This window comes from Flavobacterium collinsii, from assembly GCF_902804485.1.
In the GTDB taxonomy this organism is placed as follows: domain Bacteria; phylum Bacteroidota; class Bacteroidia; order Flavobacteriales; family Flavobacteriaceae; genus Flavobacterium; species Flavobacterium collinsii.
On record NZ_CADCST010000097.1, the window covers coordinates 1 to 57,671 of the forward strand.

A 57,671-nucleotide genomic window follows, 5' to 3' on the forward strand; every position below is an offset into this window, starting at 1 on the left:
TATTTTTATGTAATAACCTGTATCGCTTTTTTAGGACGAGACACCATATAAGGAATTTATTTCTTTAAAGTTTTACGAAACGTCAACAGTGGTACGTTCAGCGATTTCTTTATAAGTTCCGTTTACTAATTTTTCACGAATGGCTTCAAAAGCAGTTAACGTTTCATCAATATCAGCCAATGTATGAGAAGCTGTTGGAATCATTCTTAACAAAATAATCCCTTTTGGAATTACCGGATAAACAACAATAGAAAGGAAAATACCATAATTCTCTCTTAAATCGTTTACCATTACCATTGCTTCAGGAATACTTCCTTCCAGATAAACCGGAGTAATACAAGTATTCGTATCTCCAATGTTAAATCCTTTTTCTCTTAAACCATTTTGTAATGCGTTTACATTCTCCCAAAGTTTATCTTTAATTTCAGACGAATTACGCAACAACTCCAAACGTTTCAACGAACCAATTGTCTGGATCATTGGTAATGCTTTAGCAAACATTTGCGAACGTAAGTTATATTTTAAGTAATCAATTACTGTTTTATCTGCCGCTACGAAAGCTCCGATATTAGCCATAGATTTTGCAAAAGTCGAGAAGTAAACATCGATATCATCCTGAACTCCCTGCTCCTCACCTGCTCCGGCTCCTGTCTTTCCAAGTGTACCAAAACCATGTGCATCATCCACTAACAAACGGAAATTGTACTTTTGTTTCATTGCAACAATTTCTTTCAATTTTCCTTGTTGCCCACGCATTCCAAAAACACCTTCGGTAATAAATAGAATACCGCCACCTGTTTCCTGTGCCATTTTTGTAGCACGTTGCAGGTTTTTTTCCATACTTTCCAGATCATTGTGCTTGTAAGTAAAACGTTTCCCCATATGCAAACGCACACCATCGATGATACAAGCATGAGAGTCAACATCATAAACAATGATGTCATTTTTAGTCACCAAAGCATCAATAATAGATACCATTCCCTGGTAACCAAAATTCAATAAATAAGCTGATTCTTTCATTACAAAAGTAGCTAATTCTTCTTCTAATTGTTCGTGGTATTTTGTATGTCCAGACATCATACGAGCTCCCATTGGGTAAGCAGCACCAAACTGAATCGCAGCATCTGTATCTGCTTGGCGAACTTCTGGATGATTAGCTAAACCTAAATAATCATTCAAGCTCCAGTTTAAAATATTTTTTCCGTGAAATGTCATTCTAGGACCCAACTCTCCTTCTAACTTTGGGAAAACATAGTAGCCTTCTGCCTGAGAAGCCCATTTTCCTAATGGTCCTTTATTGTCCTGAATTCTTTCGAATAAATCTTTTACCATAATATATTGTGTAGTACTATTTTTATTTTATACAGGGTGCAAAATTAATGATTATTATTCTAAAATCAGGTTTGCCATTTATTTTTCTTGAAAAATAATCGGAATTCAATCTTTATGAAAATTTCTCTTAAAAGCAATATTAATTTTAACAGATTTAAACTTATAAAAAAACCAAAAGTTCATTCCCTTAATTCAAGTCCTAAAAAAAGATAAAATATGATTTTTTGCTCTAAAAAACAAACTAGTCTTTTATTTTAGAACTCATTATTAAAATTAATCCCAAGACCAAAAGCAAGCTGAAAACAAAAATACTCTCGTAATATCCCGAAATCATTCCTCTTCCAAAATAAAGAAGTCCGCCCTGAAAGAAAAGTAGAATCTCTGTTGCCATATATCCCAAAATAAATACTTTTACTCCCACTTTTAAGATAGAAGAATTACCGGAAAGAATATTCTTCTGAAGTAAAATTCCAAATAAAAATCCGGTGATTATTCCTAACGTGGTTAAGTGAATAAAGCCAATCACAAAATTTCTGATTTGATGCGAAACTTCAGTGATATCAGGAATGATCGTCAGTAATTGAATACCAACCTTCAATCCTAAAGAGAAAAGAGTCAAACCATAAACCATTTTTGTGGTTGCATCTAAACTTGCCTTAAAACTAGTTAATTGAGGTCGAAGCATTTTATAGAAACAAACAAAAGCAAACAACTGCAGCACTACACCCAAAGCATTTATGTAGTTTAAAACATTATTTTCTATAAACCAGCGAACCGGAAACAAAACGGTTAAAAGTGTTGAAATAATGAGAAGGGAATAAAATCTTTTGAATTGAATTTCATCTATTTTCTGTTGAAATTGTTTTAAAAACAATGCCAAAACAGCAAACAAAAACCAGCCATTAAACTGAAAATGTATAAAAAACTGTAAGGCAATTTGATAAAAAGCACTTTGTTTGCCAAGTGTACTCACAGCCGGGCCTAGGCACCATACTCCAAAAGTAGACAAAACCATAAACAAAAGAGCCGTTCTTAAAAATCTTAGCGCCGGCGTTTTTTCAATGTCACCATCCTTCCACACCAATCGGCAAAAAACATAACTCAACAAAATATGCAGCGTTGAAAACACAATCGAAAACAATGCATAACCCTGAATAGGAAAGGCAATCATCATTCCGATAATTGAAAATTCTGTCAGCCAAAATAAACGATTGTAAACCGGCTTACGCCTTTTCTCCTTTGAAATAAAAAAATGAACAACCAAAACATAAATTATCAGATAGACCCAGCCCAGCATTGCAACATGAGAATGCGCATGAAGCAGGAAACTGTAGTTTATAAAATCTAAAGAAAAAAGATACATCAACCGCATTAACAATCCAAATAAACAGGCAATCAGAAAGTTAAAAAAACAGCAAATAATCCAGGTTTTTTGAGAATTCATATTATGTTTTTTTTGAGCTAAACCCAATTCATTAAAAGTAACAAATGACAGGCGATTTATATGCGTACAAAACACCGATAATAATCTGTTTATTGACATTTATCGGTGTTCTTCTCATTGTTTATATTTATTTCTATTCTACTTCAGCAAATTCTTTTTCTAAAAGCACTGCTTTTGGAAATAGTATATTATTTTCCAAATGAATGTGTTTGTGCAGGTCTTCTTCAAATTCCTTAAGCATCGCAAAAGTTACTTTGTAAGTTGTACAGGCATCTGCCGAAGGCGTGTAGTTTGTTGTCAAGGAAGCAATTTCCCTAAAACGTTCTCCTTCATTATCATGTTCGTGCATCATCATCGCAATTGGATTTGATACCGTTCCAAATGAAGGCTGATGCAGAATACCGTCAGTTTCTTTCGTTTTTACCATTCTTTTTACAAACGGAAATAAAATTAATTCTTCTTTTTTCATATGCTGAGACAATTCGCCGACGCATCCTATAAACAATTCATTTATTCTAAACAATTCCGGATGGCTGGTACCATGAACCTTGCATAATTTATCTAAAAAAAACAGCAGAGTTTGTGATTTTTCTTCAACATATCTATGATGTGTTTTCTCAATATAATCTGTCAGTAAGTCTAAAGGCCATGAATTAAAGTCGATGACACCATTATTTTCTGATTCTAAAACCTCATAAACACTTTGTATTAAGGCATCAGAATTTATATTTTGTTTTTCGCAGACTTCCGTTACTGTTCTGTTTCCTTTACAACAAAAATCGATTTTATATTTTGAAAATATAGCAGCTGTTCTAAAATCTTCCGCCACAAATGATCCTATTGTTTTGTTTTTTAAATTTTCCATGATAATCAATTTTAAATTTTATTTATTTTATTTTTTAATGTGAGATCAAATACAAACCATGCCATAGTAATAAACCCCATTCCGAAAATAGAATCTCCAATAGCACGAAGCCATTTTAATGTAATCATAGCCGGTTGCTGCATCAATTCTGATGAGCGGGCGTACCACATTCCATGCTCGATGCTTTCAATTGCCTGCCACACTCCAATTGGAAGTAAACTCAATATAGCCATTAAAAACAGTCCTATATTTAGCGACCAGAAAGTAATTTTAAGCAGTTTGTTGTTCCAGTTTACGTTTCTGTATAAACTTCGCAGCACAAACAATACAAGCCCAATTCCTAACATTCCATAAACCCCGAACAAAGCCGTATGCCCGTGAAGTGGAGTTGTATTTAAGCCTTGTACATAATAAAGTGCAATGGGCGGATTAATAATGAATCCGAAAATCCCGGCGCCCAGAAAATTCCAGAATGCCACCGAAATCATAAAATAAATAGGCCATTTATAATCTGCAATCCACTGAGTCGATTTGGAAATTTTATAGTTTTGGTAGGCTTCAAATCCTATTAGGGTTAAAGGCACTACTTCAAGTGCACTGAAAGTAGCTCCCAAGGCCATAATTGCTGTTGGAGTACCTGAGAAATACAGGTGATGAAATGTTCCCAAAATTCCGCCAGACATGAAAATTATGGTGGCAAACAAAACATTTAATGTTGCCGTTTTTGTTTTTAACAATCCCAATCGAACAAATAAGAAAGCCATAACAACGGTTGCAAATACTTCGAAGAAACCTTCAACCCAAAGGTGCACTACCCACCATCTCCAATATTCTGCAATGGCAAGATTAGTTTGTCGCCCCCACATTAATCCGGCACCATAAAACATGGCAATTGCCGCACAAGAAATTAGAAACAAAATGATGAGATTTTTTTCCTGCGTTTTTTTCTTTAGAATTGGAATTAAAGGTCTAACCATCAATGTTAACCATAAAAACAATCCAACTAAAAGAAAAATCTGCCAGAAGCGACCTAAATCAACATATTCATAACCCTGATGTCCAAACCAGAAGTTTTGTACTAAATTTAATTTTTGCATCACACCAAACCATTGCCCGGCCATTGAACCTAAAACAATAATCAATAAGGCGACAAACAAAAAGTTGATTCCGAAGCACTGAAATTTTGGATCTCTCCCTGAAACTGCCGGCGCGATATACAATCCTGTTGCCAGCCAAGCCGTTGCAATCCAAAAAATAGCCAATTGGGTATGCCAGGTACGTGTGACTGCATAAGGCAAAATCTGATCAATAGGAATTCCATACAAACCATTTCCTTCAACACCATAATGCGCTGTTATGATTCCGAATAGCATTTGCAGAATCATTAATAAACTAACGATCCAAAAGTATTTTACAACCAGTTTCATCGAGGGTGTTTTTCCCTGTTTAATTAACGGATCTTCTTTTGGAAGCGGAAATTCTTCTTCCTCTCCTGATTTTGCGTGATAAAAAACTAAGATCCCGATACTCAAAATCAATAAAATAATACTAACTCCTGACCAGGCTAAAAGTTCTTTAGTAGCTTTGTTTCCGACCAATTCATCTGAAGGCCAATTGTGCGTATACGAAATATCCGAATCGGGACGATTAGTAACCGTTGCCCAGGTGGCCCAAAAGAAAAATGCATTCATTTTTTGCATTCTTACTTCATCTTTAATCGAATTTTTCGGAATCGCATATTCTTCTCTCAATTTATCAAACTGAGGATCATTTGTAAACAGCCCTTTATAATATTTACTTAGATTTTTAATTGCTGCCACACGATTTTCAGATATTGCAAGAACACCCGAAGCTGCATCATATCGATTGGTTCGCAAATCTTTTTGCAAACGAACTTTTAATGCTGCTTGTTTCTCAGCATCAAGCTCCTCAAATTTTTTATTAAAATCTTCTTTCGCAAATTTATCCAATATAAAAAGCGCTTCCCGATGCAGCCAATCAGCAGTCCAGTCAGGAGCAACATAAGCTCCATGTCCCCAGATAGATCCTACTTCCTGACCGCCTATACTTTGCCATACATTTTGTCCGTCTTTAATTTCCTGTTCAGAAAAAATAAGTTCTCCACTTTCAGAAATCACTTTCTTAGGAACTGGTGGTGCCTGTTGGTAAATTTCGTAACCATAATAACCCAGTACTGCAAATGATATACTCATTACCAATGCAAATACGATCCATAATTTTTTTTCTCTTTTCATTTCTTTTTGTTTTAATAAAAGACAATTTTATCCTTTATTAGTTTTAAAAAAAACTCCAATCTCATTACCTATTGGAGTTCTTTACTATTTACTCAACAATTAATACACCTTTCATCAAAGCCACGTGACCAGGGAAAGAGCAAATAAACTTGTAAGTTCCTTTTTTATCAATTGTAAATTCGATCGTATCTTCTTCACCACCTCCAAGTAATTTTGTATGGGCAATAATTGAAGCTTTTTCAGATGCCGGAATATAATCACTCGCTTTTGCCTCATTTGCTTTTAAAGCAAAAGCCGCTTCATCTGTTCCTTCCTGAAGGATGACCAAATTGTGTCCCATTGCTTCTTTTGGAATTTTCCCAACATGTTTTAAAGTGAGTTTAATTGGTTTTCCTGCCACAGCTTTCAATTCATTTTTATTAAACTGCATTTGGTCATTTCCTTCAATGACTAAAACATTTTCTACAGTTGCTTCAGGTTGTACACCTTCTGACTCTGTATTATTTACTTCTGTTGGCTGCTCCACTGGCGCCGTTTCTTTTTTTCCGCAGGAAGTTATCGTTAAAAGTCCCATTAGGGCTACTAGTGAAATTTTGGTTTTTGTATTCATTTTAAGGTATTTATTTAATATTATTCGTTTGTAATCAATGTTTTCAAAAAGAAATCACCCGATTTTACCCCTAAAGCAAGCTGTTCTAAAGTTGTTTTAGTAAGCATTTCCAAAAGAAGACCTCTTATTTTTTTAAATTCATGGTGAACGGGACAAGGATGCTGTTCTGAACATTCTTTAAGTCCAATACCGCAGCCTTTGTAAATTTTATCGCCATCTATCGCATCGACAATCTGAATTAATTTTATAGACTTCAGAGCTTCGCCCGAAACTTCAAAACCTCCTCCTACTCCTTTTGCCGAATGTATAATGCCGTTTTTTGTCAAAATCTGCATAATCTTAGCAGTAAATGGCTCCGGTGAATCTATCTCTTTGGCGACGTCTTTTATTCCAACCCTAATACCTTTAGAAGATTTGGTTGCTATAAAAATAGAAGCTCTAATTCCGTACTCACACGCTTTTGAAAACATATACTGATTGATTAATTCTTTACAAATGTATTTATTTTTATTATAAAAGACAAAATTATCTTTAATTAAAATACAGCAAAGAAATTCTTATTTATAACCAAAATAATTAAGACGCTCTAAAACACTTATTCAGCACCAAATTCCTAAAAAACAAATTTTAAGTTTAACTTTGAAAGTACTTAAAAAAAATTAATCTCTAAGACATGCCATTAAGCAACTCAAAAGATTTAAAATTAGCCGTTCTAATTGACGCTGACAATGTACCCTACAGCAATGTAAAAGGAATGATGGAAGAAATTGCGAAATTTGGGACACCAACCACAAAACGTATTTACGCTGACTGGACAAAACCAAATTCTAACGGCTGGAAAGGTGTTTTACTTGAACATGCCATCACTCCTATACAGCAATACAGCTATACTGTTGGAAAAAACTCTTCCGATTCTGCTCTAATCATCGATGCGATGGATTTACTTTACTCCGGAAAACTAGACGGTTTTTGCATTGTTTCCAGCGACAGCGATTTTACACGTCTTGCCATTCGATTACGAGAATCAGGTATGAAAGTAATTGGTATTGGAGAAAAGAAAACCCCAAATTCTTTTATTGTTGCCTGTGACAGATTCATATACATTGAAGTTCTGGACGGCGCTATTCAGAAGAAGAAACCCAAAGTTACAACTACAACCGACACTAAAAAACCGGCCGAAAAACCTACTGAAAAGGCACTTCATAAAATTGACAAACAAACAATCGAGCTTATCGAGGCTACCATTGAAGATATTGAAGACGACGATGGCTGGGCATTTTTAGGAGATGTTGGAAATCTTATTGTAAAGAAAAAACCAGAATTTGACCCTAGGAATTATGGTTTTTCAAAACTTACTCCTATGTTAAAATCACTGACCGATATTCTTGAAATTGACGAAAGAGAGTCGGATAAAAAAGGAATTAAGCACGTTTATGTGCGCCTGCGATTCAATTGATTAAAAATTATTACTCTTTAAATACTTGTAAACATGAGAAAAAAATTCTTCATCTATGGATTCTTATTGTTTCTAATTGTTTTAGCAATTTATCTTTACACGAAACGAGGTTTTTTACTGGTGATTATTCTACCCATATTATTAGTGGTAGGTATCTACAACGCTACTCAAAAAAAACATGCAATTTTAAGAAACTTTCCGGTTTTGGGCTATTTCAGATATTTATTTGAAATGATTGCTCCCGAAATCCAACAGTATTTTATTGAACGATCAACCGATGGAAAACCATTCTCCAGAAACCAGCGCTCTATGGTTTATCAAAGGGCTAAAAACATCGATTCAAACACGCCTTTCGGAACGCAGCAAAATCTGAATCATGACAGTTACGAAGGAATAAAACACTCCATCTTTCCCGCAAAAGTTAACGAGGAATTGCCTCGTGTACTGGTGGGCGGAAAAGACTGCAAACAACCTTATCTGGCCTCACTATTTAATGTTTCGGCAATGAGTTTCGGTTCGCTAAGTGAAAATGCCGTTCGTGCCATAAATATTGGTGCTCAAAAAGGAAATTTCTACCAGAATACCGGAGAAGGTGGTTTAACCGAATTTCATCTTGCGGGTGGCGGCGATATCACCTGGCAAATTGGTACCGGTTATTTTGGCTGTAGAGATGATGAAGGTAATTTTGATCCTGAAAAATTCTCAGAGAAAGCCAATCTTCCAAATGTAAAAATGATCGAAATTAAACTTTCTCAAGGAGCAAAACCTGGCCATGGCGGAGTACTTCCTGCCAAAAAAAATACAGAACAAATTGCCAAAATAAGAGGTGTTAAGCCACATACAATGATCCTTTCTCCTCCCGGACATCATGCTTTTTCAGACAGCAAAGGGCTTATTCATTTTATTGCACAATTACGTGAATTGTCAAATGGAAAACCTATTGGTTTTAAATTATGTATTGGAAATACAGCTGAATTTGAAGCCATTTGCCACGAAATGATCGCAGAAAATATTTTTCCTGATTTTATTACAGTTGATGGTGCCGAAGGTGGTACGGGGGCTGCTCCGCTAGAATTTGCCGATGGTGTAGGAATGCCGTTTGAACCTGCACTAATATTCGTGAACAAAACATTAATTGGTTTAAATATTCGTGACAAGATTCGTATTATCGGAAGCGGAAAGATCATTTCCGGCTACTCCATTCTACATGCCGTAGCCCTGGGAGCAGATATGTGCAACAGCGCACGTGGTTTTATGTTCTCATTAGGCTGTATCCAGGCATTGCGCTGCCATAATAACGAATGCCCAACCGGAGTAGCAACTCAAAACAAAATGCTGATGAAAGGTTTAGTTGTAACCGACAAATCCGATCGTGTGTATCATTTTCATAAAAATACATTACACTCTGCCAATGAACTTTTAGCTGCCGCAGGTAAAAAAAGTTTTAGCGAGGTCGATATCAATATTTTCATGCGTGGTGATGAATTTGGCAATTTATCCGATAATTACTTCCCGGATAACCTAACCAATGTAACAAAACATTAAAACAACAAAAAGCCTCTTTACAACTTTGCAAAGAGGCTTCCTTTTTAAATGTTATCTTTAGATTCGATCTCTAATTGAAAATATAAATTAATTCTGTATCAATTTAGTCATAACTTCTTTGTTTACGATCTCTTTTGCCAGAACAGTATTATCGTTTGCTAAAAAGTAAACATGAAACTGCACACCTTCTTCAACCAGTTCTTTAAAAATTTGATCTTTACCAATCAGTTCTTTCAACAGTTGAGGAAATTTCTCCTGAGCTTCTTGCTTATTAGGTTCAGTTTCCGGCAAATCCGTTTCAAATCGCAATTCAATTTTATTGTCGTTTATATACCCTCTGGCGGTTGTGAGTGTAACATTTTCGCTTTTAAAATTTGCTGCGGTCGCATTGTACGAAGCAACATATTCCTGAAGTTTTTGTTTCGTGTTTTTACAGCTTATCAAAAGCAAAACCAAACTTACAGCAAATAAAACCCTACTTATTCTTCTGATCATAATTTATAGTTTTTAATTTTTAATTTTTTAAAGTCTCAGCAACTCTTCCAAATAGTAATAACTGGCATAATTGATGGAGCAATCAATTTCACTCCCACCTTGTTTGTGATCGGTGGAATGAAGCAGAAAAACCGAATTCATAAAGCCGCTTTGGTACTGTTCTGAAAGTGAAACGGTCCTCTTTTTAGATTTCACACAACACTCATACAACTCTTTTTTAAAAGACCTTTATATAATCGATAAATGTATAAAATAAGTAGAACCCATCCGAATATTTGTACTTTTGTTTACCTAATATAGATAGATACTAACATCTACAATTAAAATTGCAATTGAAAAATAGCCGCATTTATTATTTCATTTTCCTAATAGGAGTCATCTTTCTAGGCCTCTTTTCGAGAAAAATCCCTCAAATTCCGCTATGGCTTGGTGATTTCCTTTATGCTATAATGATCTATCTTTTAATTCGAATGGTGTTTATTTACAAAAAAGCATTCCAAATTATGATCATATCTTTAGCTATTTGTTACACTATAGAATTTCTTCAACTTTATCAGGGAAACTGGATGATTGAACTTAGAAAAACTCTTTTTGGAAGATATGTTCTCGGACAAGAATTTATATGGACCGATCTTGTTTCTTATACTTTTGGCATTATCACTATCTTTAGTATTGAAAAAAATCACCTTAAACCTAAATATTTATGAAACTCGTTTTCGCATCAAACAATTCAAATAAAATCAAGGAAATTCAGAGTATTCTTAAAGGATCTATACAATTATTAAGTCTTTCAGATATTGGCTGTTTTGAAGAAATAGAAGAAACGGAAGATACGATTGAAGGAAATGCAATTTTGAAGGCCAATTACGTAACAGAAAAATACGGATACGATTGTTTTGCAGACGATTCAGGTCTGGAAGTTACCGCATTAAATGGCGAACCCGGTGTGTATTCGGCCCGATATGCAGGCAAACAGCGCAATGCCGATAACAATATGAATAAGCTTTTAGATGCCTTAAAAGATAAGTCAGACCGCAGCGCCCAGTTCAAGACCGTTATTGCCTTAAACTTAAAAGGAGAACAACATTTGTTTACCGGAATCGTAAAAGGGAATATCACTTTGAAAAAAACCGGAGATCAGGGTTTTGGATACGATCCTATTTTTCAGCCTGAAAATTATACACAAACATTTGCCGAATTACCATTGGAAACCAAAAATAAAATAGGGCATCGTGGAAAAGCAACCCAGCAACTAATTGATTTTCTGAATTCAACCAAATAATTGTTTAAAATACAACATTTTAGAGTACAAAATTGATATTTCGTGACGTTTTTTTTTAGAGAATTCTTCAATTTTCGATAAAAATGATTTTACACTAAACATAACTTTTTGATAATCAAATCATAACAAATACATAATTCTTAAAAGAGCATTAGTTTATCTGAATAATTAACAGTAATTTTGCACCCTATTTTAAATACACATATGAATAAATTTGAACAATTAGGATTGAATGAATCGTTACTGAAGGCGATTTTAGATCTAGGATTTGAAAATCCGTCAGAGGTACAGGAAAAGGCGATTCCCCTATTATTGGAAAAAGACACAGATATGGTTGCGTTGGCTCAGACAGGGACAGGGAAAACGGCAGCTTTCGGTTTTCCGCTAATTCAAAAGATTGATGCTGACAACAGAAATACACAGGCATTAGTTTTATCGCCAACACGAGAACTTTGTTTACAGATTACCAACGAACTTAAAAACTACGCAAAATACGAGAAAGGTATTAATGTTGTAGCAGTTTACGGCGGGGCTAGTATTACAGAGCAAGCCAGGGAAATAAAAAGAGGAGCACAAATTATTGTGGCTACTCCAGGGAGAATGCAAGACATGATTAACAGAGGATTGGTTAACATTAAAAACATAGATTACTGTGTACTTGATGAGGCTGACGAAATGTTAAACATGGGATTTTATGACGATATCTGCGCGATCTTATCAGATACTCCAGATGAAAAAAGCACATGGTTGTTCTCTGCAACTATGCCACAAGAGGTTGCCAGAATTGCAAAACAATTTATGAGCGAACCTGTAGAAATTACAGTTGGAACTAAAAATTCAGGTTCAGCAACGGTTTCTCACGAATTTTATTTAGTAAATGCACGTGACCGTTACGAAGCCTTAAAACGTTTAGCCGATGCAAACCCGGATATTTTCTCTGTGGTTTTCTGTCGTACTAAAAGAGATACTCAGGCTGTAGCCGAAAAATTAATTGAAGATGGATACAGCGCTGCTGCATTGCACGGAGATTTATCTCAGGCGCAACGTGATGGTGTAATGAAATCTTTCCGTGGAAGACAAATCCAGATGCTTGTTGCTACTGACGTTGCTGCACGTGGTATTGACGTTGATAACGTAACACACGTTGTAAACTACCAATTGCCAGATGAAATCGAAACCTATAACCACCGTTCAGGTCGTACTGGTAGAGCAGGAAAATTAGGAACTTCTATTGTAATTGTTACAAAAAGTGAGTTGCGTAAAATTTCTTCTATCGAGAGAATCATCAAACAAAAATTCGAAGAAAAATCTATCCCATCTGGAATCGAAATCTGCGAAATTCAATTATTGCACTTAGCAAACAAAATTAAAGATACTGAAGTTGATCACGAAATTGACAACTATTTACCAGCGATCAACAATGTTCTTGAAGGTTTATCTAAAGAAGAATTGATTAAGAAAATGGTTTCAGTAGAATTTAACCGTTTCATTGCTTACTACAAAAAGAACAGAGATATTTCTTCTCAATCTTCAGGAGAAAGACGTGAAAGAAACGATTCTGAACCAAGAGAATTCAACAACAACGGAGCAGTTCGTTATTTTGTAAACATCGGTTCAAGAGATAATTTCGACTGGATGTCTCTTAAAGATTACTTGAAAGAAACATTAGACTTAGGTCGTGATGACGTTTTCAAGGTAGATGTAAAAGAAGGTTTCTCTTTCTTTAACACAGATCCTGAGCATACTGATAAAGTAATGGAAGTATTAAACAACGTACAATTAGAAGGACGTCGTATTAATGTTGAAATTTCGAAAAATGATGGTGGTGGAAGACGTGACCATAACGGACGCAGTGGTGGTGGACGTAGCTCTGGCGGACCAAGAAGAGAAGGAAGCTTTGCTCCAAGACGTGAAGGTTCAGGTGGTGGATTCAGAAGCGACAGAAACTCTGCTCCTAGAGAAGGTGGTTTCAGAAGCGACAGAAATTCATCTGCTCCAAGAAGAGAAGGTGGTTTTAGAAGCTCAGCTCCAAGAAACGAAGGTAGCTCAGACAGAGCACCAAGACGTTCTGAAAGCTTTGGTGATTCACCAAGACCAAGAAGACCAAGAAGAGATTAATAATTTAATTTCATAAAATATAAATCCCAAATTCCAATCATAATTGGAATTTGGGATTTTTTTATACCGAGAATCCTTCTCCTTACCTCTTTTTAGTTAAACACTAAAAGCAATCCTTTTTTGCATTGTTAATTTTCTTATAATTATATTCCAAGACTGCGAAATATTTAATCCTGATTTACTACTTTTAGTGCTTTAAATCAGGATATGAAATATTTCGCAGTTTTCTTTTTTACACTATTATCAGCCGTTGGTTTCGCACAAGACGCCGAGTCTACAGCACCACAAAGAGTTTCAGGTTATGTAATCAATGACAATACCAAACAACCTCTTCCTAACGTAAACATCATCAATACAAACAAAGTACGTGGCGCAAAGTCTGATGCCAAAGGGTATTTTGAAATTGATGTTCAGCTTAATGACACCATTCACTTCTCGATTTTAGGTTTTCAATCTCTAAGAATCAGGGTAACCAATGACTGGATTAAAAACAAAGTAACCCGCATACAGCTTACCGAAAAAGCAATTGCACTGGAAGAAGTAATTATTACTCCTTTTAAACTAACCGGCTACCTTGAAGTAGATTCGAAATTAATTCCAACTAAAGAAAATTATCGTTACAGTATTTCAGGCCTAACACAAGGTTACGAAGCAGGCGAATACTCCCCAAATGCTTTTGGAAAAGTACTGGGCTCTATTTTTAATCCCGCCGATATGCTTTACAATTTCTTTGGAAAAAACGGAAAAGAACTCAAGAAACTGAAAGAAATGCGAAAGGATGATACCGTTCGCAATCTGTTAGAATCAAAATACGATCGTGAAACAGTCTCCGTACTTTTAGGTGTCAGTAAAGACGAAATCCCTGAAATCCTGCAACGCTGCAACTATTCAGACTCCTTTATACAAACCGCAAATGATTTACAGATTATGGACGCTATTAGCGGATGTTACGAACAATATAAAGTACTCAAAAGGAATTAAAAAACTACTCTTAACTCAAAATCCTCAATTTTTAAAATTGAGGATTTTTTTATTCTACAAGCTTATAACTTAATCTTTATTTAATACACTTTCTTCAAAAATTGAAGGTTTTGATTGTTTTTTTGAGTAAATTAGACATCTTACTACTCTTGAGAATTCCGTTTCCAAAAAAACAATACAACCAATACCATGACAGATATTACTCAAAAAATCCTAAATTTTATTGATCTTCAAAAAGGAGAAGAAAATAAAAAATCGGTAATCGAAAACATAACCAGTGCAGTATCATTTAGAGGATCCAACATCTGGATTCTTGCCTGCGCCATTATTATCGCTTCTGTAGGCTTAAATGTAAACTCTACAGCCGTAATTATAGGCGCCATGCTTATTTCGCCTTTAATGGGCCCTATTGTGGGTGCTGGTTTTGGTTTGGGAATGTATGATTTTGAGCTTCTGAAAAAATCAATGAAAAACCTGTTGATTGCAACAGTTGTGAGTTTAACTACCTCGGCCATTTATTTTTATATTAGCCCATTCAAAGAAGCACAATCTGAGTTATTAGCAAGAACTTCTCCTAATATTTACGACATTCTAATCGCATTTTTTGGTGGTTTAGTAGGTGTAATTGCCGTTACCAGAGTCGAAAAAGGAAACCCGATTCCAGGCGTAGCTATTGCAACTGCCCTTATGCCGCCCCTTTGTACAGCCGGTTATGGACTTGCACTTGGAAATTACACTTACTTTTTTGGTGCGCTTTATCTTTATACGATCAACTGTGTATTTATCTGCATTGCAACTTTTGTGATCGTAAAATTCTTAAACTATCCCGTTACAAAACAACTGGATTTGCAACAGCAAAAAAGAGTGAAATACGGCATTACACTACTCATTCTGCTATTAATTATACCGAGTATCTATTTTGCCTATCAATTATATATCCAAAAAAGCTACACTTCCCGAACTGAAATTTTTATACAAAAAGAATTCCTAGATAAAGACTATCCTATTATTTATAAGAAAATCAAATACAATACTAACCCCAGAAGAATTGAACTGGCTTTTTTAGCCAAAAAATTTGATGACAATAAAATTATCAACCTTAATAAAAAACTGACTGGTTACGATTTGCCCAATACTAAATTAATTATCAGACAAGACACTGTTAATTTAAGAAAAGACATTATGAATCAAATCAACAACAATCAAAGTGTAGTCGACCAAAAAGACATCTTAATCAACAATCTCCGAAGTCAATTAGAGCAATATCAATTTAACACTGCTCAGATCAATAACGAAGCTAAAATACTTTTTCCTGCAATTAGTTCTTTAAAAATTGGAAATTACAATGTTCAGGAAGAACCCAATAAATCAAAAATAATCCCTGTAGTCCTTTTTCAAAGTAAGAAAAAAGTTGATTCAGAAACCAAACAAAAAATGAAATTGTGGCTAAAAGAAAGACTTACCAAGGACTCTGTTGAAGTATATCAGCAAAATAATTAATAAGTAATAAAAATAGTTCTTACATTTATCAATATATCAATCAAATAACTAAAGTAAAAAATTATGTCAAAAGGTCAGGATGCTAAGAAAACAGCAAAAAAAGAACCGTTAAAAACGGCTAAAGAGAAAAAAGAAGAAAAGAGAGAAAAGAAAAACGCTCCTAAGAGAGATTAATTTTTAGTCACAGTTTACAGTCTCAGTCTACAGTTCTTTAAAACTGAATACTGAGACTGCGACTGAATACTAATATTATTTAACCGGAATATTCGAAAGGATTTCCAATACAAATTTCCAGTACTTCTGTGCTGATGAAATACTTGCTCTCTCGTCAGGAGAATGCGCACCGTGGATTGTTGGCCCAAAAGAAATCATATCCATATCCGGATAATTTGTTCCTAAAATTCCACACTCTAAACCTGCATGACAAGCTACTACTTTTGGTTTTTCGTTATTTTGCTTTTCGTAGATCCCAACCAAGGTATCTAAGATTTCAGAATTTACGTTTGGGGTCCAACCCGGATAAGAACCAGAAAGTTCTACTTCACAACCTACTAACTCGAAAGCAGAACGTAAAGCGTTAGCCAAATCAAACTTTGAAGTTTCAACAGAAGAACGTGTTAAACAACCAATTGTTATTTCGCCATCTTTTACAATTACTCTAGCAATATTATTTGATGTTTCTACTAAATCATCCATATCAGCACTCATTCTGTAAACACCATTGTGAGCCGCATAAATTGCACGTATAATACCTTCCTGAACTCCTAAATCCATTACTTTCTCCGGTAAATCACATTTTACGATTTCAATAGATAAGTTCGGTTCAGTGGTTTTATATTCAGCCTTAATATCATTGATAATTTCCTGCATATCAAAAATATAGGCCTCATCAAACATTTCAGAAATAATTACTTTAGCGACACTTTCTCTGGGAATTGCATTTCTCAAACTTCCACCATTAATCTCCACTACCTGCAAACCGAAGTTTTCAAAAGCATCAAATAACAAACGGTTCATAATCTTATTAGCATTACCTAATCCTTTATGAATATCCATTCCCGAGTGACCTCCATTAAGCCCTTTTACAGTAATAATATGACCAACTGATCCTTCCGGAACCTCTTCTTCATTATAGGATCTTGTAGCCGTTACGTCAATTCCACCAGCGCAACCAATATCAATTTCGTCATCTTCTTCTGTATCTAAATTTAAAAGAATCTGTCCTTGCAGAATGCCTCCTTTAAGATTTAAAGCCCCAGTCATTCCCGTTTCTTCATCAATTGTAAATAAAGCTTCGATTGCCGGATGCGGAATATCTTTACTCTCCAAAATCGCCATAATTGTTGCTACTCCCAATCCGTTATCAGCACCAAGCGTAGTACCACGCGCACGAACCCAGTCACCATCCACATACATATCAATTCCTTGTGTATCGAAATCAAAAACAGTATCGGCATTTTTTTGGTGCACCATATCAAGATGTCCCTGCATTACAATTGCCTTACGGTTTTCCATTCCCGGAGTTGCCGGTTTTCTGATGATTACATTTCGAATTTCGTCTTCAAAAGTTTCTAAACCTAAGCTGTTTCCAAAGTTTTTCATAAATTCAATTACACGCTCTTCTTTCTTTGACGGACGTGGAACGGCATTTAAATCGGCAAACTTATTCCATAGTGCCTTTGGTTCCAGATTTCTTATTTCCTGACTCATTATATTTTGTTTGTAGTTTAACAATTAAGAGTTCCAAAGTTACAAAGTTTAAATGCTTTTTTCGTCAAAAATTTCACGAATTAGCACTAATCCCATCCGCAAAAAACAAATTCCGCAAAACGCTTCTTTTTTAGTTCTAATATTGTATTTATATTTACGTATCCAAATTTAAAATTGTGAAAAAAAAATACATCTTACCTCTATTTCTCCTTGTCCAGATTATCCTTTTAAAGATTCTCCCCTACTTTCCGGAATTCATCGAGCGCGTTTACAGTAATGGATTGTATTTAAAAATATCCCACTTGTCAAGAATACTTCTGGGCAAAATACCATTTTCTACTGGAGATATCATCTATTCTCTCTTGATTTTATTTTTGATCAGATGGATTTGGAAAACCCGCAAAACATGGAAACTCCAATGGAAAGACCATCTTTTAAAAGTTTTAAGTGTCTTCTCTATATTTTACTTTTTCTTCCACTTACTTTGGGCATTGAACTACTATAGAGAACCTCTTTTTGAAAAAATGAAGATCCACAAAGAATATACCGATGCTGAATTGCTGTCTTTTACAAAAAAGCTAATTATAAAAACTAACGAAATCCAATTTCAGATTACTAAAAACAATAATTCAAAGATTGTCTTCCCTTACTCTCAAAATGAGGCTTTCAAAATGAATTTAAACGGATACGAAAATCTTTCAAAAGAATATCCTTACTTCAAATATGAAATCCCCAGCGTTAAAAAATCGCTCTTTAGCCTACCGTTGACTTACATGGGTTTTGGCGGTTATTTAAATCCGTTCACCAATGAAGCACAAGTAAATGATCTATTGCCTATGTATAATTTCCCCGTAACGACTTGTCATGAAATGGCACATCAAATGGGTTATGCAAGCGAGAGTGAATGTAATTTTATTGGCGTACTGGCTTCTGTCAAAAATGATAATTTATATTACCAATATTCCGGTTACAGCTTTGCGCTAAGGTATTGTTTAGGAATCTGGCAGATCAAAAATGAAACTATTTTCAAACAATTAAAAAAACAAACACACCCTGGTATTTTAAAAAATTATCAGGAAAGTCAGGATTTCTGGAAACAATATGATACTTTTATCGATAAAGGCTTTCATCTTTTTTATGACAACTTTTTAAAGATAAACCATCAAAAAGATGGTTTGGAGGGTTATAGTAAATTTATAGATTTAATGGTGAATTATTACAAAACCAAAGAGTTATAACTTTTTATTGCCACAGCTTATTAAAATAAAAAAGGGTTTACTTTGGAGCTTATAATTAAAATGTAATATTTATAGAGTTATAATTTCAGATTCAAAAAGAAGAATTTATTTTAATTTCAATAAGCTTTTGCAGAAAAAAATAATTGTAAGCTGTAACAAAATAGCTTTCAGTACTACTAATAAATTTATGAGCGAAAATCTAGAACAATCATTTGTTGCGCAATTGCAGGCAAATCAGAATATAATCCACAAAATATGTAGATTATATACTGCCGGTGAAGACGCTCACAAAGATTTGTTTCAGGAAATCACCATTCAGCTCTGGAAAGCCTATCCAAAATTTAGAGGCGACAGCAAATTTTCGACCTGGACGTATCGTGTTGCCTTAAATACCGCCATTACCTTATACCGAAAAACTAAACGAACCGTATCAACCGTAGAATATGAAAGTCATCAGCATTTTATAAAAGATGTAGATTACAATTATGAAGAAGAAGAACAGATTAAATTGATGTACAAAGCCGTTTACCAACTTAATGACATCGAAAAAGCATTAGTTTTTATGTATTTAGAAGACAAAGATTATCAAGAAATAGCAGAAACCTTAGGAATCAGCGAAGTGAATGCTCGTGTGAAAATGAATAGAATTAAAGGGAAACTTAAAAAAATACTAAATCCTTAAAAATTATTATGAAAGAACTGGATTTATTAAAAAAAGACTGGCAAAAGAACTCGGATTCTTTTGAACAAATATCGGAAAAGGAAATCTACAAAATGATCCACAAAAAATCATCTTCGATCGTGAAGTGGATTTTAATTATTAGCATTTTAGAGGTTCTGTTTTGGACACTATCAAATTACTTTTCTAATGTAGACGCTGATCTAAAGAAAATGAATCATCCTGAGATCATACTATTTATGGACATTTTGATGTATTTTAATTATGTCGTGATTTTTGTTTTTATTTACTTTTTCTATAAAAACTACAAAACCATCACCACTACGGTTTCTACCAAATTATTAATGAGCAGTATATTAAAAACCCGAAAAACGGTTCAATATTACGTTTGGTATAATTTAGGCATGCTTGTGGTTTCATCTATACTAAGCTTTTTCATCGGATATGTTTACAATCCTGATATGTCGCTTATTAGAGAAAAACTAGCATTAAACGGAAAAGCGATGCTGTTTTCAATCGGTGCGATGGTATTACTTACCGTAGTACTTTTTGGAATGTTCTGGGGCATCTATAGATTGCTTTACGGAACCTTATTACGCAGGTTGTATACCAATTATAAAGAGTTAAAGAAAATTGATTTTGATGAGAGGCGTTGAGATACTAAGACTCAAAGAAACTAAGTTGCTAAGCTTATTTTGAAACTTGAAACCTGAAACAAAAAAAACAATCTAAAATCAGAAATCTAGAATCCCTAATAATCCCATCTTCTCATTTTATTAAGTTCTTCCTCTACTTTAATTTCTTCAGCTGGAATAACTTTTAAAAAAGAAGGATGCTGCTCAATTGCATATTCTACTTTTTCAACGATTTCTTCAATGGTATCGTTTTCATAATCAATATCAAGAGGTTCTTTGATGATAAAAGATTGTAAGATTCCTTTCTTCTTCATTCTCAATCCCTTTTTATCAAATGAACGACGGAAACCGTCTATAACGATAGGAATTACAATAGGTTTGTGCTGTTTTATGATATGTGCCGTTCCTTTACGAACAGGCTTGAACGATTTGGTTGTTCCTTGCGGAAAGGTAATTACCCAGCCGTCTTCAAGTGCAATTCTGATATTTTCAGTATCATTTGGATTAACATCACGTTTTTCTGTAACATCGACACCTTTTGCACGCCAGGTTCTCTCAACAGTAATAGCTCCAACATAGGCCAGGATTCTTGGCAATAAACCGGCTTGCATAGTTTCTTTGGCAGCAACATAATAAATATTCATCTTCGGCTGCCATAAATAACCAATATTCTTAATCGTATCCTGACGTCCGCTTAAACTTGCGTTAAACACATGAAACATGGCTACAACATCAGCAAAATAGGTCTGGTGATTTGATATAAACAAAACATTTGTATCTGGCAATGTCTTAATGATCTCAGATCCTTCAATCTGCAATTCATTAAAACCTCTATATCTTCGGTGAGTCATGGCACCCAAAATACGGATCAACCATTTCTTGATGAATAATATATGTCCAAAAGGATTTCGTTTAAACAATCCCATAGCTGTCAAGTGTTTTTTTTTGTTAGGACGCAAACATACAAAAATTATTCTTTTAGCGATACCATAAAACAATTTCAGCAAAAACTGTTATAATTATGAATATCAAATTGTTATTTTTTCTTTTATACTTTGTTGTCAAAAGTTATTTTTAAAACATCTCTCAATTCACTCAATATCATAGCTGTCGCCCCCCAAACAATATGATTTTGAATATTAAATGCCGGAACTAAAGCATTATTGGCATAAGAAGTTGATAATGTGACTTCGATAACAATTTCGTCGTTGAGAAAAACCGAAAGCGGTAATTCTATCACATCAGCTACTTCCCTTATATCCGGATAAAACAAAAGCTCTTCTTTGGAAATTCCCAAAAAAGGATGCACTAAAAAGTTACTTGGCGGAATGTACATAGGAGTAAACTGCTTGATTACCCTTATTTTTTCAGGCGCGACACCTACTTCTTCGTGGGTTTCCCGTAAGGCCGTCTCTTCATAATCAGCATCAGTTGTTTCATATTTCCCACCAGGGAATGCAATTTGCGACGAATGAACTCCATTATAAGCATTTCGGACGATTAGTACCAGGTGAGTTTTCCCTTTTTTGGGATAAAACAACATCATGACCGCTGCAATACGCGGATTTTTATTTTTTAAATCAAGATTCTTTAAGGCTTCGAGGCGTTCTTTTGGAGCCATTTTGATATGTGCTGACTCCGCCGGTAGTACTACTGGAATTAAATCAGGAACATATTGCAAAAAATCTTGAAAATCCATAAGCAAAGTTTATTTTTGTACTTTTAAATAAAATATAAATATAGTCCAGAAAACGCGGTTCTACAAGTTTTCTAAAATCAAGTCCTAAAAATGTACAGTAAAGAAGAATCACAAAAGATAAAAAGAGAATTCTGGGTGGCATTCGCCGAAAAACACCCTCGCAAATGGGTACTTTATGATACCAAAATTAAAGATTTCTCTTTTAAATTTTATGTTGATAATAAAAAAGCACAGGTTTTAATTGATGTTGAACACCGAAGTGATGAAAAACGAAATGCCTATTTTGAAAAAATTGAAGCGTTGAAAAATATTCTGGAAGAAGAATTCATTAAAGATTTGGTTTTCGAAAAAAACTACACGCTTGAAAGTGGCAAAACTATAAGCCGAATATGGATCGAAAAATCCGGAGTTGGTTTTAGCAACCGAAACAACTGGGACGCTATTTTTGATTTCTTCAATGAAAACATGCATGCTCTTGAGATGTTTTATCTGGAGTACGACGAGTTTATTAAAGATATTGAGTCTTAAAAAAGAGGTTTAGATGCAAAGGTACGGAGATTCTAAGATACTGAATCTGAAAATAAAAAATCCTGAATTTGATAATTCAGGATTTTTTTGCTCATTTCACACTACTAATCAAACAAAGCAATACATCTTTACACCTTTGTAGCTTTGTAACTCAGAACCTCAGACACTAAAAATATTATACACAATAATACGGTCGTCGTAGTTAATATAAAGCTGTTTACGGAAATCTTGTTTTTTTCGGGTGATGATTGATAGCTTGCAAGCTACACCATCATTGTCTTTACACATAAAAGAATACACAATATCGGTATCATTTTCTTCGCGTTCGATATAATCTAAAATACTAAAAAGCTGAATTTCCTGTGAATAAACAACAATTCTGTGTTTATTGGTGTCCAGAATTACAGACAAATTGACCAAATCAAGATTAGACCATTCTCCCCATTTCCCTTTTTCATTTTTTTCCAGAACACTAAAACCTGAAGTTTTAAATTGATAAGACTGACTATAAGTTTGCTGTAAACCAAGTCCAAAAAAAAGTAAAAATATAAAAGTGCGTATAGAATTCATATTGTATTTCTTGCGGGTAATTTAGAATTCAAATTTAGCCTTTTCCTTGCAGGCAGCTTCAAAATCGGACATCATTTGTTGAATAATTTGCTCTACCGGTAAAATTTCATGAATTAATCCCGCGATTTGACCTATTTCAAGTTCGCCTTCTTCAAGATCTCCTTCAAACATTCCTTTTTTAGCTCTTGCTCTTCCTAAGAGCTGTACTAAATCTTCTTTTGAAGGACATTTTTCATATAATTCCTGAACATCCTGATAGAATTTGTTCTTAACCAATCGAACCGGAGCCAGTTCTTTCAGTGTCAATTGTGTATCCCCTTCTTTAACTTTAACAATAGTTTCTTTGAAATTATCATGTGCCGAAGATTCTACTGAAGCAGCAAAACGACTTCCCACCTGAACACCATCGGCACCCAAAATCATGGTAGCCAACATCCCCCTACCCGTCGCAATTCCTCCGGCAGCAATAACCGGGATCTGAATTTTCTCTTTAACCATTGGGATTAAAGTTAGGGTAGTCGTTTCATCACGTCCATTGTGTCCTCCTGCCTCAAATCCTTCCGCTACAATAGCATCAACTCCGGCCTCTTGCGCTTTCAAGGCAAAAACACTACTACTTACTACGTGCACTACTGTGATTCCTTTTTCTTTTAAAAAAGAAGTCCATGTTTTTGGATTTCCGGCGGAAGTAAAAACGATTTTCACGCCTTCTTCAACCACAATATTCATAATTTCTTCAATATTTGGATATAACATCGGAATATTAACTCCAAAAGGTTTGCTTGTTGCTTGCTGGCATTTCTGAATATGTTGGCGTAATACTTCGGGGTACATAGAACCCGCTCCAATTAATCCTAAACCTCCTGCATTACTTACTGCAGCTGCTAATTTATAACCACTATTCCAAATCATTCCTCCCTGAATAATTGGATATTTAATATTAAAAAGTTGTGTAATTCTGTTCATTCAAAAATGTAATTATTGTTTGATTATCTTTCCTGTTTTATGGAGACCATCTGCCTCAAAAGTATAAAAATAGAGTCCGCTTTTTAATGCTTCAACAGAAAGAATTGGATTTTGATTGGTAATTTGTTTTTCGATCAGCTTTTGTCCTAAAACAGAGTAAATGGAAACAAAAGCGGTATTGTTTTCAAACAAAAAGGAAACTGTTGTCTGGGTAGGATTTGGAAATACAGAAAAAACAGCATCTAATGACTGGAAATTTTCTACTCCTAAGGTGGCTCCAAAATTAGGAATTCCATAGCCGTAATTATTATTGGGCGCTGCATATCGATCTGAAGACTGCAAAATCATTTGCCGAATCTCTTTATTTGTTTTTGATGGAAAAGCCTGCCACAAACAAGCGATCATCCCTGCCATAATCGGACAGGAAAATGAAGTACCATTTATAGTTGTAATATTTCCTGCAGTATCCGACACAATAGCAGCGGTTCCCTGCGCCATAACTTCCGGTTTAATCCTTCCGTCAGAACTTGGACCAATCGAACTAAAACTAGATTTTACTTTTGAAGCTGTTACAGCACCAACAGTAATTACCGAAACAGCATCTGCCGGTCCGCCAATATGAGGCTCTGAGGTAGCCCCTTCATTTCCTGCTGAGGCCACAACAATTATTCCTTTACTAAAAGCCAGTTCAGCACCACGGGAGATAAAATTGGTCGTACCATTCATATCGCTATACGTATGACTATAATTGGCATTATCAAATTCAAAATACCCCAGAGAAGTTGTTATAATATCAGCCCCTACACGATCCGCTTCTTCTGCTGCTTCTACCCAATACGATTCTTCAACGGGATTTTCAGTAGGGTCATATTCTGTAATAAACAAATAATACGAAGCATCGGGAGCCGTACCCACTAAGGCGTTTTCTTTATAACCACCCATCGTCGAGAGCACCATTGTTCCGTGGCTGTCTCCTGAATAGAAATTGACATTTTTATTCACGAAATCATATCCTCCTAAAATCTGATTGTTGTCAATTAGCTTCTTAAAAGGTAAAGCTGTATTAACACCCGGAAAACCGGCATCTAAAACCGCAATTACTTTTCCTGAACCTGTTTTATTCTGTTGATGTAAAACTTGTCCGTTTAACATTTCTATCTGACCTGCCGAAGAACCGTAGGCATAATCAGTAGCTGATTTAAGCTTGTCTTTTACTTGAGATATCTTACTTTCAGTAACTTTTTTAGAAGTGGTATTTAAATTTTTATTGGCAAAAATCACTTTATCTACAAATGACAATAATTTAAGTGCCGAAATATCAGACTGAGTTCCCCGAATATGAAGTGCGTTCAACCATTTTGATTTTGCCATTACAGTTATTCCTGTACTAGATCTAATCTGACTGATATAAGAATCCTCTACAGGTGCATCGGTAACATCTAACACAATATTTTGATTGGCCCTTCGATCTAAAGCACGTTGTGTCAAAATTGAAAGAGGAGCATCTAAAGACGCTTGCGCATTTGGTTTATTTTTAAAATACACCCATGCATCTTCCTGCGAAAACATCGCAGAAGATAAAATCAATAATAAAAACACAAAATAATGCTTCATGATTACTTTTTTTAAAGGTGAAACCTCCGTAAAAAAGTATAAAGCTAAGAAATTACTCCCGAACCAACTAATTCATTTTCTAAATACCAGGCAACAAACTGACCTTCCGTGATAGCAGACTGAGGTTCTTCAAAACTAACGTACATTCCATCTTCAAACTGGTGCAAAGTTGCTTTCTGCAATGGCTGGCGGTAACGAATTCTTGCCATTACTTCCATTTTTTCACCGCTATTCAATTTCAAGTCTTCGCGAACCCAGTGTACTTCAGCGTTTCTAACAAACAATGCTTTTTTAAATAAACCAGGATGATTGCTTGTTAAACCGGTATAAATTGTATTAGTCTCAACATCCGTAGCAATTACAAATAAGGGATCTGTAGTACCACCAACATTTAGACCTTTTCTTTGTCCGTTTGTAAAATAATGTGCCCCCTGATGTTTGCCCATTACTTTACCCATTGTTGGAAGGTAATCCAGTTTTTGAGAATCGATTTTTAGTTCTTCTTCTAAAGAAATTCCTGTTGGTTTTTCAATAGTATAAATTGGGTCACTTTTGTCAATCTGAACAATAAGCCCTTCTTTAGGCTGTAATTTTTGCTGTAAAAATTCAGGTAAACGTACTTTCCCAATGAAACAAAGTCCTTGCGAATCTTTCTTCTCAGCAGTAACCAATTCCATTTCAGCAGCAATTTCGCGCACTTCCGGTTTTGTCAATGCACCAATTGGAAACAAAGCTTTAGATAATTGTTCCTGAGACAACTGGCATAAAAAATACGACTGATCTTTGTTAACATCATTTCCGGCAATCAATTGATAAACCGTTTTTCCATTCACTTCAATTTCGCTTTTTTGGCAGTAATGCCCGGTCGCAACATAATCGGCTCCAAGACTTAGAGCGATTTTCATAAAAACATCGAATTTAATTTCGCGATTACAAAGTACGTCAGGATTTGGAGTTCTTCCTTTTTCGTATTCGTTGAACATATAATCAACGATTTTTTCTTTGTATTCTTCGCTTAAATCGACCGTTTGAAACGGTATACCCAATTTTTCGGCTACTAATAATGCATCGTTGCTATCTTCTAACCACGGGCATTCATTAGAAATCGTAACTGAATCATCGTGCCAGTTTTTCATAAAAAGGCCAATAACTTCATATCCTTGCTGCTGCAATAAATAAGCCGCAACACTTGAATCTACTCCTCCGGAAAGTCCAACAACTACACGTTTCATTCTAAATCGTTTATATTTTTACAAGGCTGCAAAGATAAGCCCTATTTTTGATAATTACTGAAGTTTTAATTAGTTTATGCAATGCCATTGTAGACAAAACTTATTGCCTTTGTTACAAGCTTTCTGATCTAATAAATTGACTACCCAGAAATCTAACTTCACACATTAAAAAAATCTATTTTCCCAAAGGATACATTTATTCTCAGACCTACTCCGTCTTTGGTTTTGAATCTGCCTGATAACTACTTTTAGGATCACTCATGTTCACTTCTTTGGTCAATTTTCCTTTTAAGTAGAATTGCCACATTCCTGCCTTTTTTCCTCTTAGAAACTTTCCTTTAGATGCTACAACACCGTCCGAATCGTAAAAAACAGCATCATCATTGTATTCATTATTCTTAAATGTACTTTGCTCCAAAAGAATTCCGTTTTGCCCGTACTTTTTATAAACACCATCTTTCAGACCATCTTTGTAATTCATTTCTTCGGCTATTTTAGAATCCGGATAATAAACTGTTCTTACTCCTTCCAGTTTTCCGTCTTTATATTTCTCAAGCGTCATAAGGGCTTTTGAAGCTTTATGGTAATACTTCCAGTCGCCTTCTCTCGATTTGCCGATTTCTTTTCCTTCACTCACTTTATTCTTGTTCTGATCATAAAAAATGGTATACGAACTTCCGTCATTAGTCGTAAAATCACGAGTTGCGATAACATCTCCTTTTTTGGTATCATCAAAAAATTTAAAAACACCGGTTTCTTTTCCGTGATTAAAAGTACCTTCATAACGAGGTCGCTTAGAAACTTCATAAGTTCCTTTCCAAATCCCGTCTTTTTTGCCACTGGAATCTGATTTATTAACCTCTTGCGCTAACGCAAAAACGGTATTTAAAAAAAGTAATCCGACTAATATTTTTTTACAAATCATATCTTTTATATTCAATTTTAAACTTTAACGATTCTGATTTTGATAAAGTATATTTTAGGTATAAAAAAATCCCGATGAATCGAGATTTTTTTACTATTGTTATTTATTTTTTTTCTGAGCTTTCGCAGCTTCCTGCTGTTCCATTACTTCCTGAAGACGTTGTTGAAACTTACTTTGCTTTTTAGGCTCTTTTAATTTATTTTCCTGAATCTGAGCGTGAATTTTATCACTATCAACAATGTAATTTTTAATTACGTACATAATTCCAATGGTAATTAAGTTCGAAATAAAGTTATACAAACTCAATCCGGCACCATAGCTATTGAAGAAAATTAACATCATTAATGGCGACACATAAATCATGATTTTCATCATTTTTGCCATATCCGGCATACCTTCTTGTTGAGGCGCTGCCATTTGCTGGTCTCCAGATGTCATTTTCATGTAGAAGAAAATCGCAATTGCTGCCAAAATTGGGAACAAACTGATATGGTCTCCGTACAAAGGAATATGGAATGGTAATTTTACAACAGCATCAAAAGAAGATAAATCGTCTGCCCAAAGGAAACTTTTCTGTCTTAATTCAAAAGCTGCAGGAAAGAACTGGAATGAAGCATACATAAAAGGAAGCTGAATCAATGCCGGAATACACCCTGCCATTGGGTTTACTCCTGCTTTATTGTACAGTTTCATGGTTTCCTGTTGTTTCTTCATTGGGTCTTTTTTGAATTTTTCTCCCAATTCTGTAATCTCAGGACGTAAAACTTTCATTTTAGCCTGCGAAAGGAACGACTTGTAAGTAATTGGCGACATCGCCAATTTTATAATAATTGTAAAGATGATAATCGCAATTCCTAATGACAATCCAATCGTTGAACTTAAAAATCCGAATAATGGAATAAAGATAAGCTTGTTAATCCATCCAAAAATCCCCCATCCTAATGGGATAATTTTTTCAAAGTTTTTATCGTATGATTTTAATACTTTATAATCAGCCGGTCCAAAATATAAGCTCATTTTATAATCTAATTCTCCATTAGAAAAAGCCAAAGGAACTGTTGCTTTAAATTGCTTAACAAAAGTAGTATCTATTTTTTCATCTTTTACCAATGCATCAGATTGCAATTTAGATTTTTCAAATGGTTTATCAGTCGCTAAAATAGCCGCAAAAAAGTGTTGCTTAAAAGCTACATAACTCACTTTTTCCGGAGTATCCTCTTTTCCTACACCGTCACTTACTGAACTGTATTTTTCGTCTCCATATTCATATTCGAGCTGCGCATAACGTTTTTCGATAGCAATACTTTTCTCATTTCTATACGATTTTAAATCCCAAACTAAATCTAATGGTTTAGAAGAATTTAATACCTTATTCAAACCTTGTGAACGAACATCAAAACCAATTAAATAATCATTTGGTTTCAATACATATTTATATTCCAAAAATTCATTAGCACCCGCTTTCAAACGCATAGTCAAAATTTGATCTTCACCGTTTTTAGTCAACGTTGGCTCAAAATAAAGATCTTTAGAATTTAAAGTTCTGTTATCAGTTGTTTGTAATTGAATGTTTAGATTAGAATTATTGTCTTTAATTAATTCAACTAATTTTTTGGAATCTTTCTCAAATCTTTCAAATCCTTTTAACGTAGCTTCTACTATAAATCCTCCTTTGTTGGCGATTTTTAGTTTAATCTTTTCGTTTTCAATAGTTGTAAAACCTTCTTTGGCAGAAGGAAGTGTAGCCGAATAAGCAAAACCACCTAATGTTTTTTGTAATTGCGCCAACTGAACTGTATCTCCCGGAGTTGCAGCAACAACCGGTAAAACAGCTGTTTTAGTTTTATCCGCTTTCGCTTGTGCTTCTTGTTTGGCAACTAGTTCTTTCTTTGCTTTTTCAGCAGCAATCTCTTTATCAGAAGGCTGATTTTGGTACATAATCCAAATCAAAATTCCAAATATCAATACAAAACCAATGATTGAATTAAGATCAAATTTTTTTTCTTCCATTATAGTTTAAAAAAGTTATTCGTTAAAAAGGTATTAGTGATGAGATCAACCCAAAAGTTACACTTTTCAGAATATTAATTATTATTTTTTATGCGCATTCACTGCAGCAGCCACAAAGTTTACAAAAATCGGATGTGGATTTGCTACTGTACTCTTGTATTCAGGATGGTATTGTACACCAATGAAAAATGGATGATTTTCAAGTTCTACAATTTCTACTAAACCTGTATCCGGGTTCACCCCTGAAGCTTTTAAACCTGCATTTTGCAGTTCGTCAGCATATTTATTATTGTATTCGTAACGGTGACGGTGACGCTCAGAAATTGTTTTTTGTCCGTAAATTCTATACGCAAGTGTGTCCGGTTTGATATCACATTTCCAGGCTCCTAAACGCATTGTTCCACCTTTATCAGTCACTGTTTTTTGCTCTTCCATCAAGTTCACTACCGGATGAGGCGTTTTGTCGTTCATTTCTGTAGAGTTTGCCTCTTTGTAACCTAAAATATTTCTTGAATATTCAATTACAGACATTTGCATTCCTAAACAAATTCCAAAAAACGGAATGTTATTTTCACGTACGTAACGTACGGCTTCGATTTTTCCTTCGATACCTCTTTCTCCAAATCCCGGAGCAACTAAAACTCCATCCAGACCTGCCAATTTTTCTTTGATATTTTCAGCATTAATGTGTTCTGAATGTATCGAAATTACATTTACTTTGGTTTCATTTGCAGCACCTGCATGAATGAACGCCTCTAAAATAGATTTGTAACAATCCTGCATTTCTACATATTTCCCAACCAAACCAATATTTACGGTGTGTTTTGGATTTTTTAATCGGCGTAAAAAAGTATTCCAGTTTTTAAGATCCGGTAATGCTTTCTTAGGCAAATCTAATTTTTTCAAAGCTACTACATCTAATCCTTCTTCAAGCATTAAATTTGGAACTTCATATATGGTTGAAGCATCAATTGACTGAATAACCGCTTCTTTTTTAACATTACAAAACAAAGCCAGTTTTTGACGTAATTCCTGAGACAATTCATGCTCGGTTCTACAAACCAAAATATCTGCTTTGATACCACTTTCCATCAACGTTTTCACGGAGTGTTGCGTTGGTTTTGTTTTCAACTCACCCGCAGCAGCCAAATATGGAACCAATGTTAAATGAATAACGATTCCGTTATTTTCACCCAACTCCCAAACTAACTGACGAACAGATTCTATATAAGGTAACGATTCAATATCACCAACAGTTCCACCAATTTCAGTAATTACAATGTCATAATCGCCGGATTTACCCAACAATTGCATTCTGTCTTTGATTTCGTTAGTAATATGAGGAACTACCTGAACTGTTTTTCCTAAAAACTCCCCTCTTCTTTCTTTTTCGATTACCGAAAGATAAACTCTTCCTGTTGTAACGTTATTCGCCTGAGAAGTTGGAACATTAAGAAAACGCTCGTAATGACCTAAATCTAAATCTGTTTCAGCACCATCATCCGTTACATAACATTCTCCGTGCTCGTATGGATTCAACGTACCAGGATCCACATTGATATACGGATCAAATTTCTGAATAGTTGTACGGTATCCTCTTCCTTGTAACAATTTTGCTAAAGATGCTGCGATAATACCTTTTCCTAATGAAGAAGTCACACCGCCTGTAACAAAAATATATTTTGTTTGATTCATTCTGTTGTTGTTTGTATTGTAGTTGTGTAAAAAACTTGGCAAAAGTACAAATTTAATTAGATAATTTATCAATTAGAGAATGAGATAATTTGCAAATTTTTAATTAGAACGATTACATGTTTCCGTAATCAATAATTTTAACTTTTAATTAGATCTTTATTTGAATAATACCTTATAATCGATACTAAATAATTCCTGTTAAAATGAAAAAATAAAATACACAGAAAAGCTGTGATTAGGGACACAATTCAAAATCAAAACTATCAGTTCGATTAAATAAGTATTATATTACCAATACTTATTTAAAGAATTTATATCGACTTTTTGTTTTTTTTAGTACATCATAGCAATTCCCATTAAAACCAAAAAGGGAAGTAAACCAACAAAATAAATTGAAACTATAATGATTCCTACTATTAAACCTGTCTTTGGAATTAATAAAGAGCTATTTCCCTTTTTTACCTGACATATACCAATTTTTCCAAAAATTATACCAAGAACCGCCAGAAAAAATGCTATCACAGCAAAAGGAATTGCGATATAAATACTTGCATTAAAAATGACAAAAAAAAGTACCAAAGAAAACCCAGCCGAAACTGACAATATCAGTGCAATAACACCTGTAAACTGACCAAAATTTGAGGCTTTAATGTTGTTTTCCATAAGTTTTTCATCTTAATTAGTACAAAAATAAAAAAACACTCAAGGGAACAATAACAAGTAGTTCAAAGTTATTAACAAACAAGCAAAAGGCTATTTCCTCTGATTTTAAAAATTCAAATCATCATACAAAAGCAAAAAAATATTATAATTCTAAAGCATTGATTTGTACACATTAAAAAAACAGGCTCAAATCCCTTAATCTCAATTTGCTTCCACAAACCACAATACCTAGTATTTCAATACTATACAAAATAATTAAAAAGAGGTTAATTATTTGAGTTTATACCTCAGGTTATCAAAGAATCGTTCAATCAATCGTCTGTCTTCGGTAATAATCTCAGCGGTTCCTTTTGCTTCGGCGTGAAAATTCAATTCAACTCCGTAATTCGTCTTTAATCCGTTAGGCAAGTCTATATCCACTAGATAAGAGCTAATTTTATTCTGATTGTCTGAAAGCGTCTGTTGATTGGTCACCAATGAAATTCTTCTAACCCTTCCTTTTATGGAGCCATATTCGTTAAAAGGATAATTGTTCAGTTTTACGATTACCCCTTGTCCGACTTTGACCTTTCCCGAACCATTTTCCGGTAAATTGACCTGACCAATCATTTGGTTGTTATTGGGTACAATCTTAAACAGTTCCTGTCCGGACTGAATATAATCGTTGTTTTTAAGAAAATTTAAAAAATCAACTTTGCCATTTATCGGTGCTACAAAAACATAAGTACGCTCCCATTTTTTAATAGCCTCAATTAAGTCATAATAGCTATTAAACAGGTTAATAATAATCTCACGCTCCTTGGTTGCTTTTTCGATAGCAATCACTTGAGCTTTATTCTGAGTTTCATTGATTTGGTAATCTGTAGTATTGATTTCTTTGTCGATTGCATTATAATCCAACTCGCTGTTCGCTTGTGCAATAATAGAATGTTCAATATCTGCTTTGGAAGTCACATCTTTCGTAAACAAAAGTGAATCTTTCCTGAAAAGACTTTTAGAAGTCGTGTATTTTACCTTTTGATTCTGGTAATCATTCTTTAACTGACTCCATTTTTTAATTTGAAGTCTCAATAATTTCTGATTTATTTCCTTTTGAACTTCATAAGGCTGTTGAACATTATAATCCAGATATTGATACAGTGAGTTTAAGTAACTGAAGTATTTGTTGCTCATTTCCCCCAGAGCTAAGTTTTCAGGAAAAAAATGTCGATGCTCTTTGTACGTAATATTTTGGATGTTTATTTTTCGAAGTATCTGATCCAGTAATTGAACATCTTTTAGGTTTGCTTCATTTTGTATGTAAGCAATATAGGTTCCTTTTTTTACTTCGGCTCCTGATTTATTCTGTACCAATATAATATTCCCCGCTATTGAGGATACAAGTTTAACTGGGGCCTGTCGTGTGTTGATTACAATTTGACCTGACAATACTGAAGGATATTTTATAAGCCATCCAAACAAAAATAAGAGCAGTGCCAGTCCTATGGCAATACGACTAATTGTTGTGCCAAATTTCGTTGGCATTTTTTCGATTATAGAAATAACCTCTTCTGTTCTATTTTCGTTGAGTGTCTTATGAAATCCTTTACTAGCCATTTACAGTATCTCCTATTTGCGTTTTTACCAATTGATAATAATGTCCGTTCTCTCGTGTCATCAGCATTTCATGATTTCCAATTTCAGTGATAAAACCATCTTTAAGTACTATAATCTGATCTGCTTTGCGGATTGTACTTAGTCGGTGTGCCACGACAATTACCGTCTTGTTTTTAAATATTTCTTCTAAGGCTGTTACAATCTTTTGTTCGTTAATAACATCCAAAGAATTGGTGGCCTCATCAAAAAACAAATAATCCGGATTTTTATAGAGGGCTCTTGCAATCAGCACTCGTTGCTTTTGTCCGCCACTCAACCCTCTTCCGTTTTCTCCCATCATGGTTTGATACCCCTTGGGCATGGCTTCAATCTCCGCAGCAATATTAGCCGCCGTTACTGCTTTCTTTAAACGTTCATAATCTACATTTTCATCATCCAGGACGATGTTATTTTGAATGGTGTCACTAAAAATCTTACCGTCTTGCATAACAGCGCCACAACTTTCTCTCCATTGTTTTAAATTAATATTCTGAATGTTAAGATTTCCCATGACCAATTCACCATGTGTAGGTTTGTACAATCTTAAAATAAGTTTTAGCAAAGTTGTCTTACCACTACCACTATCTCCTACAATTGCGGTTACTCTACCCTCAGGAATCATTAGTGAAATGTTGTTTAAAATATAATCACCATTCCGACTGTACTGAAAACTGACATTCCGTAAAAACAAACTTTTATCTTCCGGCAGCCTGATATTATTATTGACCTCATTTTCTTCCTCATTCTCCAATTCATGTATTTCATTCAATCTCAAAAAGCTAATTTTCGCATATTGAGCCGACTGTACAAAAGAGATAAACTGCATTATAGGGCCATTTAACATCCCGATTATGAACTGGGTAGAAATCATGATACCAAAAGTAATATCTCCCCTAATTACTGCTTTTGCACAATAGAACGTAATAATCAAATTGGTTAACTGATTGATAAACTGAGCTCCCAAGTTTTGTGCATTGGTGATGCGTAATATTTTTTGGTCTATTTTAAACAATTGTACCTGTAACGCTTCCCATTTCCACCTTTTTTGTTTCTCGTAATTATTGATTTTGATATCCTGAATACTTCCGATTGTTTCTACCCAATAACTCTGATTTTTGGTATGAACACCAAAATATTCCCAATCCAGTTTTTTCCTGAATTGGAGAAAAAACAAAACCCATAAAATAAATAATAGGCTTCCAACAACATAAATGAGACACAAAACCGGACTATACACAAACAGAATGATTCCAAAAATAAAAAAGGTTAAAATCGAAAATAAAAAATTGAGTGAGTTGTTCATGATAAAATCCCGAATTCGCTCATGATCCTGTGCTCTTTGAAGAATGTCACCAATTAGCTTATTTTCAAAAAACGTAATGGGCAGTTTCATTAGTTTAATCAGGTAATCGGAGATAAGAGAAATATTAATTCTTGAAGTAAGATGCAACAATATCCAATCGCGAATCATATTACTCAATAACATACTGACAATAATTGTAATGTTTGCTATTAAAACCAGGTCGATAAAATCCAAATCATTGGTTTGAATCCCCACATCGATAACTGCTTTAGAGATAAAAGGTAAAAAGGCCTGTAAAATGGTAACTATTAACATTACTACAAACAGGTTTATAAAGCTTTTTTTATAGGGTGTAAAATAGCCCAAAAAATTCTCTAAAGTCTTACGTCGTTCTAACTTATCATTTATGGAACGTTGTTTAAAATCCGCCATGGGCTCGATAGCCAAAACGGCTCCATTCTTTGACTTTTTTAGCCAGCCATGCTTAAAATCTTCATGAGAATATTTCACTAAGCCCTTTGCCGGATCTGAAACCCATACCAGATTTCGGGTTATTTTATACACTACAATAAAATGCCCTTCTTGCCAGTGTCCTATGCAAGGCAGGGGCAATGTTTGCAAGATCTCAAAGTCGACTTTAATACTCTTTGTTCGCAGACTTATGGCCTCACAAGCATCACTCAGGTCCAAAAAACTTACGCCTTCTCGTGTAATACCACACAAATCGCGCAAAAAAGGCAGACTATAAAACCTTCCGTAATATTTGGCTATTATTTTTACACAAGTCGGGCCACAATCTTTAGTATCGAGCTGAAACTCGTGCGGAAAGTTGAACATTTTAATTACTTTTTTTTATTTGGAATCAATAGGTAGTGCCCATTTATCCCATAAATCAACATTTACTCCTTTGTTTTTAGCCGAAACATAAATAACCATTGTATTAAAAATAGAATTGATTTCTTCTTTTATTTCCTTGACTTTCTTTTCATCTCCAGTAACTCCATTTATTTTAAGATCTAGTGAATCATTTGCAGTGATTTTAAACTGGATATATAAACGTCCTCTAAAGTTCTGTGTCAGGATTCGAGAATTTTTAAACTTACTTTTTAAGATATCAGAATATTTAGGGTTTATCTCATTATTCTCAAAAAACAAATATTCTTTGCCTTTATAAATAAATTTTGGTTTTTCTTCAACATCACTTAACGACATTATTGAACCATTCCTAAAATCAGGACAATTTTGTTTTATTAATGGTAAAACCTCTCCATCATTCAATAAATAAGCCTGATAGAAGTGCTCACAGGCATTATTCATCTCCCCAAGTTTCAGTTCTGATCCGGCAAGATTATACCAAAAATTTTGGTTTTTTGGATAAAGAATTGTTGCTTTGGTATAAATTTCTTTTGCCGCCAAGAAGTTATTATCTAAGTATGCTTTTTCTCCTTCAATGATTAATTCATCAATCGAATTAGTTTGTGAAAAACACATCTGAGCGACAAAAAGAAGTAAGTATTTTATTTTCATATTTCTTATTTAAAGATCATTTTACTCTTCTTAACAATCTATAATAAACAACATTTCCGGTTTGGGTTCCATCGTCTAATGTCATCATCAAATCTCCTTTTTTTGCTATTTCTTCTATATCTTTTGCAAAAATATTGGTTCCCCATATTTCCAGATAATTCTTAATTTCAGGATTATCAATAGTTACAAAAGAACCATTAACCTTATAATTAGGAACTCTGTTTTTTGAGAAAACCTTAAAAATAGTGCGCAATTCATTAGAGGAATGTTCTGTATTTTCATCACTCATCATTGAACTTATTTTTCCATCTTTTGAAAACTCAAACCATTGGTAAGGTTGTGGCCAAGGATTAATCTTGTTTATTTTAGGATTTGGCAACGGAATCATTTTCCAAAAACCAACAAGTTCATTTGCCGTCGCCGGTCCTCCTGCTGATGATTTTTTATTTCCGTCCTGAGCAACAACATTAAACGAAAGTAACAGCAAGTAAAACAGAGCGATATTCTTTTTAATTTGCGACATTTTTATTATTTGTTTTAGTTTTATATTTTTCTTTAATTCTCCCTAACAAATTATATCTCTTTAGCTTCCAGTATCTCAGTTTTTATAATACTGTATCGCATTGGCATAGGTCTTAACACACTTTGTAGTGCGCAGGAAGTTTTAAATTCCTTAAAATGGTAAAACATGATTTCTAAAAATCTATCATAAGTCAATACCCCTTTATTCCATTCAATATCTTTAGATATACCATCAATGTATAGAAAATTATAGTAGACTTTTATTTTGGATTCTCTCTCTTCTTTTTTAATTATATAGGTCATACTCTCTATTCGATTGTCTATCTCTAATATTGAAGTTCCCCTTTTTAATTCTTCGAAAAGAAAATTGCATTCCTCGAAACCAAAATATTCAGGATTAGTAAAAACCTTTTTATAATCTTTGCTTTTCATAAACAATCTATTGATATATTCTTTGTTTCTAAACAAACAAAACGAACCTGTTATATACTGTGGTCGGCTACTGATTATATCATATTTTAAAATTATATCAGGAAAGAAAGTTCGAATTGACCCAAAAACAATATCAATGTCATGGAAAGCCCAGAATTTATACTTTCTAATAATATCAGAAAACAAAAATCCATAGGCGGGTTTAAAATCACGTAATTTTGAGGGGGTATCAATGTTTATCTGAAAACCTAGCTTTTTATAGGCTAAAACTTTTATCTCATCAAGGATTCTGATAACGATTTTGACATTTTTAGGTTTGTTTTTGATTTCCTCCTGATTGTCAGTAATGATATAGAAATCAATAGTTGGATTAAAAGAGCAGGAATGTAAAAAATAAGGGAAGTACCAGGGGTATTCTCCATACCAACAGGTAATACATGCAATTGAAGCGGGTTTAAACATACAAATCATATAGTTTCTAAAAGTTGATTATTTGCAATTTTAAAATTGCCCTTGTGGTATCAACTTGCTTTTGGAAACTATTACAATTCAATTTCAAATGTAGTAAAACAAACCCGAATAAAAAAGGATTTTTCTTACTTTATTATTCGGGTTTGTTTTATTGAACATTACAGATTTCTTTCACAGATTATACTCTTTAACTAAATCAATTTTCACTGTAACTACTGATTATACAATTCAATAAACTCTAAGATAAAAGCAATACTGTAGGCTACTACTATAGGAACACATATGCAGTAAAAGCTCAACGTTTTACTATTAAAAAAGAGGTCATCTTCAGTGAAAAATTTTAACTTCTCACATACTTTATAAAAAGTCATCCAAAAAATTATCATTAAGAATAAGCCTATCAGATGAATTTTAAAATCTTCATATTGTACTTTCACGGTTCCTTTTTTTCTTCTTAGGATACATACTGTCCATCACTTTTTTAGGCATAACATCTTTTAATCTTTTTCTATATAAAAAAGTGTTAGGGTCTTCCCACCATCTGGTAAGATTAGTGCGCAGATGATAATTAAAAATAAGCAATTCTTCATAACGTCTTTTATAAATCATTTGCTCAATTCGTTTAAATGCATTTTCATCTATTCGATAAGCTCGATAATTTGTACCATATGATGCCCCCCACATAAATTCCGCTGCACTTTGGTCCAAAATATAGCTTTTTTTTAATTGATCTAATCCTGATCGTGCATCCTCTATAAAATGATCTTCAAAACCTATAATATTTAGTTCTTCATCCATTAGCTCATATAGACTATCCAGTTTCTTTTTGTAATCAATTTTAAGAATTTTTTTATCGTAATTGATACTGTCTGAAGACATAAAAGATAATAAACTTAGAGAATCATTATATGGCTTTGGTAGACCAATATCTAACTTAAGTTCTGTAAGATTATTCAAATCTCCTTTAGTACTTCTCTCCTTTTTTATATCTTTCTTACATGATATAAAAAACAACAACAATAATATTAAATACAGATTTTTCATTTCTTATTTTTTTAGTCCCAAATTTTTTAATTCAGCTCTGGCTTGCTCTGGCGTCAATATTCTATCATTTACGAAAGCTTGGGCCTCAAAATATCGTCTATCCATTATTCCTCTCTCTGGGTCTGCATTATAGTAAGCATTTTCAATAGCCTTATTTGCAGCACTAACTCCTCCTGACTTCATACTATTAAGGACTGTGGTTAATATACTATCTGAATTACCTCCACTATTATAAGCCATATCAAATAAAGCAAAATACTGATTTCTACTAAATTTACCTGTCAAATCTAAATTTTCAATTTTCCTATTAAGCATATTTTCAGTTTTGATAATATCACTAGTTAAATAAGAAATTGCCTGATCAAAAGTAATCATTTTAATATCCGAAGCTGTTATAAGTCCAGCATGCAATTTATGCCCAAATCCAATTGTCGCATTACCTTTATCAGAACCATCACTATCATAAACTGTCAATGACAATTGCTCATATAAAGCTATTGCTATTGCCCCATCTACATTAATTTTCATATTAGGTTGGAAAGAGTTCATATAATTATGTTCTTTTTTAACTGGATCCCAATCTGGAATTGATTCTAAAGACATTCCTGCAAAATCAATTTTACTGAAACCATTTACGATTTCCTCTTTTGTAAAAGGAACTAATATCGCTTTTGTACCAGACTGAATTAAACTTGTAAAACCCGATTGACCGTTCGTGCCATAACCTCCACTTCCCATCATAAGCCCCAATATGGATAATCCTCCATTCGTTTCATATGTTATTCCCGGAGGTAAAATGCCAGCTGTCTTAAATTTGTTTACAACTGTTACATTGTTTAGAGGTTCAGCACCAAAAGTACCATACAATGCATCATTGTTAATACGTCCTCCATAGGTTTGCTCATTGTTTAAAAAATTTGTGAGCTTATTCCAAAACATAGGTTCATTTGATACACTATTATTGTTTTCCATAAACTTTAAAATACGTCCTATTTCTAAAGGATTTGTTGTTCTTATTCCGTTTCCTGTAGTTACCCAGTTTGTACCATTCGCTATAGAGTTACTACTATTTCCACCTCCATAACTTCCACTACCATAACTTCCCCCATAATTAGTCGTTCCATAACCATAAGTATTTTGGTTAGACGAAATCGATGGATTACTGTAATCTCCATTAGGAGTAAACAATAATGTTCCTGCTGGTGTAAACTGCGAAGACATCCCTCTATCTGAAGCATAATATCCCATATTTCCAGATCCGCTTCCACCAGTGTAATACGGTTGATTGTAAGGTCCCCAACTCGGAGATGAACCACTACCAGCAATAATCAACTTCATATCTTCAACAGAGATATTCTCTACTAAAGCATCAAAACTCATTTTTCTTAAAGCTTTCATAATCTTTCTTTTTTAATTGGTTTAACAAAAATTACTATGAATATTATTCATTTTGTATTTATTAAAAAATTCAATATAAATGTTAATGTGTGATTCTAATTGGACCTATGTTGTATCTGTTTGGGATTTTCTTTGGGGGAATTTTGGGAGAATATGTTTTTTTAATCCAGAAAAGATGAAACAATAATCCTTCTAATTCATTTTTATAGATAATTCTACCATTTTCGAAAACAACTTCTCCTGTATGTCCTTCTACAATAATAAAATCAAAATGCGTTCTTATCTCTTTAGCAATTTCTGCCGCTTTAACCAAATGAGTAAAACTGACAATCTCAGTTTGAATTTCAAAAATCGATCTTCCCATTGTTAAAGAATCCCACGCGAAGTTGCACTCATCGAAACAATAATGCTTCGGATTTGAAAACACCAGCTTGTAATCTTTACTTTTCATGAAAAAGGTATTCATTTGCACATTATTCCTGTACAATGCAAAACAACCTGTAGTATAATCATGTCTCATACTTATAAAATCATAAGAATTCAACATTTCTTCGGTCAGAAATAATCGGATGTTACCAAATATGACATCAAGGTCACTTTGCGCCCAAAAATCATAACCTTCTATAATTTCCGGAAACAAAAAGCCATAAGCGGGCTTAAAATCGCATAATTTATAGGGGTAATCAATGTTTACAGTAAAACCAAGTTTTTCAGAGGCTGAAACTTTTATTTCATGAAGGGTTTTGAAAACGATGGTGACGTTTTCAGGCTTATTTTCGATTTTCTCCTGATTATCTGTGATGATATAAAAATCAACACTTAGATTAAAAGAACAGGAATGCAAAAAATAAGGGAAATACCAAGGGTATTTTCCGTACCAGCAAGTAAGACTTGCTATTGAAGTAAGTTTTGACATAAAAAAAATATTATAATTCTAAAACATTGACTTGTACACATTAAAAAATTCAGTCTTGAATTCTGTGGTATCAATTTGTTTTTGGAAATTATAATATTTTGTATTCCAAACTTAGATAAAAAAAATCAAACTACAAAGGATTTTTCTTACTATTTTAAAGGTTTAGGATATTGTTTTTTAATATTACGGATCAATTCCTCGAGTCCGTTCAATTTTAGCTCATAAATAAGCGCCAATTGCTGTCCTAGTTCTCCTTTTGGAAATCCCTTGTTGTGGTACCAAACGACATAATATTCTGGTAAATCGATTAAAAAACGGCCTTCGTATTTTCCGAAAGGCATTTTGGTATGGGCTAATTTGATGAGAAGTTTTTTGTCTGGTTCCATTTTTTTATAAAGAAAAAAGAAGCAAGAGGAAAGATTTTCTTTTCTCTTGCTTCTGATTAGTTGCAAAGCTATTAATTTTTTCTTTTGCCACAGATTAAAAAATAGTTTTCAGTCTCAGTTTTTCAGTCTCAGTTTTTCAGTCTCAGTTTTTCAGTCTCAGTTTTCAGTCGCAGTTTACAGTCGCAGGGCCTTAACCTTTTTTTTTAAACGTACTGCCAAACTAACGATTAATAAAAAACAGCTATTAGGGTAAATGATTTCGCCACGAATTCACAAATTATACTTAGAATAATTCATGAATTCGTGGCGAATATTTAAACTTAAAACCTTAGTGCCTTAGCACCTCTGAACCTTAGTCCCTTTTTTAATAATGCCATCTCACGAAAGCTTCCATTGCGGCATAGGTCGCTAAACCTAACTGTTGGTACAAAGCAGCTGTTTCGGCATTTCTGTCTTCGGCTCTTTGCCAAAATTCTCTGGCATCGGTTCCCTGGAAAACAACACCATCTTTTTGAGATTGATGCTTGAAGATTCCGTGGCGTTTTGCCAATACCTGATCCGGGCTCATTGGCACAGCCATCTCTACTTCGTCAATTCCCCATTCCTGCCATGCTCCACGGTACAACCACAACCAGCAATCCTCCATAAATGATTTTGGTTTCAGTGCTTTTACAGCTTCAAAAATAGCGTCCAGACATACTTTATGTGTTCCGTGTGGATCTGCTAAATCTCCTGCAGCGTAAATTTGATGTGGTTTAATTTTTTCAATTAAATCCATCGTTAATTGAATATCTTCTTTCCCAATTGGTTTTTTCTCGATTGTTCCGGTTTCATAGAATGGTAATTCCATAAAATGAATCTGGTCATCCGTTAAACCTACAAAATGACTGGTCGCTCTCGCCTCTCCTTTTCTGATTAATCCTTTGATGTAACGAACCTCAGGAATATCAATTTCGCTGTTCTTTTTATTGGTTAAGAAAGTTGCCGCTTTTTGGTAAATATTGTCTGCTTCGGCACTTTTGATTCCGAATTTTTCATTGTAATCAATTACGAATCTTGCAAAACGCAAAGCTTCATCATCGGCTACTGCAATATTTCCAGAGGTTTGATACGCCACATGCACTTCATGTCCCTGCTCCTGCAAACGCATAAAAGTTCCTCCCATACTGATGATATCATCATCCGGGTGCGGACTGAAAATCAATACTCTTTTTCTGGCAGGCTCTGCTCTTTCAGGACGATTGGTATCATCGGCATTTGGTTTACCTCCCGGCCATCCTGTGATTGTATTTTGTAATTTATTGAATATTTTGATGTTGATATCGTATGCAGGACCTGAATCAGCCAATAAATCACTCATTCCGTTTTCGATATAATCGGCATCGGTAAGCATTAAAATTGGTTTTTTAAGCTGAAGTGCTAATCCTAAAACTGCTTTACGAGTCAATTTATCGGTCCAGATCACTTTTTCTACCAACCATGGTTTGTTGATTCTGGTTAGTTTTGAAGAAGCCTCTTTGTCTAAAACAAAAACAGCATTGTTGTGTTCCTGTAAAAATGAAGCCGGTACACGGTTGGTCACTTCATCTTCTACTGATTTTTTTACAATATTTGCTTTTCCTTCTCCCCAAGCCAGTAAAATTACCTGTTTGGCTTCCATGATCTTTTTAACTCCAAGTGTAATTGCTGTTCTTGGTGTATTACTTAATCCGAAAAAGTCTTTACTTGCTGCTACTCTGGTAATATGATCTAAAGCCACTAAACGTGTTTTAGAGTTTTGTAACGATCCCGATTCATTAAAACCAATATGTCCGTTACCTCCAATTCCAAGAATCTGCAAATCGATTCCGCCAAGTGCTTCTATTTTTGCTTCGTAATCGTGGCAATAATCCGCAATTTGCTCTTTAGTTAAAAGTCCATCCGGAACGTGGTAATTCTCAGGTAAAATATCGACATGATCAAACAACAATTCTTTCATAAAACGAACGTAACTGTTGATTGAATTAGGCTCCATTGGATAATATTCATCCAGGTTAAAACTAATTACATTTTTAAAACTCAAGCCTTCTTCTTTGTGTAAACGTACCAGTTCAGCATATAATCCTTTTGGAGAAGAACCAGTTGCCAGGCCTAAAATACAAGGTTTATTTTCTTTTTGCTTGGATTGAATTAAAGCCGCAATTTCCTGAGCTACTGCTTTTGACGCATCGCCAGAATTTTCAAAAACAACTGTATTGATGTTTTCGAATCGTTTCTCGAACCCCGTTGCTTTGTCGATTTTACTTTTTAACATGATATAGTCTTTTTAATTTTTCTCGTTACACTTTACCAGCTTCGATACTTATGTCCTTTTACTGCATAAAAAAGGATCATTAAATACGATGGTAAGAGCATTAAATAAGCAATTTGATTCCCGCTTTTTGAAATTCCTGCGGTACCGTTTGCGATATTTGATGCATTTATATTTTCTGTGATCATTCCGTAGAATAAAGGAAAAATCGCTCCTCCAATAATTCCCATAATCAATATTGCACTTCCTATTTTAGTATATCCCCCTAAATCCTCTAATGCCATTGGCCAAATTGCCGGCCAGCAAAGTGCATTTGCCAGTCCTAACAATGCTACCAAAAGAATAACAACCGGCAAGCTTGGGATTCCAGGCAGCTGAATCATAATTTTTGGCGAAATCAAAACTATTGCCAATACTAAAATTACACCCAAAACTCCTGACGCTTTCAGGGCTGTTACCTGCGAAAGATATTTTGGGATTAGTGTAATCCCCAATATATATCCCACAACCATTGCCGACATTGTAAATGAAGTCAATTTTAAATAAAAATTCCCTTCGGTTCCATATACTCCTAATTCTTTTCCAAATCCTCCAATAGAGTCTCCTGCTAAAACTTCGGCTGCTAAATACAACATTAAAGTTATTACTCCCAGCACCAATTGCGGACGTCTGAAAGCGTTTCTGATTTGCTTAAAAATACTCAAATGCGCTACATTTCCTTCTTCATCCAGATCAATTTCCGGAAGCGGGGACAGTTTTACCAAAAGTGCTAAAACCATTATAATCAATCCCATATAAAGATAAGGTCTTTGCAATTGTAATGCAAGAGTATTTAAAGCATTTGTTTTGGAAACGCTGTCCAAAAGCGCAATTTTATCTGCCGTAAACTCCTGCATGTTTGACAGTACCAAAGCTGTTAATATCAATGGCGCTACAAAACCTGCCAGTTTATTTGCAATTCCCAGTACACTAATTCTGGCTGCTGCACTTTCTCTTGGGCCAATCACTACTACATAAGGATTGGAAGCCGTTTGCAAAATAGCCAAACCGGTTCCCATGATAAATAAAGCAATTAGAAACAATAAAAAAGTTCGGCTTTCGGCGGCCGGATAAAACATAAATGCTCCGGCTGCAATGATTAATAATCCTAAAGAAATACCATTTTTATAGCCTACTTTCTCAATTACCCAGGATGATGGAATTGCCATTACAAAATAGGCAATATAAAAAGCAAAAGTTACAAAATAAGCCTGAGAAGAAGACAACTCGCACGCTAATTCGAAAAAAGGAATTAAAGGTCCGTTTAACCAGGTGACAAATCCCAATATAAAAAATAATGCGGTCAGAATAATCATCGGAATGATCGAACTCCTCTTTTCTATAGGTATTGCAGTCTCAATTTTTGACATAATTTTATTTGGTTGATAGTTAATAGATTAGTTGTTTTATCCATCTAAAATAACATCAACACTTTTTGCAAATATATTGCAATTTAAACACAACTCAGTGCGTATTTTTTGCAATTTTAAAACAAAAATAGTCTAATAAGTTATACTTATCTGTAAATTAGATATCAATTTTTTGTTAATTTTTTTTAAGCGTTCCAGTCTAAAACCGGATAATGCTGCTTTAAATATTCTTTTACATCGGCAATATCTTCTTTAGCAGTCAGATCCGGAACGTGTTCTGAAAATGGTATCCCCAACGTTGTATTTGGGTTTTCTTTTACGGCATTTAATAATACTGTAGGTAGTTCTTTTTCGTCGCGTTCGGGATGAACAGGGCAATTTTTTAAATGTGTATACAAAGTACTTCCGTTGAACTTAAAAGCATTCATACTTACTCTTATTTTTCCTTCAACGTCTTTATAATCAGCCAAAACATCGGCTGAAGGTTTTTCTAGAATATCCAATAGCTGATTATTCTCATCCAATTTGGCAATAGCAAATCGGGAAATTCTTTCAGAAGGAAATTCCAAAGCCTCACGATCGTAAGCAATAAAAGCGTTTGGACTATTAGTTTCTCTAAGCGCCAATAAAGCAGCTGCTGAATACAAGTTATCACTGTTACAAACTGAATATTGCTGTGTGTTTAATTCCGGAAACTGTTCTACCGCCTGAAACAAAGCATCGGCAGTACCAAATGGTTTAACTCTTCCTTCGGGAATGTACTGAACAGCAAATGAAATATTGAGTCCGTGAAAATCATTATCAGTGTTATGGCTTCCGTAAAATTCTTTAAAAAGCTCACCCTGCTCACCAATGATAATGTAGATGTTTTTATATCCTGCTTTTTTAGCGTTTAGCAAAAGATAATCCAACAAAGGCCTTCCGCTTGCTCCAACTCCTATTAACCCTTTACTTCTTTCATTTGCCTGCGCAATTTCTTCTGCAGATAAATTGTCTGAAATGGCTTCTTTTTTCATGCGTGAGGATGCACCACCCGCAAGAATAACTAAATTGTTATGCATATTTATATATTTTTCATTTTGAATTTCCTTAAATCTATTGGATTAAAATTGTTTAAGGTTTGAAGTTTCATGTTTCAAGTTTCAGGTTTCAGATTTTAGTTCTCGGTCTCAGTTTTCGATCTCAGTTTTCACTGTGTACTGCGACTGAAAACTGCGTATTGCTTCAAGTTTCAGGTCCCCAAAACTCACCTCTCACATTTCACATTTCAAAGCTTAAATCTCCACATTTTCAATAACCCTGACGCCAGGATCAACGGACACGGCATAAGCTTCCAGAGCTCCTGCTTTTAAAATGGCTTCGATAACCAAATCTTCTTTTTCCGGATTTGCGATAACGACAATACTTCCGCCACCACCGGAACCCACAATTTTTGCTCCATAGGCACCTGCACGTAAAGCGGCATTGATCATAGCATCAATACGGGGCACAGTAACTTTTAATAAATCGCGTAAAACCTCATGATGCAGATTCATCAATTCCCCAATTTTTTTAAGATCTAAAACTGGTTTTTCAAACTCTTTTAAAGCTTCTTTGGTATAATGATAATTTTTTAAGGCTGCTTCGAAGAAAGGAATCAATCGGTCCGGCAGACAATTTCGATAGCGGTCCAGATCTTCTACTTCGGAAGCATGCAGATCAAAATCAGGGAAGTTTTGCTTTACAATATCAATTGACATTAAAGCATTTCCTTTTATCTCTCCCAACAAACCGATAGTTTCTTTTGGAACTCCTGAAACTCCAGTAACAAGGCCTTTTAAGTTCGTCCCTATTATTTTATACGAAAAAGGATCTTTGGTATTAATATACACGATATTCCCTACCCCAATGCTAAAATGATCCATCATTCCGCCTGGCTCTCCATGTTCTAAAACTTCAGATTCATAACCTAATTTAGAAATAAACTCGGGAGTAACTTCACGATCAATTCCAAAAGCATCGATTAAAAAACGAATCCATGCCATCAATAAAGCGGAAGAACTCGACGTTCCGGAGTTTATTGGAATATCTCCAGTAATGGTAATGTCGTAGCCAACATTAGGCACACAACCGTATCTGCGCAATACCCGTAAGGACGAAGCAAAATAATCTCTGGGCTCTAATTTGTCGAAAGTGGCATCGATATCAATGATACGAATCTCATTAATATCAATCATATTTAAAACAAATGTTTGAGTTAGGTTTTGTTCGGCAGATAGTTGTATATTTCGATCGATTGCACAGGCGATAACCGGCAATCCTAAATAATCCTGATGGTCTCCGAAGAGGCAGGTTCTGCCCGGGGCTAATGAAGTAATTTTTTTCACTTAAAAATTTTATAATAAAGCACTGTAAAACAATAAATTACAACGCAAATTGGTTAAGGATTTGTTTTATTCTTTTGATTTTGATTCTACGAAACTATAGATTATATTTTTATAAAACAAGAAAAAAAAGAAAAATGTGCTCGAACACACAATTAAAATGTTCTCGAGCACACTAATTAATTCTTACAGGATTTTAAAAAAATTAAATCAAAGTTTCTATATTTGCTTATATGGATAAAAAGTACACCATTAAGGATATAGCAAAAATGGCCGGAGTTTCTAAAGGAACTGTCGACAGGGTTTTGCATAACAGAGGAAAAGTTTCTCCTGCGGCCTTAGATAAAATAAATGAAGTCCTGAACGTCATCAATTATGAGCCGAATTTAATTGCACGAAATTTAAAAAACACAAAGGTTTACAGAATCTGTGTTTTACTTCCCGATCCTGAAATTGATCCCTACTGGCTTCCCTGTGTAAACGGAATCCAGGATGCTATTACCGAATTTAAAGCTTATAGTGTTATTATTGAAACACACTTTTTTAATCCGGAAAGCACCAAATCATTTTTAAGCACCAATGAAGCAATTGTCAAGAAATCGCCTGATGCGGTTTTGATTGCTCCTCTATTCCACAAAGAAACAGTGGGAATCGTAAAACAATACGATGATTTAAACATCATGGTGAATACGTTTAACAACCAGATTGAAGGCGAATCCATTAAAAGTTTTGTTGGACAGGATTTACATAAAAGCGGTCGTGTAGCTGCCAGTTTAATGAATCTGATTTTAACAGAAGGCCAGATTGCCATCATCCATATTGACGAAAGCCTTAAAAATGCTGTGCACATGCAGGAAAAGGAAAAGGGTTTCAGAAGTTATTTTGATGAGAAAAAAATCCGCAGCTTTTCACTGACTACTCTAAAATTAAAACATCCGAATGTTGAAACTAAATTTTCTGCATTTTTAGACGAAAATCCAAATCTGAAAGGAATTTTTATCACCACCTCAAAAGCTTATCAAATTGCCTCTATTCTGTCTTCTGTTCAAAATAAAAAGATTGCGATTATTGGGTACGATTTAGTAGAGAAAAATGTCAACTTTTTAAATCAGGGACTGGTTCATTTCTTAATTCATCAAAATCAAAAGAGACAGGCTTATTTAGGTGTTAGTACTTTGGTGGAGCACTTTTTATTCCGAAAAGATATTCCGGAAACCATTTTACTACCCATCGATATTATTAACGTTGAGAATGCTTCTTTTTACGTTTCTTAAAATTTGCAGCGTTTTGTTACACATAGCCTCACCAAGCTCACACAGAGATACACAAAAAATGACTTAAAAAAACTCTGCAGGAAAAAGCATTTCGCAGAGTTCCTTCAAAGTATTGATCTATTTCAAAAAGTCACAAAACAAGCAAAAAATCCGTATTAATCCGCGTCTTCGCAAAGCGAATCAGTACCATCCGTGTACTATTACGTTTGCCTTATTGAATCTTTGTTTTTTCACGTAGATTTGACAGATTTAAGCAGATTTACGCGGATATTTTTTAATCAAACTAATGATCCTAGCTAGGCTGCAAGGTTTTTTGGTATCGATTCTTTACTGTTTGTTTTTCCAGTAGATCTGACAGATTTTACAGATCTTTCTTAATCTAAAACAATATAAACCTGCTGAAACAAAACTTCGTAATGCAAAAATTCCATAGGAACGAAACATACAAATAAAAACAATAAGCATCACGCATAAAAAAGTTTGCGACCTAGCGCCTTTGCGAGATTGTTTCTAAAATTCAACTTATCCTTAAAAATTTAAATTAACCGTCACAAGACTCCTGGCCCCAAAGCCTAAATACACAAAAAATGTAAAAAAACTTCATGAAGCTTTGTGATTCCTTCGTGAATCTTTGTGGAAAAACCATCTTACTTCAGAAGCCACTACTCCATCAAGATAAATTTCCCAAAAGAAGAAGCAATATGAAAATTAGGTGTTTCAGTATTAGGATTTACCCACGAAATCCAGGTAGGTTCGTATTCCTGATTTATATTCTGAGCAAATTTCGCTCTAAAAACCCCTGCTTCAATAGTGTTGTTCTGTATTAAATTCAAATCTTTTAGTGATTGAATACTAATTCGACCTTCGACAGTGAAAGAGATCGCATCTTTTGAAGTCGTGATTTCTAAATCTTTTTTAGGCCATTTCCAATCAAAATCAAAGTCTTTATCGGGACGTGCTTTAAAATCCATTACACGTCCAGCTGTGTCGATTTCTAAACAATAATACGGATCTAAAGATTCATTAGTCCTAAAAAATAATTCTACACGATCTGAATTTCTGATACTATCAAAACTATGGTCTTTTTGATCCAAATAAATATGAACATCAAAAACCCTGAATTTAAAAAAGAGATTTTCGAGATCCCAAAAAGCTCTGAATTCTATTTTTGAAAATGAATCACTTTTCCATGCGGAGCAAAAATCAGTGAGGCAATTTGCATTTTCCCAAAAAGAAACAACAGAATCTTCTATGCCCTTTTTCTGTCTCTTATCTCGTAAAACTACCTGATATTCTTTCACTATAATTGATTTTTATTTTTGTTAATTTTTTAACATTTCAGATTCTGAAGATTGCTCCAATCGGCATCTTTTTTTTGTTTTTTGTGAATTACGAATGTAGGTTAAAATTTAATAAAAGAAAACACGGCACTTTTCAGAATAAATACATAAGAACGGCCTTTATTTCTTTCTAAAAATACCAAACCATCACTAACAAATCTGTTGCCATTTTAACACAAATAGCACAACAAAATAGTATTTAATACTAAAATACATCAAAAAACAATTACTCTTTTACTTCTTAGTAATTCAACAATAACCACACGAATTTAAGTAAAAAAAAATGTTTTGCACAAAAAAATGTGCTCGAGAACACAAATTTTGTGTGTTCGAGCACATTTTTCTTTTTTTTTCTTGTTTTATAAAAATATAATCTATAGTTTCGTTAGATCATAATCTTAAAAATAAGTTAATTACAAGATTTTTTAATGGTTTTTCTTGGTTCTAAAAAACAGAAAAACCACAAGAAATAGCCCCATACAAAAAGATTAAAATAGAACGGCCATTGTTTTTTAGCCATTTCGTCAGAAGATAAATTACAACCTAAAAAAAGTTATCTCATAAAAAAAAGAAGTCTAAAGCTTACAAACGAAAAAAAACAAATAAACATTAACCAAACCCAATTTTAAGTATGAAATTATTAACCCAAAAAAGACCCGGAGATTTGAGGCTAAAAAATCTTACCGGTACAGAGATTAAACTCACACTTTTTTTAGTATTTGTTTTTACAGTTCAGGTTTCAGCGACCTCAGCCGTAAGAATAAATCGCAGAACTGATATTGCATTCTTTTTTGAAAAAACAGTGAAGGGTAAAGTAACAGATCAAAACGGACTTCCGATAGCCGGAGCAAATGTTGTTGTAAAAGGAAGCCATACCGGAGTGCAAACTGATACAGATGGAAGTTTTGCTATTACTGTTGCAGACAATGTGACCAAACTTATCGTTTCATACATTGGTATGGAAGATCAGGAAATAACTATTGGAACCTCGCCTTTAAAAATCGTTATGAAAGAGGTAGGACAAAAATTAGAGGAAATAGTTATTGGATACGGAAAAGCCAAGAAAAAAGACCTTACCGGTTCTGTAAGTTCTATTGGCAAAGACAATTTGAATTTAGGAGGTACCATCTCCAATGTTGGTCAGGCCTTACAAGGTCGTGCTTCCGGAGTTCAGGTACAGCAAAACAGCTACGCTCCCGGGACAAATCCTTCTATTGTAATTAGGGGCGGAAATTCCCTTAATAACTCTAATTCTCCTCTATATGTTGTAGACGGTTTCATCACTAGTACCGGAGCCTCAATAAGTCCAAACGATATTGAGAACATTCAGATCTTAAAAGATGCTTCTTCTACTGCGATTTATGGTTCAAGAGGAGCGAATGGTGTTATCCTGATTACAACCAAAAAAGGAAAATTAGGAAAAATGCAGATAGAAGCCGAAATCTCAGATGGTTTTCAAAGCATCATTAAAGAACCTTCTCTTATAAACGGACAACAATATGCCGACATCCAAAATGCAATTGCAAGAGAAAATGGAAGACCTCCTGTTTTTTCTTCTGATTTTCCTATTGCAAATACCAACTGGTTTAAGGCAGCAACACGTCCCGGAGAAGTAATAAACAGAACCATTACTTTTAGCGGAAGTGATAAAACATCTAAATTTTTTCTTTCGGGAAACTATATCAAACAAACCGGAGCTATCGAAAATACCGATTTTAAAAGATACAGTGTAAGAATGGGTGGCGAAAAAAGATTTAATGACCGTTTAAATGTAGGTACTAATATTTACGGGGCCGCCAGCGAAGGAAACAACAGCGATTTTGGAGATAACATTTTATCCCCAATGTTTTCTATTCAGACTGCTCCACCTACCATTCCGATATATAATGCTGATGGTTCTTATTACAAATTTCAAGGAAAAGATAATGCTTTAGCACTTTTATTAGAACCTACAGATCATATCATAAACAGATTGGTTAACGGGAATATGTTTTTGGACTATGAGATCATTAAAGGGCTAACCTATCACTTTGGTGCAGGTGCTGAATGGCAGGAAAACATCGAAGGAAAATATACTCCAAGAACACTAGTAGCGGGAGCAGCTTTGAAGGGATCCGGTTCTGAGGAAAACAAAACCTATTTTAGATGGAGTACTGATCAATATCTGACTTATAAATTCAATATAAACGAACATTCTATAAGTGCCATGATTGGAACTTCTAATCAGAAAGACACTTATGAATTTTTAAAAGCGGCAGGGACAGGCTTTTCTAACGATGTGTTGACCTATCACAATCTTGATGCCGCAGCAGTTTATTTGAAACCCGAAACAGAAAAAATCGAAACAAAGCTGACTTCTTATTTCGGAAGGCTAAATTATTCTTTTAACGACCGATACCTGGCTGCTTTTACCCTAAGAAGGGACGGCTCATCTCGTTTTGGAAGCAATAATTCCTATGGTACTTTCCCATCGGGAGCCGTAGCCTGGAAAATATCGAACGAGTCTTTTATGCAAAACTCCAAAACGATCTCCGATCTTAAATTAAGAGTGAGTTATGGTGTTACGGGGGCAGACGGTATTGGAGATTATGCTTTTATGCCTACTTTAAAAGCCTGGGGAGTAACGATTGGAGATGGAAATTTTTCTAATGGTACTGAACCTGCCAACTTAGCCAACAAAGATTTAAAATGGGAACAAACTACTCAGACCGATATTGGTTTAGATATGGGACTTTTTAATGACAGAATAACGGCCACAATCGATGTCTATAAAAAGAGAACTACCGATGCACTTCTTAAAGTTCCTATTGGTGGCTGGTGGGGCTTTAATACCCAAACCATCAACTCCGGAGTTATTGACAATAGAGGTATTGAATTAGGCATTACAAGTACCAATTTCAGAAACGATCGTTTCTTGTGGACTACCTCATTAAATGTTGCTTACAATAAGCAAGAAGTAGTTTCTCTTGCCGATAATGTTGCTATCATCAGTCAAAACACCTCTAACCCAAGCGGAACTGTTTCGGGACGAGAATTTACAAGACTGGAACCGGGCAAAGAAATGGGGGTACTATATGGTTTTAAATATGCCGGAGTCATCAAAACGGGAGAGGTATATGCTCCGCAGCCCTTGTCTAAACCGGGAGATCCAAAATACGAGGATTTAGATGGTGATGGTGCAATAACAGCAGCCGATAGAACTTATTTAGGCAATTCAACACCTCATTATACCCTTGGATTTAACAATGATTTTAAAATTGGAAACTTCGATCTAAATATCTTTTTTCAAGGAGCTTTTGATTATTCGGTTTACAACATGACCAAAATGGTTGGGGAATCAACAACAAGTACCGACGCATTAAATCGATGGGTTGCCGGTACCAATGAAAATACTGATGTTCCAAGAGACGGCTATTACAAAAGCACTTATGGCAGTTATGTCAATTCAAAATTTGTCGAGGAAGCCTCTTATCTGCGCCTAAAAAATCTCTCTATTGGATACTCTATTCCTGAAAGTGTTTTGAAACAGGTTAAATTCATTGATAATATCAGAGTGTATGCCATCGGACAAAACCTGCTGACTATTACAAAATATTCAGGAAACGATCCCGAGGTTAATGGACATTTCACTAACGATACTACCAAACAAAACTTAGGAGGAGGAATCGATTTTAATTCATTCCCGGCTTCACGAACCATCATTTTGGGTATTAAGGTTGCCATTCATTAGTCAAAAAGTTTTTTAGTAACATAAAATTTATTAAAATGAAAAAATATACAATTATATTCCTCTTACTGACAGCCGGTTTGCAATTTTCATGCAATGAGGACCTTGATCCTACCGTGTATAGCAGTTTGACCGATACAAATGGATTCCAAACCAAATCGGATGCTATTGCTTCTATTAATTCTATTTACGGAAGATTAAAAGGTCCTTCCGTGGGAGACAACTTTTCGTATTGGGCCACACGACATTTTGCTTTAACAGATATCGCTACAGATTTAGGTCATTGCCAATACGGTGGTGATCCGGGACAATTATCTCTGGGACTATGGAATTCTGCCAACGGTCTGCTTCTGGAAGACTGGAATGCCATGTACAAATTGGTGGCGAACGCTAATTTTGCTATTTTTAATATTACCAAAATGAGCGGTATCACGGACGCAGAACGAACTCAGTTTGTAGCCGAAGCTAAATTTTTAAGAGCTTCTGCTTACATGGATCTAACAGATGCATGGGGACCTGTTATCCTCGTAACAGAAGCCAACTTAGACAATCCAAACTATCTGGAGCAAACACCGCCTTCTTCTGTTGAAACTATAGAAGCGCTTTTAATTAAAGATTTGAATGATATTGCTGCCGTTTTACCCGTTAACTACAAGAAAAATGCAATTTATGAAAGTAATGACGTAGGACGTGCTACAAAAGGCGCTGCCTTAACGCTATTGGCAAAATTGTATTTACGAAATCATGACTGGCAAAAAGTAGCCACTCTTACACAACAAGTCATGAACCTCAACGAATACAGCCTGTTCCCTACTTATTTAGGACTTTTTAAAGAAAGTAACAAATGGTGCAGTGAAAACATCTTTTCTTCCCTTAGTGATGCCAATGTAAACGGAACCGAACTTTTGAACCATTTTGGCCCGATAGACCATCCCGTTGTTGAAAACAGATGGCAGTATTATACCGTAAACTGGGATTTTTACAACACTTTTGGTAATGAAGATGATCGAAAAAAATGTTTCTTCCCGGAATTTATGGGTACTGATAAATTGCTGCACAAACAAGCGCCTTCCTTAGGAGCCCAGCCACCAAAAGGAGAATTCTATATGCCTGATGTGTCGACGAGAAAATATGCCGACGATGAAACTACTACATATTATGACGGTCACAGTGTAAACATATTGCGTTATGCAGATGTATTGTTAAGCAGAGCCGAAGCCTTAAACGAGATAAACGGTCCAACTGCAGAAGCCATAGACCTTATCAATCAGGTAAAAGGAAGATCCCATGCCAAACTGCTGGTTATATCAGATTACAATAAATCTTCCTTAAGAGATGCTATTTTACAGGAAAGAGGATGGGAATTATTCTATGAAGGAAAACGTCGTCAGGACTTAATCCGAATGAATAAATTTGATGTTCTGGTAAACGCCTATCATGTAAGAGTTGGAGAAACCGCACCTATCACCATGCCTAAAAATAAGTATTATACCTATCCGCAAAGTCAGGTGGACTTAAACCCTAACCTGAGTAACGCCGACAGACAATAAAAAATCAGATCAGGAACAGGCAGGTATTTCAAAACCTGCTGTTCCTGATTTTTAGCCCTAAAGAAGTTAAGCTGATTATACTGGATGTTTTTTAATAATTTTAATACCAAGAGTATAACTTTTCTGTCTCATAAAAAGAAGCCTTTCAGATGATTAAAAATATAATAGTAAAAGGAGTTTTTATTTGGATATTGCTTACAATCGCAAGCTGTTCTAAAAATCAGGTCAATCCGATCAAGAACATCACTATTGGCACTCATGGTAACAACGAATTGAAAATTCAAATCGATGTCACTACGAATGAAAATGTTCAGGTCTATGCCCAATACTGGTCTGATCAGAAAGGAATAAAATACAAAATAACCTCTCCAATTTCAAAAACAGGCAGCTCCCATTCTTTGGTCTTTTGCAACATCACTCCTGAGACAAATTATAGTTTTCAATTGATAACGGGCAACGGACAGGAAAAAGACAGCAGCAAAGTATATACCTTCAAATCCCGAAAATTGCCGGAATGGCTGCAGAAACAATTCAAAGCAAACTGCCCCAAACCCGAACTGGTACCGGAAAATTTCAAAAAAGGATTTATGCTACTAGCCAAAAGAGAAACACCGGGAGTCGCTTATATTGTAGATTATAAAGGCAATTTAAGATGGTACCATACCGTTGAAGGAACGGGGTTTAAAGTGACTCATTTTACCAAAGAGCAAAGCATTATCGCCATTCTGGGGAAAAATGATGAGCCTACAAGTTACGGAAGTGAGATTCTGGAAATCAATTTACAAGGAGATACCTTAACCCATATCAAAAAAGGACAGGGCGATCTGAAACAGGTGATTCATCACGAAATCATCAAAAAATCGGCCAATGAAATTGTCACTTTATTTGTCGATCAAAGAATAACCGATCTAAGTTCTATTGGCGGAAAACAAAAAGACACGATTAATGGAGACGGGATTCTGATTCTGGATCGAAAAGGAAAACAGCTTTGGAAATGGAGCGTTTTTGATGATTTAGATCCCATGAAAGATAAAAAACTACTCCAAACCAAGAAAGACTGGATGCATGCCAACAGTTTAAACTATGATAAAGATGGTAATTTCCTGATCTCGTTTTACAACAACGGTCAAATCTGGAAAATAGATGCCAAAACCGGAAAGGTACTCTGGAAATTAGGAAGAGGTGGAAATCTTAAAATGTCGCAAGACAGCGATTTCTCTCAGGCACACGCCGCCCACATCAATCCTGAAGGCAATCTGATGTTTTTTGATAACGGAGTCGATAAAAAGCAATCTTCTGTTTTTGCACTAAAAGTAGATGAAAAAGGTAAAACTGTAAAACTGGATTTCCACATACTATTGCCAAAAGACGTTTACAACGACAGAATGGGAAGTGCTTATATGATAAACAAAGAACTTATTTTGGCTTGTTGTTCCAAAAGACATATTACGGTTTTAACCAATAAAAAAGGAGTTTTATTATGGGCATTAGAATCTGAAATTCCGCCTTATCGGGTGCAATTCATTCCCGAAGAAAACTTAAAACCATTTCTATTGAATTGAAGGTACGATCTTGTTGGAAATGACAATACAAGACGTTAAGACTAAAAAAATTATAAACACATAGAGACATAGATTTTTAGGTGCAAAAAAGAAAACCATTAGAAACTCATTTCTTTCACATAGTTGGCTTTGTACATTTTAAATAAGTGAAACGCCTTTTTTAAGTAAACAGAAGCTATGTTTCTATGTATTAAAATAACTGGAACCAGCTGGTTAATACTATAAAAAAGGAACAGGCTCATCTCAAGGCTTTGGGATTGTTGGGATACAAAACAGGTTAAAAATTTTACGACATGAAAAAAACAATTCTTATCGGACTTTTTTCAGCATTGCCAATTGTCGTTTTCAATTCGTGCAATACCTCTAATTCGCAGACATTAGCAAACAAAACTGCTGATGATGATTCGTATATTACCATTGACACCTCAAAAATTCCGGACGATCCATTTGGAGAATCAGTTCGTTATGGCAGAGA

The 57,671-nt window shown here is 34.6% G+C and carries 48 protein-coding genes (1 of these 48 running past the window's edge); 16 read left to right on the forward strand and 32 right to left on the reverse strand.

Annotated features, from left to right (window positions below; translation table 11 throughout):
- Window positions 1-72 precede the first annotated feature (72 nt).
- From FLA105534_RS14730 to FLA105534_RS14755, 6 genes are all read right to left on the reverse strand, one after another.
- Window positions 73-1,332 (reverse strand): aminotransferase class I/II-fold pyridoxal phosphate-dependent enzyme, encoded by a 1,260-nt coding sequence (locus FLA105534_RS14730; RefSeq protein WP_173966881.1) that lies wholly within the window; start codon window positions 1,330-1,332, stop codon window positions 73-75.
- 241 nt (window positions 1,333-1,573) lie between these two features.
- Window positions 1,574-2,776 carry a hypothetical protein gene (locus FLA105534_RS14735; RefSeq protein WP_173966882.1) on the reverse strand — a complete coding sequence of 401 codons (1,203 nt, stop codon included), beginning with the start codon at window positions 2,774-2,776 and terminating at the stop codon, window positions 1,574-1,576.
- A 133-nt stretch (window positions 2,777-2,909) separates the two neighbouring features.
- Entirely contained in the window at window positions 2,910-3,641 is a 732-nt protein-coding gene (ric, locus tag FLA105534_RS14740) for an iron-sulfur cluster repair di-iron protein (RefSeq protein ID WP_173966883.1), read from the reverse strand.
- 11 nt (window positions 3,642-3,652) lie between these two features.
- Complete coding sequence (locus FLA105534_RS14745) at window positions 3,653-5,896, reverse strand: nitric-oxide reductase large subunit (protein WP_173966884.1); 2,244 nt, start codon at window positions 5,894-5,896, stop codon at window positions 3,653-3,655.
- Window positions 5,897-5,984: 88 nt separating this feature from the next.
- Window positions 5,985-6,506: an azurin gene (azu, locus tag FLA105534_RS14750; RefSeq protein ID WP_173966885.1), complete on the reverse strand. Its 522-nt coding sequence runs from the start codon at window positions 6,504-6,506 to the stop codon at window positions 5,985-5,987.
- Between the two features lie 20 nt (window positions 6,507-6,526).
- Window positions 6,527-6,976 carry an RrF2 family transcriptional regulator gene (locus FLA105534_RS14755; RefSeq protein ID WP_173966886.1) on the reverse strand — a complete coding sequence of 150 codons (450 nt, stop codon included), beginning with the start codon at window positions 6,974-6,976 and terminating at the stop codon, window positions 6,527-6,529.
- 203 nt (window positions 6,977-7,179) lie between these two features.
- Between FLA105534_RS14755 and FLA105534_RS14760 the strand changes: the two genes are divergently transcribed.
- Window positions 7,180-7,962: an NYN domain-containing protein gene (locus tag FLA105534_RS14760; protein ID WP_173966887.1), complete on the forward strand. Its 783-nt coding sequence runs from the start codon at window positions 7,180-7,182 to the stop codon at window positions 7,960-7,962.
- A gap of 33 nt (window positions 7,963-7,995) precedes the next feature.
- On the forward strand, window positions 7,996-9,507 hold the full coding sequence (locus FLA105534_RS14765) for an FMN-binding glutamate synthase family protein (RefSeq protein ID WP_173966888.1): 1,512 nt from the start codon (window positions 7,996-7,998) through the stop codon (window positions 9,505-9,507).
- Between the two features lie 87 nt (window positions 9,508-9,594).
- On the opposite strand, the gene FLA105534_RS14770 is transcribed toward FLA105534_RS14765, so the two are convergent.
- Window positions 9,595-10,002 carry a hypothetical protein gene (locus tag FLA105534_RS14770; RefSeq protein WP_173966889.1) on the reverse strand — a complete coding sequence of 136 codons (408 nt, stop codon included), beginning with the start codon at window positions 10,000-10,002 and terminating at the stop codon, window positions 9,595-9,597.
- Between the two features lie 470 nt (window positions 10,003-10,472).
- On the opposite strand from FLA105534_RS14770, the gene FLA105534_RS23830 reads away from it, so the two are divergent.
- The 5 genes from FLA105534_RS23830 to FLA105534_RS14795 all read left to right on the forward strand — a co-directional run bounded on the left by FLA105534_RS23830 (window position 10,473) and on the right by FLA105534_RS14795 (window position 15,883).
- Complete coding sequence (locus FLA105534_RS23830) at window positions 10,473-10,709, forward strand: ribosomal maturation YjgA family protein (protein WP_246253249.1); 237 nt, start codon at window positions 10,473-10,475, stop codon at window positions 10,707-10,709.
- The gene (locus FLA105534_RS14780; RefSeq protein ID WP_173966891.1) at window positions 10,706-11,284 is read left to right on the forward strand and encodes a non-canonical purine NTP diphosphatase; all 579 of its coding nucleotides are present in this window, start codon (window positions 10,706-10,708) and stop codon (window positions 11,282-11,284) included. The genes FLA105534_RS23830 and FLA105534_RS14780 overlap by 4 nt, the downstream gene beginning before the upstream one ends.
- A 204-nt stretch (window positions 11,285-11,488) precedes the next feature.
- Complete coding sequence (locus tag FLA105534_RS14785) at window positions 11,489-13,402, forward strand: DEAD/DEAH box helicase (RefSeq protein ID WP_173966892.1); 1,914 nt, start codon at window positions 11,489-11,491, stop codon at window positions 13,400-13,402.
- 207 nt (window positions 13,403-13,609) lie between these two features.
- The gene (locus tag FLA105534_RS14790) at window positions 13,610-14,383 is read left to right on the forward strand and encodes a carboxypeptidase-like regulatory domain-containing protein (protein WP_173966893.1); all 774 of its coding nucleotides are present in this window, start codon (window positions 13,610-13,612) and stop codon (window positions 14,381-14,383) included.
- A gap of 189 nt (window positions 14,384-14,572) precedes the next feature.
- Window positions 14,573-15,883, forward strand: coding sequence for a TIGR00341 family protein (locus tag FLA105534_RS14795; RefSeq protein ID WP_173966894.1), 1,311 nt, complete (start codon window positions 14,573-14,575; stop codon window positions 15,881-15,883).
- Between the two features lie 249 nt (window positions 15,884-16,132).
- On the opposite strand, the gene FLA105534_RS14800 is transcribed toward FLA105534_RS14795, so the two are convergent.
- Entirely contained in the window at window positions 16,133-17,593 is a 1,461-nt protein-coding gene (locus FLA105534_RS14800) for an aminoacyl-histidine dipeptidase (protein ID WP_173966895.1), read from the reverse strand.
- Between the two features lie 176 nt (window positions 17,594-17,769).
- On the opposite strand from FLA105534_RS14800, the gene FLA105534_RS14805 reads away from it, so the two are divergent.
- From FLA105534_RS14805 to FLA105534_RS14815, 3 genes are all read left to right on the forward strand, one after another.
- Entirely contained in the window at window positions 17,770-18,831 is a 1,062-nt protein-coding gene (locus FLA105534_RS14805) for a DUF3810 domain-containing protein (protein ID WP_173966896.1), read from the forward strand.
- A 187-nt stretch (window positions 18,832-19,018) separates the two neighbouring features.
- Window positions 19,019-19,513 (forward strand): RNA polymerase sigma factor, encoded by a 495-nt coding sequence (locus FLA105534_RS14810; RefSeq protein WP_089481356.1) that lies wholly within the window; start codon window positions 19,019-19,021, stop codon window positions 19,511-19,513.
- An 8-nt stretch (window positions 19,514-19,521) separates the two neighbouring features.
- Complete coding sequence (locus FLA105534_RS14815; protein ID WP_173966897.1) at window positions 19,522-20,166, forward strand: hypothetical protein; 645 nt, start codon at window positions 19,522-19,524, stop codon at window positions 20,164-20,166.
- A gap of 95 nt (window positions 20,167-20,261) precedes the next feature.
- Here the strand turns inward: FLA105534_RS14815 and FLA105534_RS14820 are convergent, their stop codons facing one another.
- Together FLA105534_RS14820 and FLA105534_RS14825 are read right to left on the reverse strand one after the other, a co-directional pair.
- Window positions 20,262-21,071, reverse strand: a complete 810-nt coding sequence (locus FLA105534_RS14820) for a lysophospholipid acyltransferase family protein (protein WP_173966898.1) — start codon at window positions 21,069-21,071, stop codon at window positions 20,262-20,264.
- A gap of 122 nt (window positions 21,072-21,193) precedes the next feature.
- The gene (locus FLA105534_RS14825) at window positions 21,194-21,844 is read right to left on the reverse strand and encodes an NUDIX hydrolase (RefSeq protein ID WP_173966899.1); all 651 of its coding nucleotides are present in this window, start codon (window positions 21,842-21,844) and stop codon (window positions 21,194-21,196) included.
- A gap of 90 nt (window positions 21,845-21,934) precedes the next feature.
- On the opposite strand from FLA105534_RS14825, the gene FLA105534_RS14830 reads away from it, so the two are divergent.
- Window positions 21,935-22,372: a DUF4268 domain-containing protein gene (locus FLA105534_RS14830; protein ID WP_173966900.1), complete on the forward strand. Its 438-nt coding sequence runs from the start codon at window positions 21,935-21,937 to the stop codon at window positions 22,370-22,372.
- Window positions 22,373-22,531: 159 nt separating this feature from the next.
- On the opposite strand, the gene FLA105534_RS14835 is transcribed toward FLA105534_RS14830, so the two are convergent.
- From FLA105534_RS14835 to FLA105534_RS14935, 21 genes are all read right to left on the reverse strand, one after another.
- On the reverse strand, window positions 22,532-22,942 hold the full coding sequence (locus FLA105534_RS14835) for a hypothetical protein (protein WP_173966901.1): 411 nt from the start codon (window positions 22,940-22,942) through the stop codon (window positions 22,532-22,534).
- A 21-nt stretch (window positions 22,943-22,963) separates the two neighbouring features.
- On the reverse strand, window positions 22,964-23,908 hold the full coding sequence (locus FLA105534_RS14840; RefSeq protein ID WP_173966902.1) for an NAD(P)H-dependent flavin oxidoreductase: 945 nt from the start codon (window positions 23,906-23,908) through the stop codon (window positions 22,964-22,966).
- 12 nt (window positions 23,909-23,920) lie between these two features.
- The gene (locus tag FLA105534_RS14845) at window positions 23,921-25,522 is read right to left on the reverse strand and encodes a S8 family serine peptidase (RefSeq protein WP_173966903.1); all 1,602 of its coding nucleotides are present in this window, start codon (window positions 25,520-25,522) and stop codon (window positions 23,921-23,923) included.
- 44 nt (window positions 25,523-25,566) lie between these two features.
- Window positions 25,567-26,754, reverse strand: a complete 1,188-nt coding sequence (gene mnmA, locus FLA105534_RS14850; protein WP_173966904.1) for a tRNA 2-thiouridine(34) synthase MnmA — start codon at window positions 26,752-26,754, stop codon at window positions 25,567-25,569.
- Window positions 26,755-26,962: 208 nt separating this feature from the next.
- Window positions 26,963-27,679, reverse strand: coding sequence for a toxin-antitoxin system YwqK family antitoxin (locus tag FLA105534_RS14855; RefSeq protein WP_173966926.1), 717 nt, complete (start codon window positions 27,677-27,679; stop codon window positions 26,963-26,965).
- A gap of 99 nt (window positions 27,680-27,778) precedes the next feature.
- Window positions 27,779-29,689, reverse strand: coding sequence for a membrane protein insertase YidC (yidC, locus tag FLA105534_RS14860; protein WP_173966905.1), 1,911 nt, complete (start codon window positions 29,687-29,689; stop codon window positions 27,779-27,781).
- An 81-nt stretch (window positions 29,690-29,770) separates the two neighbouring features.
- Window positions 29,771-31,384, reverse strand: a complete 1,614-nt coding sequence (locus FLA105534_RS14865; RefSeq protein WP_173966906.1) for a CTP synthase — start codon at window positions 31,382-31,384, stop codon at window positions 29,771-29,773.
- A 333-nt stretch (window positions 31,385-31,717) separates the two neighbouring features.
- Window positions 31,718-32,047, reverse strand: coding sequence for a hypothetical protein (locus FLA105534_RS14870; protein ID WP_173966907.1), 330 nt, complete (start codon window positions 32,045-32,047; stop codon window positions 31,718-31,720).
- Window positions 32,048-32,317: 270 nt separating this feature from the next.
- Entirely contained in the window at window positions 32,318-33,643 is a 1,326-nt protein-coding gene (locus FLA105534_RS14875; protein ID WP_173966908.1) for an HlyD family secretion protein, read from the reverse strand.
- Entirely contained in the window at window positions 33,636-35,822 is a 2,187-nt protein-coding gene (locus FLA105534_RS14880; protein ID WP_217427705.1) for a peptidase domain-containing ABC transporter, read from the reverse strand. The genes FLA105534_RS14875 and FLA105534_RS14880 overlap by 8 nt, the downstream gene beginning before the upstream one ends.
- A gap of 15 nt (window positions 35,823-35,837) precedes the next feature.
- A complete protein-coding gene (locus FLA105534_RS14885) occupies window positions 35,838-36,512 on the reverse strand; it encodes a tetratricopeptide repeat protein (protein WP_173966909.1) in 675 nt (224 codons plus the stop codon).
- 16 nt (window positions 36,513-36,528) lie between these two features.
- Window positions 36,529-37,035 (reverse strand): hypothetical protein, encoded by a 507-nt coding sequence (locus FLA105534_RS14890; RefSeq protein WP_173966910.1) that lies wholly within the window; start codon window positions 37,033-37,035, stop codon window positions 36,529-36,531.
- A gap of 50 nt (window positions 37,036-37,085) precedes the next feature.
- Window positions 37,086-37,928, reverse strand: a complete 843-nt coding sequence (locus FLA105534_RS14895) for a DUF6625 family protein (RefSeq protein ID WP_173966911.1) — start codon at window positions 37,926-37,928, stop codon at window positions 37,086-37,088.
- A 429-nt stretch (window positions 37,929-38,357) separates the two neighbouring features.
- The gene (locus tag FLA105534_RS14900) at window positions 38,358-38,981 is read right to left on the reverse strand and encodes a hypothetical protein (RefSeq protein WP_173966912.1); all 624 of its coding nucleotides are present in this window, start codon (window positions 38,979-38,981) and stop codon (window positions 38,358-38,360) included.
- A 3-nt stretch (window positions 38,982-38,984) separates the two neighbouring features.
- Window positions 38,985-40,379 (reverse strand): glycoside hydrolase family protein, encoded by a 1,395-nt coding sequence (locus FLA105534_RS14905; protein WP_173966913.1) that lies wholly within the window; start codon window positions 40,377-40,379, stop codon window positions 38,985-38,987.
- 82 nt (window positions 40,380-40,461) lie between these two features.
- A complete protein-coding gene (locus FLA105534_RS14910) occupies window positions 40,462-41,295 on the reverse strand; it encodes a DUF6625 family protein (RefSeq protein ID WP_173966914.1) in 834 nt (277 codons plus the stop codon).
- 149 nt (window positions 41,296-41,444) lie between these two features.
- Entirely contained in the window at window positions 41,445-41,681 is a 237-nt protein-coding gene (locus FLA105534_RS14915; protein WP_173966915.1) for a DUF3820 family protein, read from the reverse strand.
- A 364-nt stretch (window positions 41,682-42,045) separates the two neighbouring features.
- On the reverse strand, window positions 42,046-43,974 hold the full coding sequence (gene nagB / locus FLA105534_RS14920; RefSeq protein ID WP_173966916.1) for a glucosamine-6-phosphate deaminase: 1,929 nt from the start codon (window positions 43,972-43,974) through the stop codon (window positions 42,046-42,048).
- A gap of 32 nt (window positions 43,975-44,006) precedes the next feature.
- The gene (locus FLA105534_RS14925) at window positions 44,007-45,380 is read right to left on the reverse strand and encodes a sugar MFS transporter (RefSeq protein WP_173966917.1); all 1,374 of its coding nucleotides are present in this window, start codon (window positions 45,378-45,380) and stop codon (window positions 44,007-44,009) included.
- A gap of 185 nt (window positions 45,381-45,565) precedes the next feature.
- Entirely contained in the window at window positions 45,566-46,441 is an 876-nt protein-coding gene (locus FLA105534_RS14930) for a sugar phosphate nucleotidyltransferase (RefSeq protein WP_173966918.1), read from the reverse strand.
- Between the two features lie 213 nt (window positions 46,442-46,654).
- Entirely contained in the window at window positions 46,655-47,746 is a 1,092-nt protein-coding gene (locus FLA105534_RS14935) for a mevalonate kinase family protein (protein ID WP_173966919.1), read from the reverse strand.
- A 230-nt stretch (window positions 47,747-47,976) separates the two neighbouring features.
- Here FLA105534_RS14935 and FLA105534_RS14940 point away from each other — a divergent pair, with 230 nt between their 5' ends.
- Window positions 47,977-49,017 (forward strand): LacI family DNA-binding transcriptional regulator, encoded by a 1,041-nt coding sequence (locus FLA105534_RS14940; protein ID WP_173966920.1) that lies wholly within the window; start codon window positions 47,977-47,979, stop codon window positions 49,015-49,017.
- A gap of 662 nt (window positions 49,018-49,679) precedes the next feature.
- On the opposite strand, the gene FLA105534_RS14945 is transcribed toward FLA105534_RS14940, so the two are convergent.
- Window positions 49,680-50,318: a sugar-binding protein gene (locus FLA105534_RS14945; protein WP_173966921.1), complete on the reverse strand. Its 639-nt coding sequence runs from the start codon at window positions 50,316-50,318 to the stop codon at window positions 49,680-49,682.
- 670 nt (window positions 50,319-50,988) lie between these two features.
- Here FLA105534_RS14945 and FLA105534_RS14950 point away from each other — a divergent pair.
- From FLA105534_RS14950 to FLA105534_RS14965, 4 genes are all read left to right on the forward strand, one after another.
- Window positions 50,989-54,087 (forward strand): SusC/RagA family TonB-linked outer membrane protein, encoded by a 3,099-nt coding sequence (locus FLA105534_RS14950; RefSeq protein WP_173966922.1) that lies wholly within the window; start codon window positions 50,989-50,991, stop codon window positions 54,085-54,087.
- Between the two features lie 35 nt (window positions 54,088-54,122).
- Entirely contained in the window at window positions 54,123-55,634 is a 1,512-nt protein-coding gene (locus FLA105534_RS14955; protein WP_173966923.1) for a RagB/SusD family nutrient uptake outer membrane protein, read from the forward strand.
- Window positions 55,635-55,783: 149 nt separating this feature from the next.
- Window positions 55,784-57,196, forward strand: coding sequence for an aryl-sulfate sulfotransferase (locus FLA105534_RS14960; RefSeq protein ID WP_173966924.1), 1,413 nt, complete (start codon window positions 55,784-55,786; stop codon window positions 57,194-57,196).
- A gap of 293 nt (window positions 57,197-57,489) precedes the next feature.
- On the forward strand, window positions 57,490-57,671 hold the start of the coding sequence (locus FLA105534_RS14965) for a c-type cytochrome (RefSeq protein ID WP_173966925.1). The gene runs 808 nt beyond the window's last position; only the first 182 of its 990 coding nucleotides appear in the window; it begins with the start codon at window positions 57,490-57,492; its stop codon lies off the right edge, out of view.

Excerpts from the sequence above, each read along its gene's own strand:
- FLA105534_RS14730 (WP_173966881.1), bottom strand. The coding sequence starts at position 1,332 with ATGGTAAAAGATTTATTCGAAAGAATTCAGGACAATAAAGGACCATTA.
- FLA105534_RS14735 (WP_173966882.1), bottom strand. The coding sequence starts at position 2,776 with ATGAATTCTCAAAAAACCTGGATTATTTGCTGTTTTTTTAACTTTCTG.
- ric (WP_173966883.1), bottom strand. The coding sequence starts at position 3,641 with ATGGAAAATTTAAAAAACAAAACAATAGGATCATTTGTGGCGGAAGAT.
- FLA105534_RS14745 (WP_173966884.1), bottom strand. The coding sequence starts at position 5,896 with ATGAAAAGAGAAAAAAAATTATGGATCGTATTTGCATTGGTAATGAGT.
- azu (WP_173966885.1), bottom strand. The coding sequence starts at position 6,506 with ATGAATACAAAAACCAAAATTTCACTAGTAGCCCTAATGGGACTTTTA.
- FLA105534_RS14755 (WP_173966886.1), bottom strand. The coding sequence starts at position 6,976 with ATGTTTTCAAAAGCGTGTGAGTACGGAATTAGAGCTTCTATTTTTATA.
- FLA105534_RS14760 (WP_173966887.1), top strand. The coding sequence starts at position 7,180 with ATGCCATTAAGCAACTCAAAAGATTTAAAATTAGCCGTTCTAATTGAC.
- FLA105534_RS14765 (WP_173966888.1), top strand. The coding sequence starts at position 7,996 with ATGAGAAAAAAATTCTTCATCTATGGATTCTTATTGTTTCTAATTGTT.
- FLA105534_RS14770 (WP_173966889.1), bottom strand. The coding sequence starts at position 10,002 with ATGATCAGAAGAATAAGTAGGGTTTTATTTGCTGTAAGTTTGGTTTTG.
- FLA105534_RS23830 (WP_246253249.1), top strand. The coding sequence starts at position 10,473 with ATGGTGTTTATTTACAAAAAAGCATTCCAAATTATGATCATATCTTTA.
- FLA105534_RS14780 (WP_173966891.1), top strand. The coding sequence starts at position 10,706 with ATGAAACTCGTTTTCGCATCAAACAATTCAAATAAAATCAAGGAAATT.
- FLA105534_RS14785 (WP_173966892.1), top strand. The coding sequence starts at position 11,489 with ATGAATAAATTTGAACAATTAGGATTGAATGAATCGTTACTGAAGGCG.
- FLA105534_RS14790 (WP_173966893.1), top strand. The coding sequence starts at position 13,610 with ATGAAATATTTCGCAGTTTTCTTTTTTACACTATTATCAGCCGTTGGT.
- FLA105534_RS14795 (WP_173966894.1), top strand. The coding sequence starts at position 14,573 with ATGACAGATATTACTCAAAAAATCCTAAATTTTATTGATCTTCAAAAA.
- FLA105534_RS14800 (WP_173966895.1), bottom strand. The coding sequence starts at position 17,593 with ATGAGTCAGGAAATAAGAAATCTGGAACCAAAGGCACTATGGAATAAG.
- FLA105534_RS14810 (WP_089481356.1), top strand. The coding sequence starts at position 19,019 with ATGAGCGAAAATCTAGAACAATCATTTGTTGCGCAATTGCAGGCAAAT.
- FLA105534_RS14815 (WP_173966897.1), top strand. The coding sequence starts at position 19,522 with ATGAAAGAACTGGATTTATTAAAAAAAGACTGGCAAAAGAACTCGGAT.
- FLA105534_RS14820 (WP_173966898.1), bottom strand. The coding sequence starts at position 21,071 with ATGGGATTGTTTAAACGAAATCCTTTTGGACATATATTATTCATCAAG.
- FLA105534_RS14825 (WP_173966899.1), bottom strand. The coding sequence starts at position 21,844 with ATGGATTTTCAAGATTTTTTGCAATATGTTCCTGATTTAATTCCAGTA.
- FLA105534_RS14830 (WP_173966900.1), top strand. The coding sequence starts at position 21,935 with ATGTACAGTAAAGAAGAATCACAAAAGATAAAAAGAGAATTCTGGGTG.
- FLA105534_RS14835 (WP_173966901.1), bottom strand. The coding sequence starts at position 22,942 with ATGAATTCTATACGCACTTTTATATTTTTACTTTTTTTTGGACTTGGT.
- FLA105534_RS14840 (WP_173966902.1), bottom strand. The coding sequence starts at position 23,908 with ATGAACAGAATTACACAACTTTTTAATATTAAATATCCAATTATTCAG.
- FLA105534_RS14845 (WP_173966903.1), bottom strand. The coding sequence starts at position 25,522 with ATGAAGCATTATTTTGTGTTTTTATTATTGATTTTATCTTCTGCGATG.
- mnmA (WP_173966904.1), bottom strand. The coding sequence starts at position 26,754 with ATGAAACGTGTAGTTGTTGGACTTTCCGGAGGAGTAGATTCAAGTGTT.
- FLA105534_RS14855 (WP_173966926.1), bottom strand. The coding sequence starts at position 27,679 with ATGATTTGTAAAAAAATATTAGTCGGATTACTTTTTTTAAATACCGTT.
- yidC (WP_173966905.1), bottom strand. The coding sequence starts at position 29,689 with ATGGAAGAAAAAAAATTTGATCTTAATTCAATCATTGGTTTTGTATTG.
- FLA105534_RS14865 (WP_173966906.1), bottom strand. The coding sequence starts at position 31,384 with ATGAATCAAACAAAATATATTTTTGTTACAGGCGGTGTGACTTCTTCA.
- FLA105534_RS14870 (WP_173966907.1), bottom strand. The coding sequence starts at position 32,047 with ATGGAAAACAACATTAAAGCCTCAAATTTTGGTCAGTTTACAGGTGTT.
- FLA105534_RS14875 (WP_173966908.1), bottom strand. The coding sequence starts at position 33,643 with ATGGCTAGTAAAGGATTTCATAAGACACTCAACGAAAATAGAACAGAA.
- FLA105534_RS14880 (WP_217427705.1), bottom strand. The coding sequence starts at position 35,822 with ATGTTCAACTTTCCGCACGAGTTTCAGCTCGATACTAAAGATTGTGGC.
- FLA105534_RS14885 (WP_173966909.1), bottom strand. The coding sequence starts at position 36,512 with ATGAAAATAAAATACTTACTTCTTTTTGTCGCTCAGATGTGTTTTTCA.
- FLA105534_RS14890 (WP_173966910.1), bottom strand. The coding sequence starts at position 37,035 with ATGTCGCAAATTAAAAAGAATATCGCTCTGTTTTACTTGCTGTTACTT.
- FLA105534_RS14895 (WP_173966911.1), bottom strand. The coding sequence starts at position 37,928 with ATGTTTAAACCCGCTTCAATTGCATGTATTACCTGTTGGTATGGAGAA.
- FLA105534_RS14900 (WP_173966912.1), bottom strand. The coding sequence starts at position 38,981 with ATGAAAAATCTGTATTTAATATTATTGTTGTTGTTTTTTATATCATGT.
- FLA105534_RS14905 (WP_173966913.1), bottom strand. The coding sequence starts at position 40,379 with ATGAAAGCTTTAAGAAAAATGAGTTTTGATGCTTTAGTAGAGAATATC.
- FLA105534_RS14910 (WP_173966914.1), bottom strand. The coding sequence starts at position 41,295 with ATGTCAAAACTTACTTCAATAGCAAGTCTTACTTGCTGGTACGGAAAA.
- FLA105534_RS14915 (WP_173966915.1), bottom strand. The coding sequence starts at position 41,681 with ATGGAACCAGACAAAAAACTTCTCATCAAATTAGCCCATACCAAAATG.
- nagB (WP_173966916.1), bottom strand. The coding sequence starts at position 43,974 with ATGTTAAAAAGTAAAATCGACAAAGCAACGGGGTTCGAGAAACGATTC.
- FLA105534_RS14925 (WP_173966917.1), bottom strand. The coding sequence starts at position 45,380 with ATGTCAAAAATTGAGACTGCAATACCTATAGAAAAGAGGAGTTCGATC.
- FLA105534_RS14930 (WP_173966918.1), bottom strand. The coding sequence starts at position 46,441 with ATGCATAACAATTTAGTTATTCTTGCGGGTGGTGCATCCTCACGCATG.
- FLA105534_RS14940 (WP_173966920.1), top strand. The coding sequence starts at position 47,977 with ATGGATAAAAAGTACACCATTAAGGATATAGCAAAAATGGCCGGAGTT.
- FLA105534_RS14950 (WP_173966922.1), top strand. The coding sequence starts at position 50,989 with ATGAAATTATTAACCCAAAAAAGACCCGGAGATTTGAGGCTAAAAAAT.
- FLA105534_RS14955 (WP_173966923.1), top strand. The coding sequence starts at position 54,123 with ATGAAAAAATATACAATTATATTCCTCTTACTGACAGCCGGTTTGCAA.
- FLA105534_RS14960 (WP_173966924.1), top strand. The coding sequence starts at position 55,784 with ATGATTAAAAATATAATAGTAAAAGGAGTTTTTATTTGGATATTGCTT.